Origin of the sequence: Propionibacterium cyclohexanicum (assembly GCF_900111365.1) — a bacterium.
In the GTDB taxonomy this organism is placed as follows: Bacteria; Actinomycetota; Actinomycetes; order Propionibacteriales; family Propionibacteriaceae; genus Propionibacterium; species Propionibacterium cyclohexanicum.
Genome location: NZ_FOGZ01000002.1, coordinates 57672 through 115342, shown reverse-complemented (window position 1 = coordinate 115342; position 57671 = coordinate 57672). Strand labels below are relative to the sequence as shown.

Annotated in this window: 46 protein-coding genes and 2 pseudogenes (2 of these 48 cut by a window edge); 41 read left to right on the top strand and 7 right to left on the bottom strand. The window is 68.4% G+C overall.

All coding sequences use genetic code 11. The features are described 5' to 3' along the window. On the top strand, nucleotides 1-2112 hold the 3' portion of the coding sequence (locus BMX93_RS01725; protein ID WP_091967047.1) for a RelA/SpoT family protein. It extends 243 nt beyond the left edge of the window; only the last 2112 of its 2355 coding nucleotides appear in the window; the start codon falls outside the window, past its left edge; its stop codon occupies nucleotides 2110-2112. Nucleotides 2113-2277: 165 nt separating this feature from the next. Here the strand turns inward: BMX93_RS01725 and BMX93_RS01720 are convergent, their stop codons facing one another. Then, on the bottom strand, nucleotides 2278-3522 hold the full coding sequence (locus BMX93_RS01720) for a DUF349 domain-containing protein (protein WP_091967045.1): 1245 nt from the start codon (nucleotides 3520-3522) through the stop codon (nucleotides 2278-2280). Nucleotides 3523-3552: 30 nt separating this feature from the next. Here BMX93_RS01720 and BMX93_RS01715 point away from each other — a divergent pair, with 30 nt between their 5' ends. Further along, entirely contained in the window at nucleotides 3553-4239 is a 687-nt protein-coding gene (locus tag BMX93_RS01715; protein ID WP_091967043.1) for an MBL fold metallo-hydrolase, read from the top strand. Further along, the gene (gene hisS / locus BMX93_RS01710) at nucleotides 4239-5570 is read left to right on the top strand and encodes a histidine--tRNA ligase (protein ID WP_091967041.1); all 1332 of its coding nucleotides are present in this window, start codon (nucleotides 4239-4241) and stop codon (nucleotides 5568-5570) included. The genes BMX93_RS01715 and hisS overlap by 1 nt, the downstream gene beginning before the upstream one ends. A gap of 79 nt (nucleotides 5571-5649) precedes the next feature. Here hisS and BMX93_RS01705 read toward each other — a convergent pair whose 3' ends face one another. After that, on the bottom strand, nucleotides 5650-6453 hold the full coding sequence (locus BMX93_RS01705) for a VOC family protein (protein ID WP_091967039.1): 804 nt from the start codon (nucleotides 6451-6453) through the stop codon (nucleotides 5650-5652). Between the two features lie 341 nt (nucleotides 6454-6794). On the opposite strand from BMX93_RS01705, the gene BMX93_RS01700 reads away from it, so the two are divergent. The 6 genes from BMX93_RS01700 (at nucleotide 6795) to BMX93_RS01675 (ending at nucleotide 13685) form a co-directional block, all read left to right on the top strand. Further along, the gene (locus BMX93_RS01700; protein WP_091967037.1) at nucleotides 6795-7862 is read left to right on the top strand and encodes a hypothetical protein; all 1068 of its coding nucleotides are present in this window, start codon (nucleotides 6795-6797) and stop codon (nucleotides 7860-7862) included. A 130-nt stretch (nucleotides 7863-7992) separates the two neighbouring features. Next, nucleotides 7993-9807: an aspartate--tRNA ligase gene (gene aspS / locus BMX93_RS01695; protein WP_091967034.1), complete on the top strand. Its 1815-nt coding sequence runs from the start codon at nucleotides 7993-7995 to the stop codon at nucleotides 9805-9807. A gap of 163 nt (nucleotides 9808-9970) precedes the next feature. Beyond that, nucleotides 9971-10321, top strand: a complete 351-nt coding sequence (locus BMX93_RS01690; RefSeq protein ID WP_091967032.1) for a metallopeptidase family protein — start codon at nucleotides 9971-9973, stop codon at nucleotides 10319-10321. 47 nt (nucleotides 10322-10368) lie between these two features. After that, nucleotides 10369-11172 (top strand): tyrosine-protein phosphatase, encoded by an 804-nt coding sequence (locus tag BMX93_RS01685; RefSeq protein WP_091967030.1) that lies wholly within the window; start codon nucleotides 10369-10371, stop codon nucleotides 11170-11172. Between the two features lie 44 nt (nucleotides 11173-11216). Further along, nucleotides 11217-12599 carry a replication-associated recombination protein A gene (locus tag BMX93_RS01680; protein WP_425438725.1) on the top strand — a complete coding sequence of 461 codons (1383 nt, stop codon included), beginning with the start codon at nucleotides 11217-11219 and terminating at the stop codon, nucleotides 12597-12599. Nucleotides 12600-12710: 111 nt separating this feature from the next. Beyond that, nucleotides 12711-13685 carry a lactate/malate family dehydrogenase gene (locus BMX93_RS01675; RefSeq protein ID WP_091967028.1) on the top strand — a complete coding sequence of 325 codons (975 nt, stop codon included), beginning with the start codon at nucleotides 12711-12713 and terminating at the stop codon, nucleotides 13683-13685. A 44-nt stretch (nucleotides 13686-13729) separates the two neighbouring features. Here the strand turns inward: BMX93_RS01675 and BMX93_RS01670 are convergent, their stop codons facing one another. Further along, nucleotides 13730-14827 (bottom strand): YihY/virulence factor BrkB family protein, encoded by a 1098-nt coding sequence (locus tag BMX93_RS01670; protein ID WP_091967026.1) that lies wholly within the window; start codon nucleotides 14825-14827, stop codon nucleotides 13730-13732. A 139-nt stretch (nucleotides 14828-14966) separates the two neighbouring features. Between BMX93_RS01670 and alaS the strand changes: the two genes are divergently transcribed. From alaS to BMX93_RS01565, 22 genes and pseudogenes are all read left to right on the top strand, one after another. Next, on the top strand, nucleotides 14967-17651 hold the full coding sequence (gene alaS, locus BMX93_RS01665) for an alanine--tRNA ligase (RefSeq protein WP_091967024.1): 2685 nt from the start codon (nucleotides 14967-14969) through the stop codon (nucleotides 17649-17651). Between the two features lie 22 nt (nucleotides 17652-17673). Then, complete coding sequence (gene ruvX / locus BMX93_RS01660) at nucleotides 17674-18126, top strand: Holliday junction resolvase RuvX (protein ID WP_218139186.1); 453 nt, start codon at nucleotides 17674-17676, stop codon at nucleotides 18124-18126. Between the two features lie 3 nt (nucleotides 18127-18129). After that, nucleotides 18130-19422, top strand: a complete 1293-nt coding sequence (gene mltG / locus BMX93_RS01655; protein ID WP_245725674.1) for an endolytic transglycosylase MltG — start codon at nucleotides 18130-18132, stop codon at nucleotides 19420-19422. Between the two features lie 47 nt (nucleotides 19423-19469). Further along, nucleotides 19470-20681 (top strand): chorismate synthase, encoded by a 1212-nt coding sequence (aroC, locus tag BMX93_RS01650; protein ID WP_091967253.1) that lies wholly within the window; start codon nucleotides 19470-19472, stop codon nucleotides 20679-20681. Next, a pseudogene (locus BMX93_RS13205) lies at nucleotides 20600-21199 on the top strand (shikimate kinase); the annotation flags it as partial. The gene aroC and the pseudogene BMX93_RS13205, both read left to right, overlap by 82 nt. 90 nt (nucleotides 21200-21289) lie before the next feature. Then, entirely contained in the window at nucleotides 21290-22384 is a 1095-nt protein-coding gene (gene aroB / locus BMX93_RS01645; RefSeq protein ID WP_245725676.1) for a 3-dehydroquinate synthase, read from the top strand. 41 nt (nucleotides 22385-22425) lie between these two features. After that, nucleotides 22426-23100, top strand: coding sequence for an FMN-binding negative transcriptional regulator (locus BMX93_RS01640; protein WP_091967018.1), 675 nt, complete (start codon nucleotides 22426-22428; stop codon nucleotides 23098-23100). Nucleotides 23101-23218: 118 nt separating this feature from the next. Continuing rightward, entirely contained in the window at nucleotides 23219-23782 is a 564-nt protein-coding gene (gene efp, locus BMX93_RS01635) for an elongation factor P (RefSeq protein WP_091967242.1), read from the top strand. After that, complete coding sequence (gene nusB / locus BMX93_RS01630) at nucleotides 23782-24282, top strand: transcription antitermination factor NusB (RefSeq protein WP_091967016.1); 501 nt, start codon at nucleotides 23782-23784, stop codon at nucleotides 24280-24282. The genes efp and nusB overlap by 1 nt, the downstream gene beginning before the upstream one ends. 70 nt (nucleotides 24283-24352) lie before the next feature. Further along, entirely contained in the window at nucleotides 24353-25516 is a 1164-nt protein-coding gene (gene carA / locus BMX93_RS01625; RefSeq protein ID WP_091967014.1) for a glutamine-hydrolyzing carbamoyl-phosphate synthase small subunit, read from the top strand. Beyond that, nucleotides 25516-28860: a carbamoyl-phosphate synthase large subunit gene (carB, locus tag BMX93_RS01620; RefSeq protein ID WP_091967012.1), complete on the top strand. Its 3345-nt coding sequence runs from the start codon at nucleotides 25516-25518 to the stop codon at nucleotides 28858-28860. Before carA ends, carB begins: the two co-directional genes overlap by 1 nt. Then, nucleotides 28857-29993 (top strand): quinone-dependent dihydroorotate dehydrogenase, encoded by a 1137-nt coding sequence (locus tag BMX93_RS01615; protein WP_245725673.1) that lies wholly within the window; start codon nucleotides 28857-28859, stop codon nucleotides 29991-29993. Before carB ends, BMX93_RS01615 begins: the two co-directional genes overlap by 4 nt. Further along, nucleotides 29990-30844 (top strand): orotidine-5'-phosphate decarboxylase, encoded by an 855-nt coding sequence (pyrF, locus tag BMX93_RS01610; protein WP_091967008.1) that lies wholly within the window; start codon nucleotides 29990-29992, stop codon nucleotides 30842-30844. The genes BMX93_RS01615 and pyrF overlap by 4 nt, the downstream gene beginning before the upstream one ends. Before the next feature lie 156 nt (nucleotides 30845-31000). Then, nucleotides 31001-31312, top strand: coding sequence for an integration host factor, actinobacterial type (gene mihF / locus BMX93_RS01605; protein ID WP_091967006.1), 312 nt, complete (start codon nucleotides 31001-31003; stop codon nucleotides 31310-31312). Nucleotides 31313-31315: 3 nt separating this feature from the next. Continuing rightward, entirely contained in the window at nucleotides 31316-31936 is a 621-nt protein-coding gene (gene gmk / locus BMX93_RS01600; protein WP_091967004.1) for a guanylate kinase, read from the top strand. A gap of 201 nt (nucleotides 31937-32137) precedes the next feature. Further along, nucleotides 32138-32479: a DNA-directed RNA polymerase subunit omega gene (gene rpoZ / locus BMX93_RS01595; protein WP_091967002.1), complete on the top strand. Its 342-nt coding sequence runs from the start codon at nucleotides 32138-32140 to the stop codon at nucleotides 32477-32479. A gap of 58 nt (nucleotides 32480-32537) precedes the next feature. Next, on the top strand, nucleotides 32538-33728 hold the full coding sequence (gene metK, locus BMX93_RS01590) for a methionine adenosyltransferase (protein WP_091967001.1): 1191 nt from the start codon (nucleotides 32538-32540) through the stop codon (nucleotides 33726-33728). Between the two features lie 138 nt (nucleotides 33729-33866). After that, nucleotides 33867-35939 (top strand): primosomal protein N', encoded by a 2073-nt coding sequence (locus BMX93_RS01585; RefSeq protein WP_177170014.1) that lies wholly within the window; start codon nucleotides 33867-33869, stop codon nucleotides 35937-35939. Between the two features lie 145 nt (nucleotides 35940-36084). Next, the gene (gene fmt / locus BMX93_RS01580; RefSeq protein WP_091966999.1) at nucleotides 36085-37029 is read left to right on the top strand and encodes a methionyl-tRNA formyltransferase; all 945 of its coding nucleotides are present in this window, start codon (nucleotides 36085-36087) and stop codon (nucleotides 37027-37029) included. Further along, nucleotides 37026-38411: an RsmB/NOP family class I SAM-dependent RNA methyltransferase gene (locus BMX93_RS01575; RefSeq protein WP_245725671.1), complete on the top strand. Its 1386-nt coding sequence runs from the start codon at nucleotides 37026-37028 to the stop codon at nucleotides 38409-38411. Before fmt ends, BMX93_RS01575 begins: the two co-directional genes overlap by 4 nt. A 113-nt stretch (nucleotides 38412-38524) precedes the next feature. Beyond that, nucleotides 38525-39202, top strand: coding sequence for a ribulose-phosphate 3-epimerase (gene rpe / locus BMX93_RS01570; RefSeq protein WP_091967238.1), 678 nt, complete (start codon nucleotides 38525-38527; stop codon nucleotides 39200-39202). A 15-nt stretch (nucleotides 39203-39217) separates the two neighbouring features. Next, nucleotides 39218-40549: a C1 family peptidase gene (locus BMX93_RS01565; protein WP_091966995.1), complete on the top strand. Its 1332-nt coding sequence runs from the start codon at nucleotides 39218-39220 to the stop codon at nucleotides 40547-40549. Nucleotides 40550-40732: 183 nt separating this feature from the next. On the opposite strand, the gene BMX93_RS01560 is transcribed toward BMX93_RS01565, so the two are convergent. Then, nucleotides 40733-41563: a PAC2 family protein gene (locus tag BMX93_RS01560; protein WP_091966993.1), complete on the bottom strand. Its 831-nt coding sequence runs from the start codon at nucleotides 41561-41563 to the stop codon at nucleotides 40733-40735. A 111-nt stretch (nucleotides 41564-41674) separates the two neighbouring features. Here BMX93_RS01560 and metH point away from each other — a divergent pair, with 111 nt between their 5' ends. The 9 genes and pseudogenes from metH to BMX93_RS01515 all read left to right on the top strand — a co-directional run bounded on the left by metH (nucleotide 41675) and on the right by BMX93_RS01515 (nucleotide 54726). After that, complete coding sequence (gene metH / locus BMX93_RS01555) at nucleotides 41675-45166, top strand: methionine synthase (RefSeq protein ID WP_091966991.1); 3492 nt, start codon at nucleotides 41675-41677, stop codon at nucleotides 45164-45166. Between the two features lie 133 nt (nucleotides 45167-45299). Then, nucleotides 45300-46253: pseudogene (locus tag BMX93_RS01550) on the top strand (tRNA (adenine-N1)-methyltransferase); the annotation flags it as partial. Between the two features lie 14 nt (nucleotides 46254-46267). Continuing rightward, nucleotides 46268-47068: a proteasome subunit beta gene (gene prcB, locus BMX93_RS01545; RefSeq protein WP_245725670.1), complete on the top strand. Its 801-nt coding sequence runs from the start codon at nucleotides 46268-46270 to the stop codon at nucleotides 47066-47068. After that, on the top strand, nucleotides 47065-47757 hold the full coding sequence (prcA, locus tag BMX93_RS01540) for a proteasome subunit alpha (RefSeq protein ID WP_091966987.1): 693 nt from the start codon (nucleotides 47065-47067) through the stop codon (nucleotides 47755-47757). Before prcB ends, prcA begins: the two co-directional genes overlap by 4 nt. 1 nt (nucleotide 47758) lies before the next feature. Beyond that, nucleotides 47759-48880 (top strand): prephenate dehydrogenase, encoded by a 1122-nt coding sequence (locus BMX93_RS01535; RefSeq protein ID WP_091966985.1) that lies wholly within the window; start codon nucleotides 47759-47761, stop codon nucleotides 48878-48880. Nucleotides 48881-48928: 48 nt separating this feature from the next. Beyond that, nucleotides 48929-49600 carry a (d)CMP kinase gene (cmk, locus tag BMX93_RS01530; RefSeq protein WP_091966983.1) on the top strand — a complete coding sequence of 224 codons (672 nt, stop codon included), beginning with the start codon at nucleotides 48929-48931 and terminating at the stop codon, nucleotides 49598-49600. Between the two features lie 60 nt (nucleotides 49601-49660). After that, nucleotides 49661-51010, top strand: coding sequence for a ribosome biogenesis GTPase Der (gene der, locus BMX93_RS01525; RefSeq protein ID WP_091966981.1), 1350 nt, complete (start codon nucleotides 49661-49663; stop codon nucleotides 51008-51010). Between the two features lie 159 nt (nucleotides 51011-51169). Beyond that, nucleotides 51170-53932 carry a cation-translocating P-type ATPase gene (locus tag BMX93_RS01520; protein ID WP_218139183.1) on the top strand — a complete coding sequence of 921 codons (2763 nt, stop codon included), beginning with the start codon at nucleotides 51170-51172 and terminating at the stop codon, nucleotides 53930-53932. Nucleotides 53933-54096: 164 nt separating this feature from the next. Further along, nucleotides 54097-54726, top strand: a complete 630-nt coding sequence (locus BMX93_RS01515; RefSeq protein WP_091966979.1) for an NAD(P)H-dependent oxidoreductase — start codon at nucleotides 54097-54099, stop codon at nucleotides 54724-54726. Nucleotides 54727-54745: 19 nt separating this feature from the next. On the opposite strand, the gene BMX93_RS01510 is transcribed toward BMX93_RS01515, so the two are convergent. Together BMX93_RS01510 and BMX93_RS01505 are read right to left on the bottom strand one after the other, a co-directional pair. After that, entirely contained in the window at nucleotides 54746-55234 is a 489-nt protein-coding gene (locus BMX93_RS01510) for an SRPBCC domain-containing protein (protein WP_177170013.1), read from the bottom strand. Between the two features lie 130 nt (nucleotides 55235-55364). Continuing rightward, entirely contained in the window at nucleotides 55365-56324 is a 960-nt protein-coding gene (locus tag BMX93_RS01505) for a metallophosphoesterase (RefSeq protein ID WP_177170012.1), read from the bottom strand. 283 nt (nucleotides 56325-56607) lie between these two features. Between BMX93_RS01505 and BMX93_RS01500 the strand changes: the two genes are divergently transcribed. Beyond that, nucleotides 56608-57216, top strand: coding sequence for a TetR/AcrR family transcriptional regulator (locus tag BMX93_RS01500; RefSeq protein ID WP_177170011.1), 609 nt, complete (start codon nucleotides 56608-56610; stop codon nucleotides 57214-57216). 17 nt (nucleotides 57217-57233) lie between these two features. Here the strand turns inward: BMX93_RS01500 and BMX93_RS01495 are convergent, their stop codons facing one another. Then, a protein-coding gene (locus tag BMX93_RS01495; RefSeq protein WP_091966973.1) for an SDR family NAD(P)-dependent oxidoreductase crosses the window boundary here: on the bottom strand, nucleotides 57234-57671 show its 3' portion. The gene runs 321 nt beyond the window's last position; the window shows 438 of its 759 coding nt (coding positions 322-759); the start codon falls outside the window, past its right edge; it ends in the stop codon at nucleotides 57234-57236.

Here is a 57671-nt window from a genome sequence, read left to right as displayed (position 1 = left end):
CGCGCCTATCGCACCGCGGAGCATTACCACCTGGGTCAGGCCCGCAAGAGTGGCGACCCGTACATCACCCATCCGCTGGCCGTCGCCACCATCCTCGCCGAGCTGGGAATGACCGAGCCAACGTTGTGCGCTGCTCTGCTGCACGACACCGTCGAGGACACCAGCTACACGATCGAGCAGCTGCGTGCAGATTTCGGCGAGACCATCGCAGCACTGGTCGACGGGGTCACGAAGCTCGACAAGGTCCAGTACGGCGACTCGGCGAAGGCCGAGACCATTCGCAAGATGGTCATCGCGATGAGCCGCGATATCAGGGTCCTGGTGGTCAAGCTCGCCGACCGGCTGCACAACATGCGCACGCTGGGCTTCCTGCGTCCCGACAAGCAGAACCGAATCGCCCGCGAGACGCTCGAGATCTATGCACCGCTGGCCCATCGGCTGGGCATGAACGCCATCAAATGGGAACTCGAGGACCTGTGCTTCTCGACTCTCCAGCCCAAGGTCTACGACGAGATCGTGCGGCTGGTGGCCCAGGCCGCCCCCAAGCGTGAGCAGCAGCTTCGTGAGGTGATCGACGAGGTGAAGGTCTACCTCAAGGATGCCGGGATCAAGGCCGTCGTCTATGGACGCCCGAAGCACTACTACTCCATCTACCAGAAGATGGTGGTGCGCGGGCGCGATTTCTCCGACATCTACGATCTCGTGGGGCTGCGCATCCTCGTGGACACCACCCGGGACTGCTATGGGGCACTCGGCGTCATCCATACGCACTGGAATCCGCTGCCCGGGCGCTTCAAGGACTACATCGCGATGCCGAAATTCAACATGTACCAGTCCTTGCATACCACGGTGTTGAGCAGCGGGAACCACCCTGTGGAGTTCCAGATCCGAACCCACGAGATGCACCGGCGTGCCGAGTACGGCGTGGCGGCGCACTGGAAGTACAAGGAGGATCCGAACGCCGACGACGGCAAGATCGACCCTGAGGGCACCGATCTCGCCTGGGTGCACCAGCTCAACCAGTGGACCAAGGAGGAGCAGGACCCGGAGGCCTTCCTCGACACGCTGCGCTTCGAGATCCAGACCCGCGAGGTCTACGTCTTCACTCCGAAGGGCGATGTCCAGGCGCTGCCACAGGGCGCCACCCCGGTCGACCTGGCCTACGCCATCCACACCGAGGTGGGGCACCGCTGTATCGGCGCGCGGGTCAACGGCAAGCTCGCGCCGCTGGAGAGCCAGCTCCAGAACGGCGACATCGTGGAGATCCTCACGAGCAAGGCGAAGAACGCCGGGCCGAGCAGAGACTGGCTGAACTTCGTGGTGAGTCCCCGGGCGAAGAGCAAGATCCGCCAGTACTTCACGAGGGAACGCCGAGAGGAGGCCATCGACCAGGGCAAGGATGCGCTGGCCAAGCAGCTGCGCAAGAGCGGTATGCCGCTGCAGCGGCTCCTCACTCTCGAGCACCTCACGGCGGTCGCCGACGAACTGAAGCTGACCAGTGTCGACTCGCTGTATGCCGCAGTGGGCGAGGGCGTCGTGGGTGCGCCGAGCGTGGTACAACGCCTCCTCGCCACCGAGGGCGGCTACGAGGCAGCTGCCGCCGAGAGCTTCGAGGAGGCTTCGGTCCTGCCGAAGCCGGGGCGCGCCAGGCGTCCCAGCTCGGCGAACAGCGGGATCGTGGTGGATGGCGATCCCGATATGTGGGTGAAGCTGGCCAAGTGCTGCACCCCGATGCCCGGCGACGAGATCCTCGGGTTCGTGACGCGCGAGAACGGCGTGTCGGTGCATCGCCGCGACTGCACCAATGCCGCCAATCTGCTCACCCATTCCGAGCGGATCGTGCAGGTGGAGTGGGCTCCTGACAGCTCGGCAGGCTTCCTTGTGAGCATCGCGGTCGAAATGCTGGATCGGCCCGGCGGCCTGGCTGACATCACCCGAGCGCTGGCGGATCAGCATGTCAACATCACCTCCGCCAATGTGGGGGTGACGAAGAACCAGCTCGCGCGCGTCAAGCTGACCTTCGAGTCGAGCGACCCGACTCATCTGCACCATGTGATGTCCACGATCAAGACGGTGGCCGGGGTCTATGACGTCTACCGGGTCAAGCAGTGAGCCTGGCCGGCATCGAGCCAGCAGCTAGCGAACCAGCACGAGACTGTCCAGGCACCGCAACGAGGGGCAGGCGCGCTTTTCCTGCCCCAGTTCGGCCCGCAAGGCCCCCACCGGCACCCTCATGGCCGATGAAGGTCATAAAAAGCACGCCAGCGCCAGACGTGCTCAGGCGCTGAACTCGTCGAGGGCCTTGCGGGCCTGCTCCAGCCAGCCGCGGTAGGTGTCGATCGAGTCCCTCAGCTGGCTGGCCTTGCGGGTGTCTCCGCGTCCCTGTGCCGCTTCGGCCTGGCGGCTGAGCTTGTCGATCTGGGCGCTGAACATCTCGACCGTGTCGGCGGCACGCCGACGCGCCTCAGGATCGGTGCGCTTCCATTCGTTTTCCTCGGCGGTCTTCACGGCCTGCTCGAGATCGCGAACCCGGGCGTCGATGGAACGCAGGGCATCGCGGGGCACGCGCCCGTAGGCGTTGAACTTCTCCAGGAAGGCGCGCAGCTGGCTGCGGGCCTTGGCGACGTCGCCGACCGGCAGGATCGACTTCTCGGCCTCGTCGAGCAGGGCCTCCTTGGCCTGCTGATTGCCGCGGAACTCCTCGTCCTGCTCGGCCAGGGCGGCCTTGCGAGCCTCGAAGAAGGTGTCCTGCAGGGATCGGAAGCGCTCCCACAGCTTCTCGTCGACGTCGCGCGGCGCGGGACCGGCAGCCTTCCAGCGGGTCATGAGATCGCGGAAGTCCCGGGCCGTCTCGCCCCAGTCGGTGGAACCGGCCAGGCCCTCGGCCTCGCGGATGATCTCTTCCTTCACCTTGCGGGCATCGTCGCGCTCCTCGGCCTGCTGGGCGAACTGCACCTTGCGCCGTCGTGTGTAGACGGTGCGCGCCGAGCTGAAGCGATGCCACAGTTCGTCATCGGTGGCCTTGTCGATGCGGGGCAGGGCCTTCCACTGCTCGAGGAGCTCACGGAAGCGGCTGACGCCGCCCCGCCAGTCGGTGCCCTGGGCCAGCTTCTCGGCCTGGGCCACCATGGCCTCCTTGGCCTCGCGGGTGCGCTCGTGTTCCCGCTGACGAGCCTGCCGCCGTTCCTGCAGCTGCCCTTCGACAACCGGAGCCAGGTCCTCCAGGCTGGCGGCCAGCGCCTCGAGATCGCCCACCGCGTTCGCCTCTGCGATGCTCCGCTTGAGGGCGTTGATCTGCTTGCGAGCCTCGTCGGGCGCCACGGATCCAGACTGCACCCGCTGGCGCAGCAGGGAGCTTTCGGTTTCGAGGGCCGTGAACCGACGGGTGAAGAAGGCAAGCGCCTCGTCGGGACTCACATCGGGGACTTGACCGACCCGCCGCTCACCAGCCGAGGTGATGACATACACGGTCCCGTCGGGATCGACGCGGCCGTGGGTGGTCGGACCTGCACTATCGCTCATAACCCCATCTTGCCCGATAGGCTGACGATCATGTTCATCGCCTACTTCGTGGCCGGGCCATGGCAGGCCAACTGTTATGTGGTCTCGAAGGGTGAAGGACAGGAGGCGATCGCCATCGACGTTGGCATGGACGCCGCCCAGAGGGTGGACACGACCCTCGCGGAGCACCATCTGGAGTTGTCGGCGGTGCTGCTGACCCACGGGCACATCGATCATTGCGCTCAGGCGGGGCTGCTCGCCGATGCCCACGGCTGTCCGGTGTGGGTGCACGAGGCCGATCGGGGTCTGCTGAGCGATCCGGGCAAGGGGCTGTCGGCGCCGATGGCGGCCTCGCTCGACCGGCTCATCGGCACGCGCACCCTGTCCGAGCCGGCGCACGTCGAGTGCTACGAGCCCGGCGTCGGCCTGGCAGTGGCCGGCCTCGATATCAGTGTCATCCATGCCCCGGGCCACACCCCCGGTTCGGTGCTGCTGGGTCTGGACTCCCAGCGCGGACGCCTGCTGTTCACCGGCGACGTGCTGTTCGCCGGCAGTATTGGCCGCACCGACCTGCCCGGCGGCGACGACGCGGCGATGCGCGCCAGTCTGCGCGAGAAGATCAGGACCGCGCCGGGGCAGGCGCACGTGCTGCCCGGCCACGGGCCGTCCACTACGGTGAAGCACGAGCTGGAGAACAATCCCTATCTCACCGATTCCTATCTGGAGGTGCAGTACTGATGGCGCGTCCCAAGCCGCTGTCCGGTTTCCCCGAATACCTGCCACGAGGGCGGATGGTGGAGCTCGCGGTCCTCGACACGCTGCGGGAGAGCTTTGAACTGCACGGTTTCGCCAACATCGAAACGCGCTCGGTTGAGCCCCTGGAGCAGCTGTCCCGCAAGGGGGAGATCACCAAAGAGGTCTATGTGGTGCGCAGACTGCATGCCGAGGACAACGACCGGGGCGAGCTGGGACTGCACTTCGATCTCACCGTGCCGCTGGCTCGCTGGGTGCTGGAGCACTCCGGGCATCTGCAGTTCCCTTTCCGCCGCTACCAGATCCAGAAGGTCTGGCGCGGTGAGCGTCCTCAGGAGGGCCGCTACCGCGAGTTCACCCAGGCCGACATCGACATCCTCGGGCAGGGCGAGCTGGCCATCCACCACGACATCGAGGTGCCGCTGGTGATGCTCGAGGCGCTGGAGAAGCTGCACGACCAGATCGGCCTGGCGCCGGTGCTCATGCACGTCAACAATCGCAAGCTATCGGAGGGCTTCTACCGCGGCCTGGGCATCGAGGACACCCTGGCAGTGCTGCAAGTGGTCGACAAGTACGCAAAGATCGGTCCGCAGGCCACCTGCGAACTGCTCGTCGACGAGCTGGAGCTGTCCTCGCAGGTGGCCCAGCGGTGCGTACAGCTGGCCGGCATTCGCACCCTGGACAGCGGATTTGTGCAACAGGTTCGCGAGCTCGGGGTGAGACACCCGCTGCTCGACGAGGGCCTGGAGGAGTTGGTCACCCTCGTCGAGCAGGCACACCACAGGGTACCGGGCCGGCTGTGCGCCGATCTGTCCATCGCACGCGGCCTGGACTACTACACCGGTGCCGTCTACGAGACCGAGCTGGTCGGCCACGAGTCGCTCGGCTCGATCTCCTCGGGCGGACGCTACGACTCGCTGGCCAGCGACGGCAAGAACTCCTATCCCGGAGTGGGCATCTCCCTGGGCGTGACACGGCTGCTCGATCCGCTGCTGGCGCGTCATGAGTTCGTCGTGAGCCGCTCGGTGCCCAGCTGTGTCCTCGTCGCCGTGGACGACGAGGACAGCCGCGGCGTCTCCGATGAGGTGGCGGCCATGCTGCGCTCGCGCGGTGTGCCCTGCGAGGTGGCGCCACGAGCGGACAAGTACGGCAAGCAGATCCGCTATGCCGACCGCCGCGGCATCCCCTTCGTGTGGTTCGGTGGCCTGGTGGGCGAGATCAAGGACATCCGCTCAGGTGAACAGCAGCCCTGCGATGCCCACGAGTGGTCACCCGCCGACGATGACCGCTGGCCGAGGGTGCTGCCCGCCGAATGAGCCGGGCCGGTCCAGGCCACCATCATGCCGGGCCGGGACCGGGGGCGATCGCTGCGCGGGGCGGTCTGCGCGGACAGGGTCAGTGGGCAGGGATCGTGATGATCTGGAAATGGGCGCCCTGCGGGTCGGCGACGGAGGCCACCGGCCCGTACGCAGACTCCTCGGGGCCGCCGCGAACCTGGCCCCCGAGCTGCCTGATGGTCTCGCAGGCGGTCTGACAGTCGTCCACGGCGAAGTAGACGCGCCAGTGCGGCTCGACCGGCGGATCGAACGAAGTCGCATCGTAGAGCCCGCACACCGCGTCCTCTCCGATGCCATTGGTGACATACCGGGGCTCGCCGGGTTTGCTGTCCTCGTGAGGGCGCCAGTCGAAGACCTGCTGGTAGAAGGCCAGGTCCGCGTCGAAATCGGTCGTGAGGCATTCGAACCACACCGGAGTCCGATAGTGCATCGTGAGATCGAAGCCGGTGAAGGGTCCGGGCTGCCATGCCCCGACGACGGCACCGCTCGGCGCGGCCAGGACACCCATCGTGCCGAAGTCCGGCACCGGCATCGGCGCGACCAGTACCGACCCGCCGGCCGAGGGTGTCCCCGCGCTCGTGGCGCCGATATCGCCGGTCCCGAGATAGACCGTCCAGGCAGTGGGGCCGGTTGGCTCGCTCGTCGGACCCTCCGGTCCCATGAGGGTGGACATCGCGCCGGCCAGGGGGCCGCTCGGCCCGGCCACCAGCTGGTAATGGCCGAAGGCCTCACCCTGGTCCTGGAACTGCCAGCCGAACAGCTGGCCATAGAAATCCTCAGCGCCCTGGGGGTCGTGGGTGGAGAGTTCGATCCAGATCGGGGCACCGGTGCGCACCGCTGGTGTGGTTGATGGAGTCGTCATTTCCGCACCTCTCGTGGACATTGCCATGACGGGCCGGCGCTGGGGCGGACCCGGTGTTTCTCCGGTCTGGTGGGTGACCGGTCGCGTCCCCTCGTCGGGACGTCCTTCAAGGCTATCCGGTCGGCGCCCTGAGCACCGGCCCGGCGCGAATCCCGTGGTGAGCGTGGCGGGGGCCCGGCGTGGGGCCGTCCGCACAGGGCAGGGCCGCCGAGCAGTGCCCCGCCATCGCGCCCATGCAATGGTGGCCCAGGCCGACCGCGACCGCCCCGGTCCCGCTATGGTGGCGGCAACACACGCGCGCGGAGTTGGCCCGCATGCGGCGAGAACAACGGAGTTCAGCTATGACAATTGCCATCAAATACGGAGCGCTCGTCGACGAGCCGATCGTCGACGAGTTCGGCGAACTGGCCATTGCCGGGGGAGCAGGGGCTCTGGTGAGCAGGCTGCTCAGGATCTTCCCCGAAGCATGCCTGGTCGGCTTCGAGGACCAGCAGGCCAAGGACTTCCAGATCAAACGGCTGGTGAGCCTGGATGCGGAGAAAGACCTGGTGATCAACCTCGATGTCATGGACAGTGTCGGAGTCTTCCAGGTGCTGCACCGCCACGGTGCCGAGCCGCTCATCATGAACCTGCAATGGCTGCCCCCGCGCCACTATCACCACCGGGTCAACTTCGCCGCGATGGGCATCAGCTATGCGCTGTTCCCGACGCTGTGCTCGGGGGAACGCACGGCCACCGAGGTGGCGGAGGTGGCGCACCGTTGGGCGATCGCCCCACTGGCGAACCAAGCGCGGATCGCCTGGTTCCAGCCCGGGATCCGCGACGATCTGCTCGTGGCACGGGTCGCGACCGATGTCCCGGTCGTGCTGTATCCGAGCATTCATGTGAGCCCCGAGAAGCAACCGAAGACATTCATGTCCATCCTCAGCCGGGTTGCCGCGAAGGTTCCGCTCCAGATGGAGGCGCATCTGGGGCCACGGGATCTCGTGACCCTCCAGGCCATGCGGATGTCCTCGCCGCGTTGGGCGAAGGTAGGGCCGCTGTCGGCCGAACGGGAGAACTACTGGGAATCGCTGGCGCATGTCACGGCCTTCGTCTCCACCTCCCAGGAAGAGGCGTACGGCCTGGAGTATCTCGAGGCGCTGCTCGCCGGCGCCGTCGGGATCTTCCCGAAGCTGGCGTGGGCCACATCGCTGCTGCCGACACGCTATCCCTTTGTCTACCAATCGGAGAGCCAGGCGGCCGAGATGCTCGAACAGGTGCTGCGCGACCCGGATGCGGCTCGTGCTGCGCTGGACGAAGCTGCCGGCGGCTCGCTCAAGGAGTGGATCCTCACCCACCACGCCCGGGCAACTGGCAACGACGCCATCATCCGGCAGGTGGCCACGTGGTTCCCGGGCCTGGCCTGATGCGATATCCGCGTCTGCCCGGGGTGGGTCCACCGTGGGCAGACGCGGATATCGGCCCGTGCTGTCGGTCGTGAAACAATGACCTTCGGCCCCCGCACCGTCCATGTCGGGGCAAGAAGGGAATAGCACTGTGATCCGAACCCACGAAGCTGGCACGCTGCGCGCCTGCGATGAAGGAAAGAAAGTCACACTGGCCGGATGGGTCGCCCACCGCCGAGATCACGGGGGAGTGGCGTTCATCGATCTTCGCGACGCCAGCGGCATCGCCCAGGTCGTGGTGCGCGACGAGGTGCTGGCGTCCTCGGGGGCCCATGATCTGCGCAATGAATACTGCATCGCTGTGACCGGGGTGGTCGAACCTCGCCCCGAGGGCAATGCGAACCCCGAGATGCCGACTGGCGAGATCGAGGTCAACATCTGCGAGCTCACCGTGCTCAACCCCTCGGCCCCCTTGCCCTTCCCGGTCGACGAGCACACCAATGTCGGCGAGGACACCCGCCTGAAGTACCGCTATCTCGACTTGCGCCGGCCCCGGATGCACAATGCGCTCGTGCTGCGCTCGAAGGTGAACGCGGCCGCCCGCAGCGTGCTCGCCTCACACGACTTCGTCGAACTGGAGACACCCACTCTCACCCGCTCCACGCCCGAAGGGGCCCGCGATTTCCTCGTGCCGGCCAGGCTCTCACCCGGCAACTGGTATGCCCTGCCGCAGAGCCCTCAGCTGTTCAAGCAGTTGCTCATGGTGGCCGGCATGGAGCGCTACTACCAGATCGCGCGCTGCTATCGCGATGAGGACTTCCGCGCCGACCGCCAGCCCGAGTTCACCCAGCTCGACGTCGAGATGAGCTTCGTCGACCAGGACGACGTCATGGCGCTGGGCGAGGAGATCATGGCTGCCTGCTGGAAGCTCATCGGCGTCGAGATTCCGCGCCCGGTGCCGCGCATCAGCTGGCACGAGGCGATGGACCGCTACGGCTCGGACAAGCCGGATCTGCGTTTCGACCAGCAGATCCACGACGTGACCGAGTTCTTCTCCGATACTGCCTTCCGAGTCTTCCAGGCCCCCTATGTCGGTGCCGTGGTGATGCCCGGCGGGGCATCCCAGCCGCGCCGGCAGTTCGACGCCTGGCAGGAGTGGGCCAAGCAGCGCGGCGCCCGGGGGCTGGCCTACATCACCGTCGGCGACGATGGGGCCCTGGCCGGTCCGGTGGCGAAGAACATCTCCGAGAAGGAGCGGGCGGGGATTGCCGCGCTGGTGGGAGCCCAGCCCGGCGACGCGATCTTCTTCGCGGCCGGCAAGCGCACCGCGAGCCAGGAGCTGCTGGGCGCCGCCCGCCTGGAGATCGGGCGGCGCTGCCAGCTGTTCGATCCGAAGGACTGGGCATTCTGCTGGGTGGTCGATGCCCCGTTGTTCAAGCCCGCCAGCGAGGCCGTCGCCGAAGGGGATGTCGCAGTCGGCGCCGGTGCCTGGACCGCTGTGCACCACGCATTCACCTCCCCCAAGCCCGAGTGCATGGAGACCTTCGACACCGACCCCGGCTCGGCCCTGGCCTATGCCTACGACTTCGTGTGCAACGGCAACGAGGTGGGTGGCGGCTCGATCCGTATCCACCGCCGCGAGGTGCAGGAGCGGGTCTTCGCCGTCATGGGCCTGTCCCCCGAGGAGGCCCAGGGCAAGTTCGGGTTCCTGCTCGACGCCTTCAAGTTCGGCGCGCCGCCGCACGGTGGCGTTGCCTTCGGCTGGGATCGGCTCGTCATGCTGCTGGGCGGATTCGATTCGATCCGCGACGTCATCGCCTTCCCCAAGACGGGCAACGGCTTCGATCCGCTGACCTCGGCCCCCTCGGCCATTACACCTGCCCAGCGCCGTGACGCCGGAGTGGACTTCAAGCCCGTCGCACGCAAGCCCGGCGAACAGGCAGCCCCAGGCTCGATCCAGCACTGATCCGGTTGCGGGCCGGACGGCTCGTTCGGGCTGCCCGGCGCCGGGCCGCTCGCGCACCCATCCGGCTCCGGGCCGCTCGCGCACCCATCCGGCTCCGGGCCGCTCGCGTGCCCATCGGGCGCCGGGCACCTGATTCGGGGGCTCGGGGTGCTTCGATGGGAGCGTGATCCGGGTCAGCGAGGACGAGTTCTGGGCCGCCTGCGAGGAGGCCCTCGCAGGGCTGCCGGCGCGCGTGCAGGAGGCACTCGACAATGTCGCGATCCTGGCGGCCGACGAGCCCTTGGCCGGCCAGGATCCGGACCTGCTCGGGCACTACGAGGGAATTCCGCTCACCGAACGGGAGGGCTATGGCTTCTGCCCGCCCGACACGATCACCTTGTACCGCGGGCCGCACGAGCGGATCTGCACCTCGCGCGAGCAGGTGCGCGAGCAGGTGCGCGTGACCCTGATTCACGAGATCGGCCACTACTTCGGCATCGGCGAGCAGCGCCTCAACGAGCTGGGCTGGGGATGAACCAGCGCCGCTGGCTTCAGGCCTTGACCGTTCAATAGGCTGGGGCCATGGTTGCAGTGCGGTACACACCCAACTGGATCGATCTCGACGGCGTCTGCAATCTGCGCGACCTCGGAGGGCTGGAAGCCGCCGGCGGTGCACGGATCCGACCGAGGACGCTGCTGCGCAGCGACAATCTGTCAGAACTCTCTCGCGAATCGGCCGCAGTACTCGCCGGCGAATACGCCCTCAGCGATGTCATCGATCTGCGAACCGACATGGAGATCCGCGAAGCAGGTCAGGGACCGCTGGCACGAGACAGCGGGGTGCACTTCCACGCACTATCGCTCTACCCACGCGAGTTCCCCGGTCAGGTCACCCCGCCGTGGCTCCAGGACGAGAACCTGCAGACCGAATCCACCCCGATGCCGCGCGCCCAGGCGCTGGCCATCCACTACTTGCGCTATCTCACCGGGCGGCCCGACAGCGTGATCGGCGCGCTGCGCGTCATCGCCGGCGCCCAGGGTGCAGCCCTGGTCAACTGCGCTGCTGGCAAGGACCGCACCGGCACGGTGACGGCGGTTGCGCTGGGTGCAGTGGGAGTGCGGCGCGAGGAGATCATCGCCGACTACGAGTCGAGCAACGAGCGGGTGGTGCAGATCATCGCGCGGCTGGGAAGCCGGGCGAGCGGTGCCGGCGGTGTGCACGACAACGATGACCTGACGGTCCAGGGCCAGTCCACTCCGGCCGATGCGATGGCCGGGCTGCTCGACTTGGTCGATGAGCGCTACGGCTCGCTGGCCAACTATCTCGATGCGGCCGGGTGGACGCAGGCAGATCAGCGGCATCTCGACGAGAAATTGCTTGCCTGATCCGTCGCCCCGTAACCGTGGGCGTGCGGCGATAGGCTGCCTGGGTGGGTGAGGATCTGTTCGGCAATACCGATGATCAACCCCCGGATCCGGGGATCGGGGGCTCATTGGGTGGTGCCGTGACGCCCGATGCACCCCTGGCCGTGCGGATGCGTCCCCGCACCCTCGACGAGATCGTCGGCCAGAGACATCTGCTGGGGCCGGGCTCGCCGCTGCGCCGGCTCGCCGAAGGGCGCACGGCCATGAGCGTGTTCCTGTGGGGACCGCCCGGGGTCGGCAAGACCACCATCGCCTCGGTGGTCTCCCAGGCCACGAACCGGCGTTTCGTGGAGCTCTCCGCCGTCACCGCCGGAGTCAAGGACGTGCGGCGCGAGCTCGACACTGCACGGCGCGAGCTCGCCCACGGGCGCCCTACCGTGTTGTTCGTCGACGAGGTGCACCGCTTCAGCCGGGCGCAGCAGGATGTCCTGCTGCCCGCCGTCGAGAATCGCCTCGTGACGCTCATCGCCGCCACCACCGAGAACCCCTCGTTCTCTGTCATCTCGCCGCTGCTGTCACGTTCCCTGCTGCTCACCTTGCGCCCGCTCGACGACGAGGACATCGGCCGGCTCATCGACCGGGCGCTCACCGACAGCCGCGGTCTGCACACTCCGCAGGGGGGTGACTACTCGCTCGACGAGCAGGCGCGCGCCGATCTCATCCGGCTGGCGGGTGGCGACGCCCGCCGCGCATTGAGCTATCTCGAGGAGGCCGGCGCGGGAGCCAGCTCCGCGGGAGGCGCGCGCATCGGTGCTGACCAGGTCGCCCGGGCCGTCGACCGTGCCGCGGTGCGCTACGACCGGCAGGGCGATCAGCACTACGACGTGATCAGCGCCTTCATCAAGTCCGTGCGGGGTTCCGATGTGGACGCTGCACTGCACTATCTGGCGAGGATGATCGAGGCCGGCGAGGATGCCCGGTTCATCGCCCGCCGGCTCATTGTGCTGGCGAGCGAGGACATCGGCATGGCGGCTCCCTCGGTGCTGCAGACCGCGGTGGCCGCGGCCCAGGCGGTGCAGCTCATCGGCATGCCGGAGGCGAGGATCAACCTCGCGCAGGCCACCATCGCCGCAGCCACAGCCCCCAAATCCAATGCGGTCATCACGGCAATCGACCGGGCAATCGCCGATGTGCGCGCCGGCAAGGGCACGACGGTGCCCGTCGCGCTGCGCGACGCGCACTATGCAGCTGCCGCTGGCCTGGGCCACGGGGTGGGCTACCGCTATGCGCACGACTGGCCTCACCACGTGGCCCCCCAGCAATACCTGCCGGACGATCTCGCGGAGGTCCGCTACTACGAGCCGAGCGAGAACGGCAACGAGGCCGGTGTGCGCGAACGCCTCGAGCTGATTCGCCAGCTCCTGGCACAAGACGACCAGAGTTCCTGACGCCGGCCTTGCGGCCCCGGGACGGCCCGCTGCACCGCTGGAGGATCTGCGCCATAGTGTGGCCGCAGGGGCCGTGCTGTGGTCCGGCCGCAACGACACGAAGGGTGAACGATGAAGTCCTACAAGCTCGTGGTGACCGGTGCCGGTCACGTGGGTTCCTATGTCCTGGCCAACGCGGTGCGAATGGGCATGTTCTGCGAGATCGCGGTCATTGACACTCTTCCCGGCCGGGCGCACGGCGAGGCCCTCGATCAGCTCCAGGCGACGGGGCTTCCCTCTCTCAGCGCGGTGAACGTGCACGCCGGCACCCCGGACGACTACCGGGACGCCGACATCGTGATCTGCTCGGCCGGTCCGAGCGTCATCCCCGATCCGCACGATCCATCTGCCGAACCCGATCGCACGCTACTCACCGAAGCGAACTCGACGGTGATCCGCCAGGTGATGGGCGACATCGCCGCGCAGACCCACGATGCGGTCGTCATCCTCATCACGAATCCACTCGACACCGTCGTCTATATCGCCGAGAACGAGTTCGGATATCCGGCGGGGCGGGTGCTGGGCACCGGTACGATGCTCGATTCTGCCCGGCTGCGCCAGATCGTGGCCGGCTGGTGCCAGGTCGGGCCCAGCAGCGTCCAGGGCTACATGATGGGCGAGCACGGCCACAGCGCCTTTCCGGTGCTGAGCCGGCTGAGCGTTGCTGGGGTGCGCTGGCCCGAGCTGCCGCGCTACTACCCCTCGTGCCATGCGCTCGACCCGGAACAGGTGCGCCGCCAGGTGGTCAAGTCCGCCTATGACGTGTTCAATGCCAAGGGCTGGACCAACGCGGGTGTCGCCGAATCGGCGGTGCTGCTGGCCCGCAGCGTCCTGCTCGACGAGCGAGTGGTCTTCCCGGTCTGCTCCACGCTGCGTGGCGAATACGGCCACGACGGCGATGTTGCCCTGTCGATGCCCTCGCTCATCGGGCGCGGCGGAGTGGAGGCCCGCCTGCCCGTCGCCCTCGACGAGTGGGAGAACGAGCACCTGGAACAGACCATCGCAGCCATCCAGGCGACGATGGCCGACGCCCACACCGGGCGCTGAACCGGGGCAAGGGCCCCGGACGCCCAGCGGGATCGCCGTGCAGCTCACGAGCGCGCCGGACCCTGCTGGTCCTCGGCCGCTTCGTCCTCCCCGGCGCCGCCGCTGGTCCCCGTGGCGTCCAGGCTCGCCGATTCGTCGTGCTCGGCGTCGATGAGCACCCCCACGAGCAGCGCGATACTGACGATCCAGATGAGCAGCAGGGCGACGATCACGCCAGCGAGGGCGCCATAGGTCTTCTCGTAATTGCCGAAGCCCGAGACATAGATGTTGAAACCGACCACGGCGAGCAGCGCGATGAGGATCGCGGCCAGCGAGCCCCGGCTCACCAACGGCACATGGCGGGCGCTGGTATCGGGCGCGAAGCGGAACAGCGTGGCGACCATGAGCACCAGGAGCGCCGCAATGACCGGCCAGCGCAGCCAGCTCCACAGGCTGCCGAGGCGCGCGGCGCCACTGTCCGAGCCGAGCGTTCCGCCGATCCACGCCACGAGCGGCCCTGCCGTGAACACCACGACAACGAGAATCATGATGAGCACGAGCACCGCGGTCAGCCCGAGCTGCTGGGCCTTGAGCTTCACGAAGCCCCGGCTCTCCTCGGCTCCGTGAAGGCTGTTGGCGGCCCGCCCGAAGGCGCCCACATATCCGCTGGCCGACCACAGGGCCAGGAGGATGCCGATCACCAGGCCGAGTCCCGCACCGCCGGAATTCAGGAAGCCCTGGACGACCTGCGTAATGGTGGCGGCCATCTGCTCGTCCGGCACGGCCTTGGTGACGAACTCGTCGATGACCGGCTCCACCCGCTCGCTCTGCCCGACGAGCTTGAGCACGGAGATGAGGGCGATGAGCATGGGGAATGCCGAGAAGACGGTGTAGTAGGTCAGCGCCGCCGCCTGATCGGTCACCCGGTCCTCGCCGATCCTGGTGACCATCCCCTTGGCTCGCGCGACGAACGAACGATCGTGGGCCGCGACGAATTGCCTGGCGTGCGGGGACGGGTTCTCGTCCTTGGTGACCATGAGTACTCCTGCAGTGGCGACGATGAGGACCTTGCGCTGCGATACCCAGCTGCGTCGGCGGCTAACGGGTGTTGCGCTGCGCTGGTGGCTGACGGGCGTTGCGCTGCGCCCGTGGCTAACTGGCATTGCCAGGCAACGGTAATCCAGGTGATGGGCGGTGGGGGTGACAAGGGCGGCTCAGGTGGGGGTCATCCTGGGGCCGCGCTAGGCTTGGTCACTGGCTTGCGCGCACGGCGCTGCCGCCACCAGCGGGGGAACACCACACATGAAAGCTGCCGAGATCGGCCGACGCTACCAGGAATTCTTCGTCGCCAGGGGGCACACCGCCGTGCCCAGCGCCTCGCTGCTCTACAACGACCCCACGCTGCTGTTCGTCAATGCCGGCATGGTTCCCTTCAAGCCCTATCTGATGGGTGAGCAGCCCTCGCCCTGGAAGCGCGCCACGAGCATCCAGAAGTGTGTGCGCACCCTCGACATCGACGAGGTGGGCAAGACCACCCGGCATGGCACCTTCTTCCAGATGCTCGGCAACTTCAGCTTCGGGGACTACTTCAAGAAGGAGGCCATCACCTGGGCCTGGGAACTGGTCACCTCCCCCCAGGACAAGGGCGGCTTCGGTTTCGATCCCGCCTCGGTATGGGTCACGGTGCTGGGCGAGGGCTTCCACCCGGACTATCCCCACGGCGATGTCGAGGCCCGCCAGGCCTGGCTCGAGGTGGGCGTGCCCGCCGAGCACATTCAGGGCCGCTCCCTCAAGGACAACTACTGGCACATGGGCGTCCCGGGACCCGGCGGTCCCTGCTCGGAGATCTACATCGACCGCGGCCCCCAGTACGGGCCCGAGGGTGGCCCGGTCGCAGACGAGGACCGCTTCTTGGAGATCTGGAATCTCGTCTTCGAGACCGAGGAACTGGCCGCTGTGCGCGCCAAGGAGGACTTCGACATTGCCGGCCCTCTCAAGGCTCGCAATATCGACACCGGAGCCGGCCTGGAGCGGATCGCCTATCTGCTGCAGGGCGTCGACAACATGTACGAAACCGACGAGGTCTTTCCCGTCATCACCCGCGCCTCCGAGATCTCGAAGCGCCCCTATGGCGCCGATCATGCCGATGACGTGCGGCTGCGCGTCGTTGCCGACCACATCCGCAGCTCGCTCATGCTCATGACCGATGGGGTGACGCCGAGCAATGAAGCACGCGGATATGTGCTGCGCCGGCTGCTGCGCCGATCCATCCGCTCCATGCGGCTGCTGGGGGTGCGCGACCGCTGCCTGGTCGACCTGCTCGACGTGAGCCGCGAGTGCATGCACGTCACCTACCCCGAGGTGGACACCCAATGGGAACGCATCGGCGATATCGCGCAGACCGAGGAACGCAGCTTCGCCCGCACGCTCAACTCCGGCACCCAGCTGTTCGACCAGGCGGTGGCGCAGACCCGGGCCCAGGGCAGCACGGTCATCGGAGGCGACAAGGCCTTCCAGCTGCACGACACCTACGGCTTCCCCATCGATCTCACTCTTGAGATGGCCCAGGAGCAGGGTCTGGGCGTCGACGAGTCGACCTTCCGCGAGCTCATGGCGCGCCAGCGCGCCCGTGCCAAGGCCGATGCGAAGGCCAAGAAGGCCGGCGGTCATGCCTCCACCGCCTATCGCGCACTGCGCGCCAAGGGCGAGAGTCCTTTCGTGGGCTACACCGACCTCGACGTGTCCACCCGTGTCCGGGGTCTCGTCGTGGAGGGCCGCGAGGTCGACCATGCACAGCCCGGGCAGCTTGCCGAGATCGTTCTCGAGGAGACGCCGTTCTATGCCGAGATGGGCGGTCAGGACTCCGACGCCGGCGTGATCCGCGCCCCGAGCGGCAACTTCGAGGTGCTCGATGTTCAGCGCCCGGTGCCCGGACTGGTCGTGCACACTGTGCAAGGCACCGGCGAGATCTCGGTCGGGGACCGGGTGGAGGCAATCGTCGACGCGGCGCACCGCCAGGGAGCCTGCCAGGCCCACTCGGCGACCCATGTGCTGCACGCCGCGCTGCGCGAGCTCGTCGGCCCCACCGCAACCCAGGCCGGCTCCTACAACCGACCCGGCTACCTGCGCTTCGACTTCAGCGCGAGCAAAGGACTCAGCCCCGAGCTGCGCACCGAGATCGAGGAGCGCTGCAATGTGGCCGTCCGCGACGATCTCGAGGTGAGCGCCACCCAGATGCCGCTGGCCCAGGCCAAGCAGATGGGCGCGATGGCGATGTTTGGGGAGAAGTACCCCGACATCGTGCGGATGGTCGAGATGGGCGGACGGTGGAGCCGCGAGCTGTGCGCCGGCACCCATGTGCTGCACTCGAGCCAGATCGGCATGGTGACGCTGCTGTCCGAGCAGTCCGTGGGGGCCGGCACCCGACGCATTGAGGCGCTGGTCAGCACCGATGCCTTCGATCACATGGCAGGCGAGCGGGCCTTGGTCAGTCAGCTCACCGGATTGCTCAAGGTGCAGCCCGAGCAGCTCACCGAGAAGGTCAGCTCGCTGGTCTCACAGCTGCGGACGGCCGAGAAGCGCATCGAGGAACTCAAGACTGCCCAGCTGCTCGCACAGGTCGGCGAGATCGCCGGCTCCGCCACCGAGCGCGCCGGCGTGCTGCTGGCGACCCGCCAGCTCCCGGGGGTCGATGCTGCGGCGCTGCGCACCCTGGCCGGTGAGGTGCGCGGGCGCCTCGACCAGGGACCCGCCGTCGTGGCGCTCGTTGGCGGCAGCCCGGCCAAGCCCGCTCTCGTCGTCGCCACCACCGCGGCAGCCCGCGAGAAGGGCTGGCGGGCGGGCGAACTCGTGCGCCAGGGCGCAGCAATCCTGGGAGGACGCGGCGGCGGCAAGGACGACCTGGCCCAGGGGGGTGGCTCCGATGCCTCGCAGGCCGGCGCTGCGCTGGAGGCCATTGGGCTCGAACTCGGGCGTGGTCGTGCCTGAAGCCCCCGGCTGGCGTCCCGGCGTGCGGCTGTGCATCGACTGGGGCAAGGCGCGCATCGGCGTGGCGGCCTGCGACCGCGACGGGCTGCTTGCCTACCCGGTGGAGACGGTGCCGAACAACGCTGCCGCGCTTCATCGACTGGGCGAACTCGCTGCGCAGTACGAGCCACTCGAGATCGTGCTGGGCATGCCCACCGACCTGCGCGGCCGCCAGGGGGTGGCTGCCACGACCATGCTCGATGTCGCCGGACGAATCGGCACAGCGCTGGGACTCAACGTCCGGCTCGTCGACGAGCGCCTGACGACAGCCAGCGCGGCCCGCAGCCTGGCCCTGACCGGCCACGGCAGCCGATCACGCCGGTCGATCATCGATCAGGCCGCTGCTGTCGCGATCCTCGAACAGGCGATCGAGATCGAGAAGCGCACCGGGCGCCCCGCCGGTAACCTGAACTCGGCCGGCCGACAGGGGGTGTGAACCGTGACGCCGAAACGCGCAGCTGAGGAGCCCGACGATCTGCTGGCGCGCCGTGGCTCTGGGCAGCGTGAGAGCGCTGACGAGCTCTCGCGCAGCCCACATTCCTCCGCCGCCGATCCGGCGCCGAGGCAGGGAGCAGGCCACGAGTGGCTCGGAGCGCGCCAAGAGGCTGATGATCCCGATTCGCTGCTGGCATCGGTGCCCTACCGCGAGTCCGGTGCGCGCCGCCCGTGGCTGTGGCTGCGTACCGCGATCGTCGTGCTCGTCAGCCTGGCGGTGCTCGTCGGCGGTGGGCTGTTCGCATATCACAAGGTCAGTGAGGCATGGCGCGCCTATCAGGGCGCGGACTACTCCGGGACCGGAACCACCGAGGTCACTGTCGACATCGACTCCGGCCAGTCCGTCGCCCAGATGGGCGATCTGCTCGTCTCCCGCGATGTCGTGGCGTCTTCGCGCGCTTTCATGCGGGCAGCCAAGGCCGAGCCCCGCACCAACGCCATCCAGCCCGGTACCTACCGGATGAAGGCCCACATGTCCGCCAAGTCGGCTGTCGCGGCGCTCGTCAACCCAGCCAACATCATCTCGCACTCCGTCACCCTGCCCGAGGGGCTGCGCAACAGCGAGGTCTTCGAGCGAGCCAGCGCAGCGACAGGCATTCCGGTGGACCAGTTCCGGGCCGCCGCGGCGAATCCCGCTGCGCTCGGCCTGCCCAGCTGGGCCAAGGGCAACTCCGAGGGGCTGCTGTTTCCCCAGACCTATCCCTATGACGACCGGACCACGGCAACGAGCCTGCTGAGCGCCATGGTCACCCAGTTCAACCAGGTCTCGGCCTCCGAGGGCCTGGAGTCCGGTGCGGCAGCCATCGGGCGCTCGCCGCTCGATGTGCTCATCGTGGCGAGCATCATCGAACGCGAGACCGTCAACCCCGACTATGGCCCCCAGATGGCCGAGGTCTTCTACAACCGGCTCAACAGGGGGATGAAGCTCCAGTCCGACGCGACCGTGCACTATGCCAACAACACCTCGGGCAATGTCACCACCACCGACGCCGAGCGGGCCATCGACTCGCCCTACAACACGTACCGAATCACCGGCCTGCCGCCGGGACCGATCTCCAATCCGGGGCGCCGGGCCATCGACTCCGCCCTCCACCCGGCCACCGGTGATCTGCTCTACTTCGTCACGGTCAATCCCGACACCGGGGAGACGAAGTTCGCGTCCAATGACAGCGATCACGAGAAGAACGTCGCCCAGTTCCAGAGCTGGTGCCGGGCCAATTCCGGGCGCTGCGGCTGAGTGGCCGCGTCGTTCCAGGCCCGGCCGGTGCTGGGATACTGGGGCACATGCTTCGTTACCTCACTGCAGGAGAATCACATGGCCAGGCGCTGGTCGCGACCATGGACGGAATTCCCGCCCATGTCACGGTGTCCAGCGATGACATCCGCGACGCGCTGGCGCGCCGGCGGCTCGGGCTGGGGCGAGGAGCTCGGATGAGCTTCGAGGCCGACGAGGTGACCCTGCTCGGTGGTTTCCGGCACGGTGAGACGCTCGGCTCGCCCATCGCGATCATGATTGCCAACACAGAATGGCCGAAGTGGCAGCAGGTGATGAGTCCCGACGCCGTCGATCCCCAAGATCTTGAGGGGCTGGCTCGCAACGCCAAGCTCACCCGCCCGCGCCCCGGCCACGCCGACCTCGTTGGCATGCAGAAGTACGACTGGGACGAGGCCCGCCCGATCCTGGAACGCTCCAGCGCTCGCGAGACCGCAGCCAGGGTGGCGATCGGCCAGGTGGCCAAGAACTTCCTCGCGCAGGCCTTCGGCATCACCGTGCTCAGCCATGTCGTGGAACTGGGTGGGATCCCCGCGCAACGCGACGAATTGCCCCGGGCCGCCGACCTCGACCTCATCGATGCCGACCCCGTGCGCTGCTTCGACCCCCAGGCGAGCGCGCGGATCCAGGCGGAGATCTCGGATGCCCAACACTTGGGCGACACGCTGGGCGGCGTTGTCGAGGTGCTGGCCTGGGGATGCCCGCCGGGAATCGGCGCGATGCGCGAGGGCGACACGCGCCTGGACGGCCGGCTGGCCGGAGCCCTCATGGGCATTCAGGCGATCAAGGGAGTTGAGATCGGCGACGGCTTCGGCCTGGCCAGGCTGCGGGGCAGCCAGGCCCATGACCAGATCGTGGGCGGACCCGAAGGCATCCGGCGTACCTCGCGGCGCGCCGGCGGCCTCGAGGGCGGCATGACCACCGGCGACGTGCTGCGCGTCAGCGCCGCCATGAAGCCGATCTCCAGCGTGCCGCACCCGCTCCAGACCATCGACGTGGCCACCGGGGAACCTGCCCTGGCGCACCATCAGCGCTCCGATGTCTGTGCCGTGCCTGCCGCCGGCGTGGTTGCCGAGGCGATGGTGGCGCTGGTCCTCGCCGAGGCCTGCCTCGAGAAGTTCGGCGGTGACTCGCTGGCCGAATGCCGGCGCAATCTGCACGGCTACCTCGCCCGGCTGGCCGAGCGCGGGCTGAGCGAGGGCCAGGGAGTCGGCAGCCGGTGAGCGAGAGGACGCAGGCGACCCGCTGCAGCACCGGGCTCGCGGCCGGCGACCAGCTCATCCTGGTCGGCCCGCCGGGGGTCGGTAAATCCTCGGTCGGCCGGCAAGTGGCCAGTTCGCTCGGCCTCGACTTCGTCGACGCCGACAGCTTCATCGAGCAGACCCAGGGCCGCACCGTCGCTGAGATCTTCGCCGACCGCGGCGAGGCAGGTTTCCGGACCATCGAGTTCGACGCAACTCGCGAACTCCTCGGCCGCCGAGGGGTCATTGCGCTGGGTGGCGGGGCGGTCACCAATCCGGCGATCCGCACGCTGCTGGCAGGACGGCTCGTCGTGTGGCTCGACGAGTCGGTCGACGAGGGGGTGGCGCGCATCGGCGCCTCCACACACCGGCCGCTGTTGCGCGGCAACGTGGCCGACAACTTGCGCACCCTCATGTCCGTTCGCGAGCCCTGGTACCGGGCGGTGGCCAGCCATCGGATCGATACGGATGGCCTGCAGACCGGCGAGGTGGCCCGCCTCGTCACAGCGCAACTCACCGCGGCCGGGCAGCTCACTGGACTGCACCCCGGGCAACCGGCCATCCCCATCCCCGCGCACACAGGAGAGCATGTGACCACGGCGCACTTCGCCACCGACCATCCCTACGAGGTCATCATCGAGCGCGGGGCCCTGGCGCGGCTGCCCGAACAGCTCGGCGACGCCGCCCGGGTGGCGATCTTCCACCCCCGGGTGCTCACGAAGACGGCCGCGCGCGCCGCGGACCTGGTGCGGGCTGCCGGCGCGCAGCCCGTGCTCGTGGAGCTGCCCGAGGGCGAGTCCGCGAAGACCCCCGAGGTGCTGGCAGCCTGCTGGGGCACGCTGGCGCGCGCCGGGTTCACCCGAACGGACCTCGTCGTCGGGCTCGGCGGAGGAGCCAGTACCGATCTGGCGGGATTCGTCGCGGCCACCTGGCTGCGGGGAGTGCGCTGGGTGAGCGTGCCCACCACCGTGTTGGCCATGGTGGACGCCGGCATCGGCGGGAAGACCGGCGCCGACCTGCCCGAGGGCAAGAACCTCATCGGGGCGTTCTGGGAGCCGAGCGTCGTCCTGGAGGACCCCGATCTGCTCGTTGGGCTGCCCATGGCCGAGGTGCGCAGCGGACTGGCCGAGGTGATCAAGCACGGCTTCATTCGCGACTCCGCCACCCTCGACCTCATCGAGGAGAATCCCGCCGACGCCGCCGATACCGGTGGCACCCGCCTCCACGAGCTCATCGCCCGCTCGGTGCAGGTGAAAGCCGCCGTCGTCTCCGCCGATCTGCGCGAGTCCACCTCGGTCGGCGACAGGGTCGGGCGCGAGCAGCTCAACTATGGGCACACGCTCGGTCACGCGATCGAGGCATCCGAGCACTTCACCAGGCGCCACGGCGAGTGCGTCGCCCTGGGCATGGTGTTCGCTGCCGAACTGTCCGAGCGCCTGCTCGGCCTGGACCCCGCGGTCGTTGGGCGTCACCGGAGGCTCCTGGCGGCTGTCGGACTCGCGACGAGCTATCACGGCGCCCCCTGGCAGGAGCTGCGTGAGCTCATGGCCCGCGACAAGAAGACCCGCGGCACCACGCTGCGCTTCGTCGGGCTGCGGCGCCCGGGGCAGGTCGCCATGATCGTCGACCCGCCGGAGGATGCCCTGGCCGACGCCTTCGCCGCCCTGCGCGGCACGCACAGCTGAATCCGGTCACCGGTCCGCCACCGGCACGAGAGGAGTCGACAATGTACGTTCCTGAGCACTTCGGATATCCGCCGGAGGAGCTGGATGCGCTTCTCGCACGGGTGCGCATCGCCGATCTGGTCACCGTGGGCCCGCAGGGCCCCGAGGCCACTGTCCTGCCCTTCGTCTTCCGCCCCGACGAGGGCGAACACGGAGTCCTGCGTGCTCACCTCTCGCGAGTCAATGACCAGTGGCGCCATGCGGGCCCAGCTCTGGTCGTGGTGCACGGACCCGACGGCTATGTCGACCCCAGCGATGTGCCGTCTCCCCACGCGGTGCCCACCTGGAACTACATCACCGTCCATGTCCGGGGCCGCCTGGTGGCCCACGACGACCCCCGCTGGGTGCGCCGCGCCATGGTGGAGCTCGTGGCGGCCCAGGCGAGCGACTTCGATTTCGACACCCTGTCACCGCGGATGCTCGACGGGCTGGTGCGCTCGGCCGTGGGCGTCGAGGTGATCGTCGAATCAATCGTGGGCAAGGCGAAGATGAGCCAGAACCGCTCCAGCACGGACATCGCCGGCATCGCCGACTCCTGGTCACGCCGGGTCGAGGACCCGCAGCAGGTCTTCGCGGGCCGCTGCCCGGCCGAGGGCATCGGATATCTTCGCAACGAGTCCCTCGCCCACGCCATCGCCCGCGAACGTGCCACCGAAGAGATTCGCGAGCGGAAGTGACGCATTGCCGAATCGGCCTGCGCGCCCGGAGCCGCTAAGATGGCTGATCGCGGCGAAACGACCCCGAGGGCAGCTGCCCAGCGTTCCGCCCGAACCCGTCAGTGTGAAAGGCGAACACGTGGCTACGACCAACGACATCAAGAACGGCACGGTGCTCAATCTGGACGGCCAGCTGTGGCAGGTCCTGTGGTTCCAGCACCACAAGCCGGGCAAGGGCAATACCGTCGTTCGCACCAAGATCAAGAATGTGCTCAACGGAAAAGTCGTCGACCGCACCTTCCCCGCCGACACGAAGATCGAGATGGCCCAGGTCGACCGCCGCGACATGCAGTACCTGTACAGCGATCCCAGCGGGCTGGTCGTCATGGACAATGACAACTACGAGCAGTTGACCATCCCGCTCGACGTGATCGGCGATTCGAAGGACTACATGCTCGAAGGCATGACAGTCACGGTCGCCACCAACGAGGGCACGCCGTTGTACGTCGACCTGCCGGCCAGCGTCGAACTCGAGGTCAGCTATACCGAGCCCGGTCTGCAGGGAGACCGCTCCACCGGCGGCACGAAGCCCGCCACGCTCGAGACCGGCAAGCAGGTCCAGGTACCCCTGTTCATCTCCACCGGGGAGAAGGTCAAGATCAGCACCGACGACGGCAGCTACCTCGGACGTGTCCAGGGCTGATGAGCGATCCTGAGGAGAAGGCCATTCCGCTGGCACCCGGGGAGCACCCGCCGGTGCCCGGCGCCATCAAGGTGGCCACCAAGGACTATGCGGGCACCCGCCACTCGGCGCGCACGAAATCCCGCAAGCAGGCCCTCGACATCCTCTTCGAGGCCGATCTGCGCGGCGAACCGATCGACCGTGTCGTCGAACGCCGAAGCCAGGAAGGCGACACCGGGGTACGCGAGTACACCGCCCAGATCATCGCGGGATATCAGTCCCACCAGCCGGCGGTTGACCAGCACATCGCCGAGTGCCTGGCCGGGGACTGGACGCTGGCGCGGATGGCGCGCATCGACCGCAACCTCGCCCGCATCGCCGTATGGGAGCTGGACAATACGACGATCCCAACCCAGGCAGCCATCAGCGAGGCGCTGGAGCTGGCAGAGGAGTTGAGCACCGACGACTCGGTGGCCTTTCTCAACGGACTGCTGTCCAAGGCCGCCGAAGCCCGCGGCTGATAGGCTCTTGCGAGGCTGAGGCCTCGACCTGTACATCTGAGCCTGCCCATGAGGCAGGGTAAGGACGGTCATGAGCGCGAATTCTCACGGTGCGATCCTGGTTCTCGAGGACGGGCGCACATTTCGCGGCCGATCCTTCGGGGCAGTGGGCGAGACCTTCGGCGAGGCAGTGTTCTCCACCGGCATGACCGGATACCAGGAGACCCTCACCGACCCCAGCTACGACGGCCAGGTCGTCATCGCCACCGCCCCCCACATCGGCAACACCGGGTGGAACGACGAGGACGACGAGTCGACCCGCATCTGGGTGGCCGGCTATGTCGTGCGCGATCCGGCTCGCATGCCCAGCAACTGGCGTGCCCGGCGCAGTCTCGACGAGGAACTGGCGGCCCAGGGGGTCGTCGGCATCAGCGGGATCGACACCCGGGCACTCACCCGCCACCTGCGTGAGCGCGGCGCCATGAGAGTGGGGATCAGCTCCCTCGACGACGACCCGGCGGCACTGCTCACCAAGGTGCTGGCCAGCCCGACGATGGCCGGAGCCGATCTGGTCGGCGACGTGACGACCGACCGGCCGCGCACCATCGCCGCTCAGGGGACAACGCGATTCACTGTCGCAGCGATCGATCTGGGCATCAAGTCGATGACTCCCCACCGGATGGCCGAGCGCGGCATGGAGGTTCATGTGCTGCCCGCCAACGCCAGCTGGCAGGATGTGACAGCGCTGGGCGCAGACGGGCTGTTCTTGAGCAACGGGCCCGGGGATCCCTCGACGCTGACCGATTCGGTGACCCTCCTGCAACACGCGCTGCGCGCCGGGCTGCCGGTCTTCGGCATCTGCCTGGGAAACCAGGCCTTCGGCCGGGCGCTGGGATTGCCCACCTACAAGCTCAAGTACGGTCACCGCGGTATCAACCAACCCGTCCTGGAAAGGGCAAGCGGCAAGGTCGACATCACGGCGCACAACCATGGCTTCGCCGTTGACGTGCCCCTTGAGGGACCGACCGACACCGACTTCGGTCAGGTCGAGGTGTCCCACATCTGCCTCAACGACAATGTCGTCGAGGGCCTGGAATTGCGTCGCGAGGGGCAGCTCAAGGGCTTCTCGGTACAGTACCATCCCGAGGCGGCCGCCGGGCCCCACGATGCAAGCCACCTGTTCGACCGCTTTGCCGAGCTGATGGCCCAGCACCGCGACAGCGCTCACGATTCCGCCGAGGGGGAGCAGGCCTGATGCCCAAGCGCACCGACATCTCATCGATTCTCGTCATCGGATCGGGGCCCATCGTCATCGGCCAGGCGGCTGAGTTCGACTACTCGGGAACCCAGGCCTGCCGCGTGCTGCGCGAGGAGGGCTACCGGGTCATCCTGGTCAACTCCAATCCGGCGACCATCATGACCGATCCGCAATTCGCCGACGCCACCTATCTCGAGCCGATCACACCCGAGTTCGTCGAGAAGGTGATTGCCAAGGAGCACCCGGATGCGCTCCTGGCCACCCTGGGCGGCCAGACCGCCCTCAATACGGCCATCTCGCTGTACGAGTCCGGTGTGCTGGAGCGCCATGGTGTTGAGCTCATCGGCGCCGACGTCGCCGCGATCCAGCGCGGCGAGAACCGCGAGCAGTTCAAGCAGATCGTCGAGCAGCTGGGCAGCTTCCCCGGCGGACGCCCCGAGGTGGCACGTTCGCGGATCTGTCACAGCGTCGAAGAGATCGTCTCCGCCGCCGATGAGCTCGGCTATCCCTTGGTACTGCGCCCCAGCTACACGATGGGCGGCGTCGGCTCGGGTATCGCACGCGACCGCGAGGAGCTCGTGCAGATGGCCCGCATCGGCTTGGACGCCAGCCCCGCCACCGAGGTGCTCGCCGAGGAGTCGATCCTGGGCTGGAAGGAGTACGAGCTGGAGGTGATGCGCGACTGCGCGGACAACGTGGTGATCGTCTGCTCCATCGAGAATCTCGACCCGATGGGCGTGCACACCGGCGATTCCATCACCGTCGCACCGGCCATGACACTCACCGACCGCGAGTACCAGTGGATGCGCGATGTGGGCATCGCCATCATCCGGGCGGTCGGAGTCGACACCGGCGGGTGCAATATCCAGTTCGCCATCAACCCGGCCAATGGCCGGATGATCGTCATCGAGATGAACCCGCGCGTCTCGCGGTCCTCGGCGCTGGCATCCAAGGCGACCGGTTTCCCGATCGCCAAGATCGCTGCGAAGGTCGCGGTGGGCTACACCCTCGACGAGATCCCCAATGACATCACGGCGCAGACCCCGGCCAGCTTCGAGCCGACACTGGACTATGTGGTGGTGAAGGTGCCGCGCTTCGCGTTCGAGAAGTTCCCCTATGCCGACGCCACCCTCACCACCCACATGAAGTCGGTGGGCGAGGCCATGGCCATCGGCCGCAACTTCACCGAGGCGCTCGGCAAGGCGCTGCGCTCGACCGAACAGGGCGGTGGCTTCTGGACCTCTCCCGAGCTCGACGAGCTCGGCCTCGACGAACTGCTCGCCGGCGTGGCGCGTCCCCACGACGGGCGGATCCTCGAGGTGGGTGCCGCCCTGCAGCGCGGCGTGAGCGTCGAGCGCCTGCACGAGCTGACGGGCATCGATCCATGGTTCCTCGACCAGCTCGCGCTCATCCAGGAGGTGGGCGAAGAGCTTCGCCGGGCGCCCGAGCTGACCGCTGAGCTGCTGCACACCGCGAAACGCCATGGCCTGTCCGATACCCAGATCGGGGTGTTGCGCGCCATGCCCGCCGACCAGGTGCGCGCGCTTCGCTGGCAGCTGGGGGTGCGCCCGGTCTACAAGACCGTCGACACCTGCGCCGCGGAATTCGCGGCACGCACGCCCTATCACTACTCCAGCTACGACGAACAGACCGAGGTGGAACCGCGCACCAAGCCCGCCGTGCTCATCTTGGGCTCGGGACCCAACCGGATCGGCCAGGGCATCGAGTTCGACTACTCCTGTGTCCACGCGGCCCAGGTGCTCTCGGCGAACGGCTACACCTCGGTCATGATCAACTGCAACCCCGAGACCGTCTCCACCGACTACGACACCTCCGACCGGCTGTACTTCGAGCCCCTCACCCTTGAGGACGTCCTCGAGGTCTACCACGCCGAGTGCGAGGCGGGGCCGGTGGTCGGCGCCATCGTGCAGCTGGGAGGCCAGACTCCGCTCAAGCTGTCCCAGCAACTCAAGGATGCCGGTGTACCGATCGTTGGCACCAGCCCGGAGGCCATCTTCCTGGCCGAGGACCGCGAGGCCTTCGAACGGGTCCTCGACGAAGCCGGGCTGCCCGCGCCCAGATACGGCATGGCGACCAGCTTCGCCGATGCCAGTGCGGTGGCCGCCGGGATCGGCTACCCGGTGCTGGTACGGCCCAGCTATGTGCTGGGAGGGCGAGGCATGGAGATCGTCTACGACGAGGAATCGCTGCGCGCCTACATCGAGAACTCGACGCTCATCGGCCCGGGCTCGCCGGTGCTGGTCGATCGTTTCCTCGACGACGCCATCGAGATCGACGTGGACGCCCTGTTCGACGGCGAGGAGCTGTACCTGGGCGGCATCATGGAGCACATCGAGGAGGCCGGCATCCACTCCGGCGACTCGGCCTGCTCGCTGCCGCCGGCCACCCTCGGCGACGAGGTGATCGACCGGATCCGCACGAGCACCCGGGCCATCGCGGCCGGCGTGGGGGTGCGCGGTCTCATCAACATCCAGTACGCGCTGGCCTCCGACACCCTCTACGTCCTGGAGGCCAACCCGCGCGCCAGCCGCACCGTACCCTTTGTCTCGAAGGCCACCGACACCCAGCTCGCCAAGGCCGCGGCGCTCATCATGCTCGGTTCCACCATCCCCGCGCTGCGCAACTGCGGAGTGCTGCGCCAGGTGGGCGACGGCGCGGCGCGCTGGGGAGGCATGCCCATCGCGGTGAAGGAAGCCGTCATGCCCTTCAACCGCTTCCTCACGAGCCAGGGACGCAGTGTCGACACCCTGCTCGGCCCCGAGATGCGCTCCACCGGGGAGGTGATGGGCATCGACAACTCCTTCGGGGTGGCCTTCGCGAAGGCGCAGGCCGCGGTCTACGGAGCCCTGCCCACCACCGGCACGGTCTTCGTCTCGGCAGCCAACCGCGACAAGCGGCATATCATCCTGCCGCTGCGGGAGCTGGCCGACATGGGTTTCCGCATCCTTGCCACGGCGGGGACGGCCAGCATGCTCGCGATGCACGACATGGAGGTCTCGACAGTCCGCAAGTTCAGCGAGGGACGGGGGCCAGGCGGTGAACCCACCGTCGTCGACCTCATTGAGGCGGAGAAGATCGACCTCATCTTCAACACGCCGACCGGCGAGACACGCGGCGGGCGCCCGCGCGGCGACGGATACGAAATCCGCACCGCTGCGATCCTGCACGGGGTGCCGTCGATCACCACCGTCCAGGGGCTGGAATCGGCGGTGCAGGGCATCCAGGCGCTGCGCCGCGGGCAGATCAGCGTGAAATCCCTGCAGGACTGGGGCCATGACATGGCCGAGCACCTGCACGCAGTGAACAACGGCGCCGAATGAGCGGCGGAACAGGGGGAATGGTGCTCGACTCCAGTCTCGACGAGGTCTGGGTACGCGCCCTGCGCGCCGGTTACCTTGGGTGCGTACGTCCGCTGCTGTTCACCATGCACGGCGGCGATCCCGAGAAGATTCACGGTCAGCTCATCAGTACTCTTGGCCATCTTCCCGAGAGCCTCATGGGCGTCGTGCGCTGGGCGCTGGACCGCGACAAGGATCCGGTCGAGCTGGCGGGGATCCACTTCCCCGGCCGGGTCGGCGTGGCAGCCGGCCTCGACAAGGACGGGGTGGCCGCGGCGGCATGGGCGCCACTGGGCTTCGGCTTCGCCGAGCTGGGCACTGTCACAGCCCACGCCCAGCCGGGCAATCCGCGTCCCCGACTGTTCCGGCTGATCCGCAGCCGGGCGATCATCAACCGGATGGGCTTCAACAACAATGGCGCCGAATCCCTGGCGGCCAAGCTTGCCGGCGCCCAGGTGGCGCGCGGGAACAATGCGCTGGGTTGTCCTGTGGGGGTTTCGATCGGCAAGACCAAGCGGATCCCGCTCGAGCAGGCCGTGCCGGACTATCTGTTCAGCCTCGAGACCCTGGCACCCTATGCCGACTATCTGGCGATCAACGTGTCGAGCCCCAACACCCCCGGCCTGCGCAGCCTGCAGGGCCGTCGCCAGCTCGAGGAGCTGACCGGCGCGCTGGTGAGCCGTGCCCGCGAGCTCGATCCTCACCATCCCCTGCCGATCTTCGTCAAACTCGCACCGGACCTGCCGATCGGTGAACTCGACGAGCTCCTGGGGGTGTGCGAGGACGCCGGTGTCTCAGGTCTGGTGGCCACCAACACCACCCTGGAACGCGGTGGCCTCGCCCCGGAGGACCAGCACCTGGCGGTCCAGGCGGGTGGGCTGTCCGGAGCGCCGCTCACCGCGCTCGCCCTGCAGCGGGTGCGCTGGATCGCCGGGCACACGAAGCTGCCGATCATGGGGGTTGGCGGCATCATGAGCCCCAATGACGCCCAGGCGATGTTCGATGCCGGGGCTCGACTGGTCCAGCTGTACACCGGTTTCATCTTCGAGGGGCCGGCGCTCGTGGCGGGCATCAACTCGCTGTGCCGCCCCGACCGGCTTCGGGTGACGCAATGACGGCCCGGGGCCAGGGCCCGACGGGCGGAGCGGAGAAACCCGCCGCCCAGGCTTTCGCCGCCCGGCTTGCCGGCCTGTGCGCCCGGCGCGGCAGGTTGTGCGTGGGCATCGACCCCCACGAGAAACTGGTGCGCAGCTGGGGTTTCGACTACGACGCAGAAGGCGTCGAGCGGTTCAGCCGCACCGCAGTCGCCGCGCTGGCGCAGACGGTGGCGGTCTTCAAACCGCAGAGCGCCTTCTTCGAGATCTTCGGGTCCAAGGGCCTGGCTGCGCTGGGCCGGGTGCTGGGTGACATCCGGCAGGCCGGGGCACTGTCGATCCTCGATGTCAAACGCGGTGACATCGGCTCCACCATGAGCGCCTACGCCCAGGCCTATCTGGCACCGGGCGCCGAGCTCGAAGCCGATTCGATCACGCTGAGCCCCTATCTTGGCTTCGAATCCCTGCGTCCCGCGCTCGACCTGGCGCATGCGGGCGGCCGGGGTGTGTTCGTTTTGTGCCACACGAGCAATCCAGAAGGCCGCGGTGTTCAGTTCGCCCGCCACGAGGGCCGCAGCGTCGCCCAGGGCGTCGTCGACGCCGCCGTCGACGAGCAGCGGGTCCATCCACTGGGCGACGTCGGCCTGGTGATCGGCGCCACCCACGAGGACTCCGGCGTCGATCTGAGCGGTTTTCGCGGATGGGTGCTGGCACCCGGCATCGGCGCCCAGGGGGGCACCATCGGGGCGCTCGGCACCATCTTCGGTGAGGCGGTGGAAAGGGTGCTGCCCAGTGCCTCGCGAGGCGTGCTGTCCGCGGGTCCCGAGCCTGCGGCGTTACGCGCCGCGGCTGCCTGCCTGGTGCTGCGCTGACCCGGACCCGGACCGGCCTGTCAGGCACCGCTGTCGGTGGCGGGGCACGAATCCGGCCCGGGTCTGACGCGGCCCCTGAACTGGGGGAGCTGTGCGTTGTACCGTAGACGGAGGGCCGGACAAATGGCGTCCGCCTGACACGAATGGAGTACGACAGTGGCCATCCCGACGTTGTCACCAGAACAGCTCCGGTCCGCTCGTGACGCTGCCACGCAGGCTCGCAGGGCGCGTGCCGAGTTCAAGGAGAAGGTCCGCAGTGGGAAGCTCAGCCTCGGCGAGGCACTCGATATTGCCGGCAATGATGAGATTCTCGCCCATGTGAAGGTCGTCGATCTGCTGAAGGCCCTTCCCCGCGTGGGAGAGAAGAGAGCAGCCGATATCATGGAGCGCCTTGACATTGCCCCCAATCGGCGGGTGCGCGGACTCGGCCGCCACCAGGTCGCGGGCCTGAAGACGGAGTTCCACTGATCCATGAGTGAGACCGTGGCGGTTCCCTCTCGAAAGACTGGTGCTGTGACACATGAGGGGCACGACACGGTGAGCGGTGGCCGGGTCTATGTGATCTCCGGACCCACCGCCGTCGGGAAGGGGACGGTGGTCTCCAGGCTGCAGAAGCTGTACCCACAGATCTTCGTCTCGGTGTCCGCAACGACGCGGCCTCCGCGTCCCGGCGAGGTGGATGGGGTCTCCTACCATTTCCTCGATGATCGGAGTTTCGATCAGCTGCTGGCCAGCGGTGGACTGCTGGAGTGGGCCACGGTCCACGGCGCCGCGCGCTACGGCACGCCCCGTGAACCTGTCGAGCGGGCCGTGGCACAGGGCCGCCGGGTGGTCCTCGAGATCGACTTGCAGGGCGCCCGTCAGGTGCGCGAGAGCTACCCGAAGGCGGTCCAGATCTTCTTGGCCCCCCCGAGCTGGGACGAACTGATCCGCCGGCTGCGCGGGCGCGGTACGGAAACACCCGCCCAGCAGGCCAGGCGGCTGCGCACCGCTCGCGAGGAGCTGGCGGCCGAGTCGGAGTTCGATCATGTGGTCGTCAACGACGAGGTCCAGAAGACCATCGATGAGCTGGTAGGCTTGATGGGACTGTGAGCCTGCGGCATAATGTCGTGGCTCGCTGGCCTGCATTGCCGGTCCGTGTGCCACCGTTGTGAGGCGCACGACCATCCGGTGTTGGCTGCGCCGACGTCATCTGCGCGAGGACGCCGGCGAGGCCATGCCATCGAGGCAGCGCCGATCAGACATGTTCAACCAAGATCCCCGCACCAGCGGGTGACAGGACGAGGCATCCACGTGACAACCGTTCCTTCCGAAGGCATCATCAATCCTCCTGTCGACGACCTGCTCCAGCACGTCGACTCCAAGTACCGGCTGGTGCTGTTCGCTGCCAAGCGTGCCCGTCAGATCAACGCCTACTACTCCCAGCTCGGCGAGGGGCTGCTGGAGAATGTCGGCCCGCTGGTCGAGACGAGCGTCCAGGAGAAGCCGCTGTCCATCGCTCTTCGGGAGATCCAGGCCGGGATGCTCGAGTACACCGAGATCGATCCGCAGGCCGAGGCCCAGGCACGCGCCGAGGCCGCGAAGGACCCCGAATTCGATCTGAATGACCCCTTCGGCGGTATCGACCCCGCCTGAGCCGGGATCTCCCGGCCGCTTGTCAGCCCCGACTCTTGGTCGGGCAGAAAGTCAGACAATGAGCAGACTCTTCACGTCCGAATCCGTCACCGAGGGTCACCCCGACAAGGTGGCGGACGCGATCGCCGATTCGATCCTCGACGAAATGCTGCGCCAGGACCCGCACTCGCACACCGCCATCGAGGTGCTAGTGAGCAATGGCGTGGCGGTCGTGGCAGGGGAGGCGACCACCGAGTCCTATGTGGCCATTGCCGATGTCGCCCGCTCGCGGATGCTCGAAATCGGCTACGACTCGTTCGACAAGGGCCTGGACGGCTCCACCTGCGGCGTCATGGTCGCGCTCAACAATCAGTCACCCGATATCGCCCAGGGCGTCGAGCACTCCTGGGAGGAGCGCAATGCACTGGCCACCGACGATGCGGACCGTCAGGGGGCCGGCGACCAGGGGCTGATGTTCGGCTATGCCTGCACCGAGACCCCCGAGCTCATGCCGCTTCCCATTCACCTGGCGCACCGCTTGTCGCTGCAGCTGGCGCAGGTGCGCCGAGACGGCACGCTTGCGCTGCTCGCCCCCGACGGGAAGACCCAGGCCACCATCGAGTACGAGGGCGCGAAGCCGGTCCGGGTGCGCAATGTCGTCATCTCGACCCAGCATGCGCCCGATGTCGATCTCGATGCCGTGCTGACCCCGGCGGTTCGCCGCGAGGTGATCGATCCGGTGCTGGCCAGTTACGAGATCGACGCGCGCGAGCCCTCGGTGCTGGTCAATCCGTCCGGGAAGTTCGTCATCGGCGGTCCGCAGGGAGATGCCGGCGTCACGGGCCGCAAGATCATCGTCGACACCTACGGTGGCACGGCCCGTCACGGGGGCGGCGCGTTCAGCGGCAAGGATCCGAGCAAGGTCGACCGTTCGGCCAGCTATGCGGCCCGCTGGATCGCGAAGAACGTCGTGGCCGCCGGGCTTGCGTCACGCTGCGAGGTGCAGGTGAGCTATGCGATCGGGCGGGCCCGGCCGACCAGCCTGTATGTCGACAGTTTCGGCACCGGGGCCGTGCCCGACGAACAGCTGGTGGCGGCAGTACAGAGTGTCTTCGATCTGCGCCCGAAGTCCATCATCGAATCCCTCGACCTGCTGCGCCCCATCTACAGCCTGTTCACCAACTACGGGCACTTCGGACGGGAACTGCCCGAGGCCACCTGGGAGCGTACCGATCGCGCGGACGCGCTGGCGAGGGCCGTGCGGGGCTGAACCCGTGATGACGTACCGCTGCGCGGTTTCGCAGCGGTCGATGGCCCCCGGTCGTGGCGCGGCGGCCCGGCCGGGCATCGGCGGGTTGCAGCTGGCGCAGCGGAGGAATTGTCGGTGAGCGTCCCTAGGATTCCTGCTATGGGGGACACGGCGGAACCGAAGGCCGATCCGGCGGCACGCACCACCGGCGTGCGCACCGCGGAGAATGCTCTCGGCTCTGCCGCGCCCGATGTCCTGCCCCGCATCGCCCGGGTCGCCCTCGACGTCTATCTGCCCCATCTCGACCGCTTCTTCGACTATTCGATCCCCCCGGCAATGGCTGCCGAGATCGCAGTGGGGGTGCGTGTCCGGGCCCGGTTTGCCGGCCGGATGGCGGCTGGTTTCGTGGTCGACCTGCCCGCCACCAGCGAGGTGGAGAAGCTCGCGCCGCTGAGCAAGATGATCTCGGCCGAGCCGGTCCTGCTGCCCGAGCAGGTGCAGCTGCTTCGCGCCGTCGCCGATCACTGGGCCGGCACCTTCGCCGACGTCCTGCGGCTTGCCGTGCCACCTCGCCACGCCGCCACGGAAGCCGCCGAGCAGACGCCCTGGCCGCTGCCGCTGACCCCGCCGACGCCGGGGGACGGGCTGCGCGACGATCCGGGCGGGCAGACCTTCCTCGACAGGATCGCGCAGGGCGAGCCCGTCCGGGCGCATTGGAACGTGCCGCCTCGCTGGAAGACCGATCAGGCCGGGGCAGACGACTGGACGAGAGGCGTCGTCCAGGCCACCCTGGCGGTACTGCGGGCCGGCCGTGGCGTGCTCGTCGTGGTTCCCGATGTCGTGCAGGTCCGGAGGGTGCGCGATGTGCTGGCGCAGTTCGTGGGTCAGGGCGCCATCGCCGAATTGCACACCGAGCTGGGTCCTGCGGCGCGCTACCGCAACTATCTGGCCGTCGCGCGCCGCCAGGCTCGGGTACTGGTGGGGACCAGGGGCGCGGTCTTCGCGCCGATACATGCACTCGGGCTCATCTGTCTGTGGGACGACGGTGACGACCTGCTGGCAGAGCCTCGCGCACCCTATTGCCACGCTCGCGATGTGGCCGCCATCCGCGCAGTGCAGGCCTCCTGCGCACTTCTCATGAGCTCCTATGGGCGCACCGCCGAGGTGCAGAGCTGGATCGAGCGTGGCTGGATGGCCCCGATCGGATCGCCTCCGGCGCACACTCGGCGCCGCTGTGCGCCGGTACGGGTCGCCGCCGACTCCGACGAGGCGTTGCGCCGCGACCCGCTCGCCAGGGCCACACGCCTGCCCAGCATCGTATTCGACACCATCCGGGCCGGGCTGGCCGCCGGACCGGTGCTCGTCCAGGTGCCGCGCGCCGGGTATCTGGCGGCGCTGAGCTGCCAGCGGTGCCGAACGGCCGCGCGCTGCCCCTCCTGCCAGGGTCCGCTCAAGGCCGATCGTCTCGCAGAGGGGCACCGCCACGTGTCGTGCACCTGGTGCGGGCGCACGCTGGGCGAGTGGTCATGTCCGGTATGCGGTGGCCGGGAGCTTCGGGCCCCTGTCGTCGGCTCGGCGCGTACCGCCGAAGAACTCGGACGGGCATTCCCCGGCACCCGGCTGGTGGACAGCTCCGGTGACCATGTGGTGCGCGAGATGGGCGCTTCACCAGCCCTGGTGGTCAGCACGCCGGGTGGCGAGCCGCGCCCCCAGCAGGGCTACTCGGCTGCCGTGCTGCTCGACGCTGCCATCATGCTCGGACGGGCCGACCTGCGTGCTGCGGAGGAATCCCTACGGCGCTGGCTCGGGGCGGCTGCTCTGGTCCGCCCGGGGGAGGAGGGCGGCACCATCTGCCTGGTTGGCCCCGCCCAGGACCGCGCTGTCCAGGCGTTGGTGAGGCTTGACCCGGCCGGCTTCGCGGCCCTTGAGCTGCAGGACCGCGCCGCGGCGGGCTTCCCGCCAGCCGTGACGATGCTCGTCGCCCAGGGCAGCGCCGACGCCCTCGCCTCGCTGGGGAAAGCAGCGCGCTGGCCGCCGGGAGCCGAGGAACTCGGGCCGGTGCCACTGCCCCCCAACGGGGCCGACAGCGGGGAGCTGCGGCTCATCGTGCGGGCCCCCCGGCAGCTCGGCGCGGCCTTGGCGGCTGCCGGAAAGCATGCGCTGGCAGTGCGCACCGCCCGCAAGGAGCCCGGGGCCCTGCGCCTGCAGATCGATCCCGTCGCGGCATCCTGAGCACCGGAGTTGCCGGGCCGATAGGCTGGTCGGCGCAATGAGGACGGCTCGCGTCTCGCCGGCCGTACCGACTCCGGTGCGAACGTGCCGCGGATCCGCGGCCTTACTGGGAATGGGCCGCGGCTGCGCGGCGTGAGGGGTACAGATGCGCATTGCCTTTGCGGGAACGCCGCGCACTGCCGTGCCGAGCCTGAGGGCGCTGCTCGCCGCAGGACATCGGATCGAGGCCGTGATCACCAGGCCCGATGCACCTGCCGGCCGGGGTAAGAAGGTGGTCGACTCCCCGGTCGCCCAGGAAGCACGTCGGCTTGGCCTGCGCGTCCTCAAACCTGCCCATCCCCGCGATGAGGATTTCGTCGCCCGGCTCGGTGAGATCGCTCCGCAGGCATGCGCGGTGGTCGCCTACGGGGCACTGCTACCCCAAAACGTCCTCGACCTCGTGCCACACGGCTGGATCAACCTGCACTTCTCGCTGCTGCCTCGCTGGCGCGGCGCGGCACCGGTCCAGCGAGCCCTCATGGCGGGCGATGAGTTCAGCGGGGTGACCACCTTCCGGATCGTCAAGCAGCTCGACGCCGGGCCCATCTACCGGCTCAGGCGGGTTGCGGTGGGCCCCGAGGAGACTGCCGGTGAACTGCTCGGGCGGCTGGCCGATCTGGGAGCAGGCACTCTGGTCGACACCTTCACCGACATCGCCGCCGGCCGGGAGCCCACCCCCCAGTCCCCCGACGGCGTGACCCTCGCGCGCAAGGTCGGTGTCGAGGATGCCCACCTTGAGTGGACACGCCCCGCTGACGAACTCATCCGCCTCATCCGGGCCACCAGCCCCTCGCCCGGCGCATGGACCGAGTTCGAGGGGCGGCGATTCAAGGTGCTCGGCGCCCGCCGGGTGGTTCAGGACATGGATGCCGCCGTGCTGGCGGCTGGGGAGCTGGACGTTCACCCCCATGCTGTGCTGGTGGGTGCCGCTGACGCTCCCGTGGAGCTGACGAGTGTGCAAGCCTTCGGCAAGAAGGCCATGACCGCGGCCGAGTGGGCACGTGGTGCCAAACCTGCCCCGGGCGCCCGGCTCGGGGACGGGGCGTCATGAGCAGGCTCGGGGCTCGTCCGGGCGGCCGCCCCGAGGAGCGTGGCAGACGACGGATGGATCGACCACGCCGTACCGCCTTGGAGGCCTTGCGCGAGATCGACCGCAATGGTGCCTACGCCAATCTGGCCGCTCGCCGGGTGATCGAGGACCAGCAGCTCACCGGACGCGACGCTGCGTTCGTCACCGAACTCGTCTTCGGCACATGCCGCATGCTGGGCAGCTATGACGCCATCATCGAGCTCGCTGCGGGCCGTGACCTGGACAGCCTGCAGCCCGATGTGCTCGACATCCTGAGACTGGGGGCCCATCAGCTGCTGGGCACACGGGTACCGGCCCGCGCCGCCGTGGACACGAGCGTGGCGCTCGCGGCGATCGTCGTTGGAGAGCGGGTCTGCGGGCTGGTCAATGCCGTGCTGCGCAAGATTGCCCGCCGCGATCTTGCACAGTGGGCCCAGCGTCTGGCGGGTGGGGACGAGGAGCGTCGCCGCTGCCTGCTCACGGGTCACCCGCAGTGGATCATCGATGCCTTCGCCGAGGTCCTGCCCACCGATGAGATCGATGATCTGCTCGTGGCCGACAATGAGGCGGCCGAACCCACCCTCGTGGTGCGCCCGGGCCTGTGCAGCCGCGATGAGCTGGTCGAACAGGGCGCCGAGGCCACGCGCTGGTCACCCTGGGGCGGTGTGCGTCCCGGCAATCCGGCGCAGCTGCCGGCAGTGCGTTCAGGTCGCGCCGGAGTCCAGGATGAGGGCAGCCAGCTCGTCTGTCTGGCGACCTCCCGCGTGCCCGGTCTGGGCGGCGGACGGTGGCTGGACATGTGCGCCGGCCCCGGCGGTAAGAGCGCGCTGCTGCGCGGGATCGCCCCCGAACACCAGGCCCTCCTTGTGGCGGGGGAGGCCCAGGAACACCGGGCGAAGCTCGTGAGCCTGGCGCTGCGACGCTACCCGCACCAGGGACATCAGGTCGTTGTCGCGGACGGCAGGAGGCTCCCCTTCCCGGATGGCAGTTTTTCGCTCGTCCTGGCCGATGTGCCCTGTTCAGGACTCGGCGCGCTGCGCAGGCGCCCGGAATCGCGGTGGCGGCGCTGGCCCGAGGACGTCGGTGAGCTGGCCGGACTGCAAAGGGAGCTTCTGGCCTCGGCGCTTGCGGCCTGCGAACCGGGTGGCGTGGTGGCCTATGTCACCTGTTCTCCTCATCGTGGGGAGACCCTCGATGTGGTGGGGCAGTTCACCGAAGGTCCGGTCGAGGTGCTCGACGCCCCCGCGCTCTTGCCCGAGGTGCCCGGCTGTGCGGCGCACGCCGACCCTCGTTTCGTGCAGCTGTGGCCGCACCGGCACCGCACCGATGCGATGTTCCTTGCGCTCCTGCGCAAAGCCAACTGAGAGGGCGCTTCTGCGCAAAGCCAACTGAGAGGGCGCTTCTGCGCAAAGCCATCTGAGCGGGTGCTGCCACGCCGACCTGCCCGATGCAGCCCGCCGAGCCCTAGACTGTGCGCGTGCCCGTCGCCATCACCCCTAGTGTGCTCAATGCCGATCTCGCCGATCTTGCTGGCGAGGTGGCCCGGATCCCCAGCGCCGATGCGGTGCACGTCGACGTGATGGACAGCCACTTCGTACCCAATCTCACCCTAGGGCTGCCGGTCATCACCTCGCTGCGCCGACATACGAGCCTTCCCCTCGACATCCACCTCATGATCGAGGACGCCGACCGCTGGGCCCCGGCCTACGCGGAGGCCGGCTGTGAGTCGGTCACCTTCCATGTGGAGGCCACCCGAGCACCCATCCGGCTGGCTCGCGAGCTGCACGCGCTGGGCGCGCGAGCCTCGATGGCGCTGCGTCCGGCCACCCCCATCGAGCCCTATGCCGAGCTCCTCGGCGAACTCGACCAGGTGCTCCTCATGACTGTCGAACCCGGTTTCGGCGGCCAGAGCTTTCTCGATCTGGTGCTGCCCAAGATCGCCCGCACCCGCGAGATCGTGCGCCGCAGCGGCCAGCAGATCGCCATCCAGGTGGACGGCGGCGTGAGCCTGGAGACTATCGAGCGCTGCGCCAGTGCCGGTGCCGATGTCTTCGTTGCGGGCACCGCAGTCTTCGGTGCCTCCGATCCCGATGCCATGGTGAGCGCGCTGCGCGAGCGCGCAGCTGGCTCTGCAGCCCTGCGCGCCGAGGGGTGACTAGCCTTGGGAGACGTGAACGAAACCAGCTCAGCCCTCGACGAGGGCACTCTCGCATCCTTCTCCGAGCGCTTCGCCGCCGATCCTGCGGCGCGCATCGCACAGAACGCCGTCACCACCACGAGCGTCGACACACTCAGCCTGGACCGGGCTGTGGTCACCTCGATCGACCCCTCGGTGTCCAACAAGGTCGACACCTGGAAGGTCGCGAACCAGAAGAAGAGTGGCCGCTGCTGGCTGTTCAGCGGGCTCAACTTCCTGCGCGGCCAGGTGATCGAGGAGCTCAAGCTCAACGAGGACTTCGAGTTCAGCCAGAACTACCTGCACTACTGGGACAAGCTTGAGAAGGCCAATTGGTTCCTCACGGCGATGGCCCAGTTGGCCGATCGCGAGCTGGACGATCGCACTGTCCATCAGCTGTTGGCGGACCCGATCGGCGACGGCGGGCAGTGGGACATGTTCGTCTCGCTGGTGAAGAAGTACGGTGTCGTGCCCAAGTACGCGATGCCCGAGACCGAGTCGAGCTCGAATACCCATGCCATGAACGCTCAGCTCAGCGCCATCCTGCGCCGTGGCGCCCTCCTGCTGCGCGACGCCGCGACCCGCGGTGCGGCGCAGGAGGCGAGGCTCGCGGTGCTCGAGCAGATCCACCGTGTGCTCACCATCCACCTGGGTACGGCGCCCACCAGTTTTGTGTGGCAGTACCGCGACCGCGACAAGAACTTCGTCCGCGAGGGTGAGCTGACCCCCCAACAGTTCGCGGACAAGGTGCTGACGGTCGACGTCGAGGATTATGTCTGCCTCGTCAACGACCCGCGTCCCAGCTCGGGTTATCTGAAGACCTTCACCGTGGACCAGCTCGGCAATGTCGTGGGCGGCCGCCCGATTCGCTATCTCAACGTCGAGATCGCCGATATCAAGAAGATCGTCGCCGAGATCATCTGCGCCGGCCGGCCGGTGTGGTTCGGCTGCGACACCGCTCAGCAGTGCGATCGTCAGCTCGGCATCTGGGACGCCGGCCTGCACGACTACCAGAGCCTCTACGGCATCGAGCTGAACACGACGAAGGCCGAGCGGATGCTCACCGGTGAGTCCCTCATGACCCATGCCATGCTGTTCACCGGAGTCGACCTGCTCGACGGCACTGCGCGGCGCTGGCGGGTGGAGAATTCCTGGGGCGACGACAAGGCCGACAAGGGCTTCTTCACGATGAACGATTCGTGGTTCGACGAGTACGTCTTCGAAGTGGCGGTGCCGCGCAGCGCCCTCAATGCCGAGCAGCTGGCCGCACTGAAGACCGAGCCCACCGTGCTGCCGCTGTGGGATCCGCTCGGCGCGCTCGCCTGAGGCAGATGAGCCGCGCCGTGGACCTCGGTTCTCCGATCCGCTCATCGACCGGTAGGGGACCGCGAGGGTCCACGGCGCGGCTCGTCCGACCCCACCCCCTTGCCATGATTGATGTGGCGAAGCGCCGTCGGCTGAGCGCGCTGCGCTCACAGCTCGGTCATCGTCGTGGCCGCAGGGCGGGTATTACTGCTCGTCGCGGCGGCGCAGATAGCGTTGGAACTCGGCGGCCAGCGAATCGCCGGTGGTGTCCGGCAGACCCTCGGAGTCCTGCTCTTGCTCGAGCCCTTGGATGTACTCGGCGATATCGGGATCGTCCTGGGCCAGTTCATCGACTCCCCGCTGCCAGGCCTTCGTCAGATCGGGCAGCTCACCGGGGTCGAGCACCTCGTCGATGACGTCTTCGACGCGCGTCAGCAGGGCCAGCGTCGCCTTCGGGTTCGGCGGACTGGCCACATAGTGCGGCACCGAGGCCCACAGTGTCACGCATTGCAGGTGTGCCGCGCGGCACGACTCGGCGAGCACCCCGACGATCCCGGTGGGCCCTTCGTAGCTGCTGCGCTCCATGCCCAGCCCGGAGGTCATGTGCTCGTCGGTGCTGGCTGCGCTCACCGGCAGTGGTCGGGTGTGGGGGGTGTCGGTGAGCATCGCGCCGAGCAAGATCACCTGGCTGGGGTCGATCGTGCGGAAGGCCGAGATGAGGGCTGCGCAGTAGCTGCGCCACCGCAGATTCGGCTCGGGGCCGGCCACGAGGACGGCGTCTCGGTGGTTCAGATGACACACCGAGACGCGGGTGGACGGCCAGCGCAGCGTTCGGCCTTCTTCGGTCAGCTCGACGCGGGGACGGGTGGTCTGGAAGTCGTAGTAGTCCTCGCTGTCGAGCTCCCAGACCAGTTCGGTGGGATGGGTCTGCGCAAGGTGGTTGATCACCTCCGTTGCGGCGTCACCGGCGTCATTCCAGCCCTCGAAGGCGGCGATCACCACCGGACGACGCAGACCTGCCAAGCCCTCAACCATGGGGACACCCTAGCGGCGAGTGGCGCCCAGTCCTCGCCGCTCACCCACCAGCAGAACATCGCGGGCCAGAAAACGCGCCGGCCGGTGCCCGGCTGCGCCTAGTCTGGTCGAATGCAGAACTCCCGTCTCCGCACGCGCTTGGGTCACGAGCTGTTGATCGGCGACGGCGCGATGGGCACCATGCTGCAGAACCACAGCCTGGATGTCGAGGACTTCGGGGGGCTCGAGGGCTGCAACGAAATCCTCAACGTCACCCGTCCCGCGATTGTGTCGGCGATCCACCGCGAGTACCTGGCGGCCGGTGCGGATTGGATCGAGACCAATACCTTCGGGGCCAATCACACTGCGCTCGCCGAATACGGCATCGCGGAGCGCCTCGATGAGCTCGCCGAGGCGGGCGCCCGGATTGCCCGCACGGCGGCCGACGAGGCGCCCGGAGAGCGCTTTGTGCTCGGTTCGGTGGGACCCGGCACCAAGCTCGCCACCCTCGGCCAGATCGACTTCACCACCCTGCGCGAGGCCTATCAGCGCCAGATCGCAGCGATGATTCGCGGCGGTATCGACGCTGTCCAGATCGAGACCTGTCAGGACCTCCTGCAGGCCAAGGCCGCCGTCATCGCCGCCAAGCGTGCCCGAACCGCCGCCGGAATCGACCTGCCGATCATCGTCTCGGTGACGGTGGAGACAACCGGCACGATGCTGGTGGGCAGCGAGATCGGCGCGGCCCTCAACGCGCTCGAGCCTCTCGGCATCGACGTCATCGGCCTCAACTGCGCCACTGGGCCTGCCGAGATGGGCGAGCATCTGCGCTATCTGGCCGGTCACGCCGGTGTCGCGCTCATGGCGATGCCCAATGCCGGCCTGCCCGAGATCACCGCTGAGGGAGCCGTTTACCCTCTGGGGCCCGACGAGTTCGCCGCCGATCTGCTCGACTTCGCCCAGCGCTACGGGCTGAGCAGCCTGGCCGGCTGCTGCGGCACCACGCCCGAGCACATCGCGCGGCTGCGCGAGGCGGTGGGGGAGCACCGCCAGGTCCGCCCGCGCGCCCCCGAGCGGGTCCATGCCGTGAGCAGCCTCTACTCCGAGGTGCCGCTGCGCCAGGAGACCAGCTATCTCACGGTGGGGGAGCGCACCAACGCCAATGGCTCGAAGGCCTTTCGTGAGGCGATGCTGGAGGGTCGGCTCGACGACTGCACGGACATCGCTCGTGCCCAGAGCCGCGAGGGTGCCCACCTCATCGATCTGTGCGTGGACTACGTGGGGCGCGATGGCACTGCCGACATGGCGGCGCTCGCCGCGCGCTTCGCCACCGCCGTCACGCTGCCCATCATGCTCGACTCCACCGAGCCCGAGGTGATCCGCGCCGGACTGGAACACCTGCCGGGCCGCTGCATCATCAACTCGGTCAACTTCGAGGACGGCGAGGCCGCGGGCTCGCGATTCGCCCGCGTCATGCCCATCGTCGTCGAGCACGGCGCCGCCGTGGTGGCCCTGACCATCGACGAGCAGGGCCAGGCCCGCACGGCCGAGTGGAAGTTGCGCGTCGCCGAGCGTCTCATCGAGACCCTCACCGGGCAGTGGGGGATGGCCGAGTCCGACATTCTGGTGGACTGCCTCACCTTCCCCATCGCCACCGGCCAGGACGAGACCCGCCGCGATGGCCTGGAGACCCTTGATGCCATTCGCGAGCTGAAACGCCGTCACCCTCTGGTCGGCACGACACTGGGCCTGTCCAACATCTCCTTCGGGCTCAATCCGGCCGCGCGGGTGGTGCTCAACTCGGTCTTCCTCCACGAAGCCGTCGAGGCGGGCCTCGACTCCGCCATCGTGCGGGCCGCCAAGATCATGCCCATCGACCGGATCCCCGCCGAGCAATCCGAGGTGGCTCTCGACCTCGTCCACGACCGGCGACGTCCTGGATACGATCCGCTGGCCCGGCTGCTCGACCTCTTCGAGGGCGTCACGGCCGCCGGGCTGAGGGCCAGCCGGGCCGCCGAGCTGGCTGCCCTGCCACTGGGCGAGCGGCTGCAGCGGCGCATCATCGACGGTGAGACGAAGGGTCTGGAGGCCGACCTCGACGAGGCCCTGGAGAGCCGCGGCGCGCTCGACATCATCAACACCGACCTGCTGACGGGCATGAAGGTGGTCGGGGAGCTGTTCGGATCGGGCCAGATGCAGCTGCCCTTCGTGCTCCAGTCGGCCCAGACCATGAAGCTGGCGGTGAACCATCTCGAACCCCACATGGACGCCAGCGACGAGGCCGGCAAGGGCACGCTCGTGCTGGCCACGGTCAAGGGCGATGTCCACGACATCGGCAAGAACCTCGTCGACATCATCGTGTCCAACAACGGCTACCGGGTGGTCAATCTCGGCATCAAGCAGCCCATCAGCACCATCGCCTCGGCCGCCGAGGAGAACCATGCCGACGCGATCGGCATGAGCGGGCTGCTCGTGAAATCGACGATGGTCATGAAGGACAACCTCGCCGAACTCGACAGGCTCGGACTGGCGAGCAAGTATCCCGTCATCCTTGGGGGAGCGGCCCTCAACCGCGCATTCGTGGAACAGGACCTGCAGGAGCAGTTCAGCGGTCAAGTGCGCTACGCCAGGGACGCATTCGAGGGACTGGCCCTCATGGAGGCCGTGATGGCTCTCAAGCGCGGGGAACCCGGCGCATCCCTGCCTGCACCGCGGACCCGCACAGTACCCAGGCACCCGGCGGGACCAGCGCCCGAACCCGACGACCGGACCCGCTCCGATGTCACCCGGCCCGTGCCCCACGGGGTGCAGGTGCCGAAGCCGCCGTTCTGGGGCACCACCGTCTCCACCGGCATCCCGCTGGGCGAGATCGCCTGCTGGCTCGACGAGCGAGCGCTGTTCGTGGGGCAGTGGGGTCTCAAGGCGACCCGGGGAGGGGAGTCCCCCGAGGAACTTCTCGAGCGGGAGGGCAGGCCCCGGCTGCGCGGTTGGCTGGATCGCATCCGGGCCGAGGGCTGGGCGATTCCCGGCGTCGTCCACGGCTACTTCCCCTGTTTCTCCCGCGGGAACGAGCTGGTGGTGCTCGACCCCCGTCGTCCCGACGATCTCGACGAGAGGGTGGCCGTGCTGCGCTTTCCGCGTCAGCGCGCCGGCCGGCGGCTGTGCATTGCCGACTTCTTCCGCGACCGTGCCGAGGCCGAACAGTGGGGTCCCGACACCCTGGCCCTGCAGCTGGTGACGATGGGCGGACGGTTCAGCGAGGCCACCGGCCGGCTGTTTGCCGCCAATGCCTACCGCGATTACCTCGAATTGCACGGCCTGTCGGTCCAGCTTGCCGAGGCGCTGGCCGAGATGTGGCATGCCCGGGTGCGGACCGAGCTGGGTCTGGCCGGTCAGGACGGCGACCTGGGCGCCATGCTGCGGGACCAGGCCTACCGCGGCAGCCGCTACAGCTTCGGGTACGGCGCCTGTCCCGATCTCGAACAGCGCCAGCAGATCGTCGCGCTGCTGCGTCCCGAACGGATCGGGGTGGAACTGAGCGAGGGCTTCCAGTTGCATCCCGAACAGTCCACCGAGGCCCTGGTCGTTCCCCATCCCGAGGCGAAGTACTTCAACGCCCGATGAGGCACCGGGTCCTCTCGGGTGCCACACTGGTGGATCGTGGCCCAGGCCAGCACCGAGCTGCGGTGCGCGACGCGACCACGGAGGAGAAGGCGTGAACGAGATGGATCCCTCGGCACTGTCCGGCGTGCACATCGGGCCGTTGCAGGAGGGCGAGCGGGTGACGCTGGCCGATATGAAGGGGCATCGTCACTCCCTGGTACTGGAGGCCGGCAAGAGCTTCCACACCACGAAGGGCGCGCTGTCGCACGACGAGATCATCGCAGGGCCCGAGGGTGTCGTCGTACGGACCGTCGGCGGTGCCGAGTTCACCGTCTTCCGCCCGCTGCTCCACGAGTACACGGTGGGCATGCCCCGCGAGGCGGCGGTCATCTATCCCAAGGACGCCGCGCAGATCCTCATGTGGGCCGACATCTTTCCCGGCGCGCGCGTGCTCGAGGCGGGCGTCGGCTCTGGCGCGCTGAGCCTGTACCTGCTGCGCGCCATCGGGCCCACCGGACATCTGCACTCATACGAACGCCGCCCCGAGTTCGCCGAGGTCGCACAGCGCAATGTCGCGGACTTCCTGGGCGCCGAGCATCCGGGCTGGCAGGTGAGCATCGGCGATCTCGTGACGAGCATCTGCGATGAGCCGGTGGATCGCGCGATCCTCGACATGCTGCGTCCCTGGGACTGCATCGACGCAGTGGCAGAGCGCCTGGTCCCCGGAGGAGTGCTGTGCTGCTATGTCACCACCACCACCCAGCTGGGACGAGTCGCCGACCAGCTGCGAGCCCACGGAGGGTTCACCGAGCCGGATCTCAGCGAAACCACCGTGCGCCAATGGCACGCCGAGGGCCTTGCCATCCGCCCCGGCCACGGCACGAGCGCCCACACCGGATTCCTCGTCATGAGCAGGCGGATGGCGCCCGGGGTCATGGCGCCGCTCAAGAAACGCCGGCCCGCTCCCGGCGCCTACGGGGCCGATTACCACGGCCCACTGCCTCGCAGCGTCGCGCCGGAGCATCTGGCGGCGAACCGGGCACGCGACGAGGACGATTCAGAGCAGATCGCTCCGGCGGTCCGCAAGGCCTTGCGCAGGCCTCGATGAGTACTCTCGGACCGATGCACGATCCCCGCCAGCTCGGCTCCTCCTTCATGGAACTGGTCCGCAGTGTCGACCCCCAGCTGTTGCCCGGCGCCGCCACGGTCTCCTCGGCAGCGCTGTCGCCCCAGGCCACCACCATTGTTGCCGTCTGCCATGACGGCGGGGTGGTGATGGCCGGTGACCGACGGGCCACCCGTGGCAACGAGATTGCCCAGCGTGACATCGAGAAGGTCTTCCCCGCCGACGACCACACGCTCGTGGGCATCGCCGGCGCGGCGGGCTTCGCGATGGATCTGGCCCGGCTGTTCGCAGTCGAGCTGTCGCACTACGAGAAGATCGAAGGAGCCCCGCTCAGCTTCGATGGCAAGGCCAACCGGCTGGGCGTGCTGGTGCGTGCCAATCTGAGCCTGGCCATGCAGGGTCTCGTCGTCGTCCCGCTGTTCGCTGGCTGGGACGGGCGGAGCCAGCGCGGACGCATCGTGGAGTACGACGCCACCGGGGGTCACTACGAGGAGAAGGGCTTCGCGGCCATCGGCTCGGGAGCCTCCTTCGCCCGGGGCTCGCTCAAGAAGCTGTTCCGCCTCGACTTCGACGAGAACCGGGCCGCACTGGCCTGCATCCAGGCCCTGTTCGACGCGGCTGACGAGGACTCGGCGACCGGCGGACCGGACATCGCGCGGGGTCTGTATCCGGTGGTGCTGTCCGCCGGACGCCAGGGCGTGCGCCGCTGGAGCGGTGAGCAGGTGGCCGAGCTGAGTTCCCGCCTCATCGAGGCCAGGATGCTTCGTCCCGACGGCCCGGAGGCCCCACTGCCATGAGCGCGCCCTACTATGTCTCGCCCGATCAGCTCATGAAGGACCGGGCGGAGTTCGCCCGGACGGGCATCGCCCGCGGCCGCTCGGTGATCACGGTACGGTGTGCACAGGGCATCGCCTTCGTCGCCGCGAATCCCTCGCGCAGCCTGCACAAGGTCTCCGAGATCTACGACCGGATCGGCTTCGCGGCCGTGGGCCGCTATCACGAGTTCGAGAGCTTGCGGGTGACCGGTATCCGCTATGCCGACCTGCGCGGGTACTCCTACGATCGAGCAGACGTGAACGCCAGGGGACTGGCGAATTCCTATGCCCAGCTGCTGGGGGCCACCTTCAGCTCCGCAGCCGAGAAGCCCTATGAGGTCGACCTGGTGGTCGCCGAGGTTGGCGAGGAGCCGGTGCGCGACACGATCTTCAAGATCAGTTTCGACGGGACGGTGGTCGAGCGCGCCGATTGTGTCGTGATCGGTGGTGATGCCGACGCGCTCAGCGCCACCCTGACTGCCAGGCACGATCCGATGGCCCCGCTGCCCGTTGTGCTCCGGCAGGCGCTCGAGGCGCTCGGTGAACCTGCGGGGGGCACCGGTGGACCGACGGGGGTCGAGGTTGCTCTGCTTGACAGGCGCCGCCGCAACCGCACCTTCACCCGAGTGGACGGGCCTGCGCTTCGCAAACTGCTCGCCGGGGAGCACTGAGATGGCCGGACGCGATCTGTCCCCGATCCGCGCGCCCCAGCCAGCCAGTGAGAGGCAGTACGCCGAGCTGGATCCCGTCGTCGTCATCGGGACAGGCCTGGTGGGCGCCTCCATCGGCTGTGCACTGAGCGCCGCCGGCATCCAGGTGCATCTGCGCGACCGCTACCGCTCCCATGCACTGGTGGCGGCCGGACTGGGCGCCGGAACGGTGAGCTCGGCGCAGAACTCTGCCGTGAAGCTCGTGGTGGTGGCGGTACCGCCCGACGCGGTGCCCGAGGTCGTGGAGCGCGCCCTGGCGCGCTACCGCCACGCCGTGGTCACCGATGTGGCCAGCGTCAAGAAGCCTGTCATGGACGCACTCCGGGAGGCCGGCGTCGATCTGAGCCGCTATGTCGGCTCGCATCCGATGGCCGGCTCGCAGTACAGCGGGCCGCTCACCGCCAGCCCGCATCTGTTCGTCGACCGGCGCTGGGTGATCGCCGACGGCAGTGGCTCGGCTCAGGCAGTGCGGCGGGTCGAGGCACTCGTGGCGCTGTGTGGCGCCAGGCTCATCCACCTCGCGCCGGCCGACCACGACCGGGCCGTCGCGGAGGTCAGCCATGTCCCCCAGATCATGAGCAGCCTCACCGCCGCCAGACTGCGGGAGGTGCCGCCGCCCGATCTGCTGCTCGCGGGCCAGGGGGTGCGCGATGTCACCCGGGTGGCCGGCTCGGATCCCACGCTGTGGGGTCAGATCATCGCCGCGAACCGCACGGAGATCCTCACCCAGCTGCGGGCCATCCGCGCCGACCTCGACCAGCTGCTGGAGGGCCTGGGCACCAACGACCCCCAGGCTGTCACCGGCCTCATTGCCGCTGGCCGGGAGGGAGTGTCGGCGCTGCCGGGCAAGCATGGCCACCCCGGCTCGGCGCTGGACACCGTCGTCGTCGAGATCCCCGATGCTCCCGGCGCGCTGGCCCGATTGTTCGCCGAGATCCAGGCCCAGGGGGTCAACATCGAGGACCTGTCCATCGAGCACGACCTGGCGAAACCGGCCGGATATCTGTCGGTGGCCGTCGAGGCCGGGCATGCCGAGGCTCTCCGGGCGGCCATGACCGCGTCGGGCTGGGAGCTGCGGTCGTGAACCACCGACCATCTGTCATGCTGATGCCGCAAGCCACAGGAGTGAGCCATGTCCGACAGACCTGAACTCGTCATTGCCATCGACGGCCCCAGCGGGGCGGGCAAGTCCAGCACCGCGCGGGGGACCGCCTGCCGCCTGGGCCTGGCCTTCCTCGACACCGGCGCCATGTACCGGGCGGTCAGCTGGGCCTGCCTGGAAGACGGCGTGGACCTGGGCGACGCCGGGGCCCTCATCGACCGAGCCAGCACCGCCGATCTCCAGATCGGGCTGGATCCCCGCCGCCCGGTCGTCTCGCTCGACGGGCACGACATCACCCGCGAGATCCGCACACCGCGGATCGCGGCCCACGTGAGCACCGTGGCCACCATCCCGCAGATTCGCCAGCTGCTCACCGAGCAGATGCGCCAGACCATCGCCGCCGCTCGCCGTATTGTCGTGGAGGGACGCGACATCACCACTGTCGTATGGCCCCAGGCGCAGGTGAAGGTCTTGCTCGTCGCCGATCCCGAGACCCGCATTGCCCGCCGGGAGGCCGAGGTGCGCGGCCAGGCAGCTCATGGCGAGGTGATCGGCTCGATCATCGACCGGGACCGCAAGGATGCCACGGTGAGCCAGTTCGAACGTCCCGCCCCCGGTGTCGAGCTCATCGACTCGACCTATCTCGACCTCGGTCAGGTGATCGACCAGGTGATCGGCCTGGTTCCCGTCGCGCTGCGCTGAGCACCGTCGTCGGCGCACCGTGCCCGGGGCGGTTTCGTCCGATCGGATAGCGTGGGGAGCATGTCTGCTGCCGATGAGCCCAGTGCGTCACCTCGTCCCGTCGTGGCGGTCGTCGGACGGCCCAATGTCGGTAAGTCCACCCTCGTCAACCGCATCCTGGGCCGCCGCGAGGCTGTCGTCCAGGACACCCCGGGCGTTACCCGCGACCGGGTGAGCTATGACGCCGAATGGGCCGGCCGGGAGTTCGTGCTGGTCGACACCGGCGGATGGATCTCCGACGCCACGGGCATGGCGGCCCAGATCGCCGAACAGGCCGAGGCAGCCATCCAGCTCGCGGACGCGGTGCTGTTCGTCGTCGATTCCACAGTGGGAACCACTGACGAGGACGAGGCCGTGGTTCGGGTGCTGCGCCGCTCGCGCAAGCCCGTCGTCCTGGCCGCCAACAAGGTCGACGACCAGCGCTTCGAGGCCGACGCGGCAGCCATGTGGAATCTGGGCCTGGGCGAGCCGCACGTCGTCTCCGCCCTCCACGGGCGCGGCTCGGGCGATCTGCTCGACGCGCTCATGGCCGCGTTGCCCGCCGCCGAGCAGGGCGTGCGTGACGACGAGCAAGGCGGCCCCCATCGGGTGGCCATCGTCGGCAAACCCAATGTGGGCAAGAGCTCATTGCTCAATCGACTGGCCGGCTCCACCCGCTCGGTGGTCAGTGACCTGTCGGGCACCACTGTCGATCCGGTCGACGAGCTCGTCGAGATCGGCGGCGAGGCCTTCCGACTCATCGACACCGCCGGGATCCGGCGCCGGGTCAAGGAGGCCAGCGGATCGGAGTACTACGCCTGGCTGCGCACCCAGGCCGCCATCGAACGCGCCGAGATCTGCGTCGTCGTGCTGGATGCCTCCGAGTCCGTGAGCGACCAGGACCTCAAGATCCTGTCCGGCGTCGAAGAGGCCGGGCGCGGCATGGTGATCGCCTTCAACAAGTGGGATCTCACCGATGAGGAGCGCCAGCGCTATCTCAGGCGGGAGGTGGAGCGGGATCTCCAGGCCTGGACCTGGGCACCCTCGGTGAACATCTCGGCGCTGCGAGGCCGCAATGTCGACAAGCTCGCCAGGGCCATCGACGCCGCCATCGAAGGCTGGTCGACACGCATCTCCACTGGACGGCTCAACGCCTTCCTCGGCAGGATCGTGGCCTCCAATCCCCATCCGGTGCGTGGCGGCAAACAGCCGCGCATCCTGTTCGGCACCCAGGCCCAGAACTGTCCGCCCACCTTCGCTCTGTTCACGAGCGGTCAGCTCGATCCCGGCTATGTGCGGTTCGTGGAGCGGCGACTGCGTGAGGAGTTCGGCTTCGCGGGCTCGCCTGTCCATATCCAGATCAGGGCCCGCACGAAGCACAAGGACCGCTGAGACGCTCGGCTCGTTGGCACCCGCGCAGCTGTTGTCGAGAAGTGGACTGCCCGATCCGAACTCCCACTAGGCTGGCAGCGGCCGTGCGGACACCCTGCCGGGGTGGCACCGCAGACCTCCCGTCGACACCGAAGCGCAACGACCATCGAGGAGAAGCCGATGAGTGTGGGCCGCGACCTCGCGAGGGGCACCGAGGACATCGAGGACACCAAGGGTGACGGCAGGACGCCCTACTGGGCCATGGAGCCGCGCGAGGTGCTCGCCGAGCTGGATTCCGAGGCCAACGGTCTGAGCGGGCCGCAGGCGGCGACTCGCCACGAGAAGGGCGGCCCCAACCGCCTGGAGTCCCGCAAGCCCGAACCCTTCTGGCACAAGCTGGCGCGCCACCTCAATGACGTGCTCATCTTCGTGCTGCTCATCGCGGCCGCCCTCAAGGCAGTCATGGGTGACTGGGTCGATTTTGCGGTCATCATGGCGGTGGCCGTCATCAATACAGCGATCGGCCTCATCCAGGAGGGGCGGGCCGAGAAGGCCCTCGACGCGATACGCGGCATGCTTTCCACCGAGGCGCAGGTGCTGCGCGATGGCCAGTGGTCCAAGGTCGATGCAGAGGAACTGGTCGTCGGCGACGTGGTGCGGCTGCGTCCTGGCGACCGTGTGCCGGCGGACATGCGCATCCTCGATGCCACCGGGCTGCGGGCCGAGGAATCGGCGCTGACCGGCGAATCCGTGCCCGCCACGAAGGACGTGACCGCAGCCGAAACCGATGCCGGCCTGGGCGACCGCTCGTCCATGCTCTTCTCCAGTACGATCGTCGTCGCCGGTGCCGCCACCGGCGTGGTCGTGGCGATCGGCAAGGACACCGAGATCGGCCGGATCCAGGAGATGGTGGCCGAGGTCGAGGCGGTCGAGACGCCCCTGTCGCGCTCGCTGGGCAAGCTGGGAAACGCCATCGTTTGGGGCATCATCGCCGTCTCGGTGATCATGGTCATCATTGGCCGGGCCGTGCACGGCATGGACGCCAACAGCCTGCTCTCGGCCACCATCGGTGTGGCTGTCGCGGCGGTGCCCGAGGGCCTGCCGGCACTCGTGACGATCACGCTGGCGCTCGGTGTCCAGCAGATGGCGCGGCGCAAGGCCATCACGCGCCGCCTGCCCTCGGTCGAGACGCTCGGCTCGGTGACGACCATCTGCTCGGACAAGACCGGGACACTCACCAAGAACGAGATGACGGCCCAATTCGTGCGCACCGCCGGGCGCACCATCACCGTCGAGGGCACCGGCTACGCACCCGAGGGCGAGTTCCGCGAGAACGATGTGAGCGTCGATCCCGGCGAACTACCCGACCTGCAAGCCGTCATCGAGATCTCGGCGCTGGCCAACGATGCCGAGGTGCGCCAGGACGGCGAAGGGCACTGGACCCTCATCGGAGAACCTACCGAGGGCGCCCTTCATGTGCTCTCCCGCAAGGCCGGGTTCGATGGGCAGGGCTGGCGCAGACTGGCCGAGGTTCCCTTCGACTCGGAATACAAGTACATGGCGGTGCTGGTCGCCGAGCCCGGCAGCGAGTCCGGGAGCGTCGATGAGCACCGCATCCTGCTCAAGGGCGCGCCGGACCGGGTGCTGACACGCTGCTCGTCCCAGCTCACCGCAGACGGCCGCGATGAGCCGATCGACGTCGGACTGTGGACCGGCGTGATCGACGAGCTCGGCGCGAAGGGCCTGCGGGTGCTGGCCACCGCCCGCGGCACGGCAGCCCGTGGCGCCGAGCGGCTGGGTCATGACGACCTCGCGCAGGACCTGCAGATGGTGGGCATGATCGGCATCATCGACCCGCCGCGTCCCGAGGCCATCGAGGCCATCGCCACGTGCCGCAGCGCCGGCATCAGGGTGAAGATGATCACCGGCGACCATGCCGGCACCGCCGTGGCGATTGCCCAGGAGATGGGCATCATGGACGATCCAGGAGCCCGGGTGCTCACCGGTGCCGAGCTGGAGAAGATGAGCACCGAGAAGCTGCGGGCTGCGGCCCCGGAGGTGGACGTCTACGCACGCACCAGCCCCGAGCACAAGATCCGGATCGTCAAGGCCTTGCAGCACCACCACGAGGTGGTGGCGATGACCGGCGATGGAGTCAACGATGCCCCGGCGCTGACCCAGGCCGATGTGGGTGTCGCGATGGGCATCAAGGGTACGGAGGCCACCAAGGAGGCAGCCGACGTCGTGCTCGCCGACGACAACTTCGCGACGATCGAGCGCGCTGTGGAGGAGGGCCGCCGGATCTATGCGAACATTCGCAAGTCCGTGCTGTTCCTGCTGCCCACCAATGGCGGCCAGGCCCTGGTCATCCTGGTGGCAGTGATCCTCGGACTGTCGACCCCGCTCAAGCCTGTGCAGGTGCTGTGGATCAACATGATCACCTCGGTCACCCTCTCGCTGGCGCTGTCGGGTGAGCCGATCGAGCCTGGCACGATGAACAAGCCGCCGCGTGACCAGCGGGCGTCCATCCTCGATGGGGTGGCGCTGCGGCGGATCGTCGCCGTCTCGGCCCTCATCGGGGCGGCGGCGCTGTTCGTCTTCTTGTGGCAGAAGGACCACGGTGCCAGCGTCGATCAGGCGCAGACCACTGCCGTGACGACGCTGGCGCTGGCCCAGCTCGGCTATCTGTTCAACTGCCGGTTCCTCGAGCGCTCGAGCTTCTCGACGAAGGTCCTCACCGGCAACCGGGTGCTGTGGTGGTCAGCGGGGGCCCTGGTGGTCCTGCAGGCACTGTTCGTCTATCTGCCCGTTCTCAACACCTGGTTCGGCTCGGCCCCGATGACACTCGCCCAATGGGGCTGGTCCTTCGGGCTGGCCGTTGTCCTCTTCCTGCTCGTCGAGATGGGCAAGGCGATCCGCTTCGCGCGCAGCAAGAACGCCTGACCGAGGGCTGTCCCGCAGGGGGAGCTTAGGGTAACCTAAGTTCTGACGGGTTGCCACGACCCAGAGTTGAGCGCCTCCGGCCCCGCGCCGGGGGCGCTCTTGCTGTGCGGCGTGACGCGAGGCCGCTGCGCGAACAGGCGCAGCCCCCAAGGCGAGGAGTTTTCATGGACGTCCACATCGTCTATGCCCATCCCAGCGTCCATTCGTTCAGCCACGCGCTGCTCGAGGCCTTCGTCGCCGGCCTCGACGCCGCGGGCCACCGGCACACGGTGTCTGACCTGTACGCGATGGGTTTCAACCCGGTGATGTCAGCGGACGAGTACGAGCGCGAATCCGGCGGCGGTAAGGGGATCTCGGTAGCCGATGATGTGCGCGCCGAACAGGCCAAGCTCGACGCCGCGGATGTGTGGTGCTTCATCTACCCGGTCTGGTGGACCGACTGCCCCGCCATCCTCAAGGGCTGGTTCGATCGGGTCTGGACCGCCGGATGGGCCTACCACCCCGGGACACTCGTGAAGGCGCGTTCTGCCCTCGTCATGTGCACCGCCGGGAACACCGAGGCCTGGCTCGACGAGACCGGCCGTGGCCCCGCGATGCGCACGGTGATGCTCGCCGACCGGATCTTCGACCGGGCAGCCGTCTCCAGCTTCCATGTGTTTGGCGGAGCAGTCCGCCGCGACGCCGAGGGCTGGGCCGGTCGGGCCAAGGAGGATCTGGAGCGTGCGCTGCGGCTGGGCCGAGAGCTTCCCGGCGGCGGGAGCGGGCGTCGTGGGTCCGGGCAGGCGATCGCCTGAGCTGCCCTGGCGGCGGGTTTCATTCGATCATCGCGAGATAGGCATCCGCGAGCGTGAGATAGTCCCGTTCGAAGTCGTCCAAGGTGGGCACGGTGGTATCGAGCAGGGTTGCCACCAGCCGGTCCAGATACCACTCCCAGCCGGGGGCTATCGAGGGTAAAGATTCGGGATCGAAGGACTCCTGGCGCAGGGTGATCTGGGTACGGCCGTGGTCGTGGGACAGCCGGACGTTCAGCAGCCATTCCTCGTTGCCGGTGTCGGAGCAGACCGTCAGCACGGTGGGCGGCTGGGCGGTGAGGATACGGTGGCGTACCGGCGGGCTGCCCTGCTCCTGGGACATCTGGACGGTGACGAATCCATCGCGCGGGCTGCCGGTCCAGGATCCGTACCATTTCGCGAGCAGCTTCGGGCGGGTGAGGCAGGCCCAGATCTCACGCTGCGTCGCTGCCACGCTGCGGTGCAGCACCAGAGTGCTCCGGTCATCCTCGAGGCGTCCGCTGGGATCCATGGGTCCGCTCCTACATCGTCGTCGATGGGTATCTGGCGGTGGGGCGAAGCCCGTGGGCCACGCCGTCCCTGCCGTGACTCGGTGCTGGTCCCGCCAGTGGCGATGATATCCGCATCTCAGCGCCCCTGGCTCAGCGGCTGGCTGTGCCACGCGCGGCTCGCCGCTCCTGCTCGGAGGCGTCGATGCGCCCGGCGAGCGCCAAGACGGCATCGGGGTCGAGCAGCGACAGCTGCGGCTCGGGGCTGAGAGTCACGGGGATGACACGGACCCTCGCCGGCAGTGCGCGGCCCGCGGACGGCTGGTCGAGCGCCGAGCTGCCAGGGTCGGTGGTCAACTCGACGAGAGTGGCTCCGCTGGCCGCCGAGGCGAGCTCGTGACCGCGCGGTGCCAGGACCTGATTGTGATTGATGATCCCGGGTGCCACGACGACCGGGATTGCGCCGTCCCGCCCCGGGATCGAGTCGATCAGTGCGTGGTGATAATGGCCCGAGAGGACCAGGCGGACATCGGAGTCGGCGAGCACGTCCGCCAGGCGCTCGGTGTTGATGAGCCCGATGCCCTGGTGGAGCGGTGTGACGGGAGCCACCGGGGGATGGTGGACAACGACAACGCTGCCTGCGCCGCAGTCCACCGACAGGAGATCGCGCAGCCATGCGAGCTGCTCGTCATCGACGAGCCCATGGCTGCGTCCGGGGACGGAGCTGTCCAGGCCGATGATTCGGAAGCCGTGGATCGTCCGGGCGCTGAACACCGGGCGCTCGTCGGCGCCGGCCGCTACCGCTGCCCTGCTGAGTCCGGGGCCCAGCACTGCCCGGAATCCCGGGCGGCTGTCGTGGTTGCCGGGCACCCAGACCAGCGCGGCATCCCCATGGCGCGCCGCGAACTGGGTGATCGTGGTGCGCAGGTGTCCGTAGGAGGCGATCGAGCCGTCGTCCGACAGATCGCCGCTCAGGACGATGAGGTCGAGTTCGCCTAGGGTGTCCAGCGCTTCGAGCGCGCGGCGCCACAGAGCATCGGGGTCAGGAGTGCCCGGCAGGCGCTCACCTCGCAGATGGGTGTCACTGAGCTGGAGGATGTGCAGGCTTTCCATCTTGTCTTCCTTCCGGTGGGGTGAGGTGCCAGTCGAGAGGCTATCGGTCAGCGACGAGGCCTTCTCCCAGAGCCCTCCGAGGGCTTGCTCAGCGCTGCTGGGGGCCGCTTGCACTGGGTTCACCGCGTGGCGCGCGAATCCATCGGGCGGCGAGCGGCTAGTCTGGCTGCCAACCGTGCGCCGGTACGCACCAGCGTGTCGGCGGTGCACGCGGGACCGACGAGAGATGCGCCTGGCCGGATCGGGCAGGGCAATGGACCTGGGCAATACGAGGAGTGAGCGGGTGCCGAAACAGACGCTGTCGCTGCGTGAACGGCAGCAGGAGCAGGGCCGGGCGGACATCATCGGCGCCGCACTGGAGATCATCGCCGAGTCGGGTCCCCAGGCGGTCAGTATCGACCGGCTCGCCGAGATGGCGCACATGGCGCGGGCCACGGTTTACGCGCGGTTCCCCGACGGTCTGGACGCCATCATCTCCGAGACCTACCGGAGCATTGGCCGGGATCTGACGCAGCGCTGCCAGTCGCTCGTCAGCCCGGCCACCCCCTGGCGCGAGGTGCTCATGACCTGGGCGAGGGAGTTCTTCGCAGTCTCCGCACAGCCCCGGGTCGGCACCTTCTACAATCTGGTCGGCCCCCGGCTCGTGGCTGCTTCCGGCGCCACGGGCGGTGGCTCGGAGGCGACCCTCCAGGTCTTCGTGGGCTCTCTCGACAATGCAGTGCGAGCCGGTGAGCTCGACTCATCGGCTCCGGTTCGTGCCATCGCTCGCATGCTCGTCGGTGCGTTGCGTGAATCGGGGATGGCCATTGCTCGCGGCGAACTCGACGGCGAGGAATCCCTCGAGGCGTTCGGCTGGCTCGTCGGGGCGCTCACCGCCACTGCGGGACGCTAGTCCGCGCCAGGCGGTCCTCAGGCGGGGAAGCTCGAGCGGCCCGAGTATCCGAAATCGCTGAGCAGGGACACCCCATTGACCGCGCGGGAGCGCGGTGAGGCGAGCATGAGTACGGTCCAGGTCACTTCGTCGACGGTCTGGACCGGATAGCCCACCTCGTCGAAGGAATCGATCCCGAGATCACGGCGGGCCATCGGAGTGTCTACCACCGAGGGACAGACGGAGTTGACCCGGATCATGTCGCCGAACAGCTCGAGACTGAGGGCCTGGGTGAGCTGGCGGACCGCGCCCTTCGAGGCAATGTAGGGCACCATGCCCGGGGCGGACACGAATCCGGAGTCCGAGCCGATGAGCACCGCGCAGGGCGCCAGCGAGCGGCGGAGGTACGGCAGCGCGGCCTGTACCGTCGCGAAGGTTCCCACCACATTGGTGTCGAGCACCTCGCGGAACTCGCC

Excerpts from the sequence above, each read along its gene's own strand:
- BMX93_RS01715 (WP_091967043.1), top strand. The coding sequence starts at position 3,553 with ATGTTCATCGCCTACTTCGTGGCCGGGCCATGGCAGGCCAACTGTTAT.
- metH (WP_091966991.1), top strand. The coding sequence starts at position 41,675 with ATGCAGAACTCCCGTCTCCGCACGCGCTTGGGTCACGAGCTGTTGATC.
- carA (WP_091967014.1), top strand. The coding sequence starts at position 24,353 with ATGAGCGCGAATTCTCACGGTGCGATCCTGGTTCTCGAGGACGGGCGC.
- hisS (WP_091967041.1), top strand. The coding sequence starts at position 4,239 with ATGGCGCGTCCCAAGCCGCTGTCCGGTTTCCCCGAATACCTGCCACGA.
- prcB (WP_245725670.1), top strand. The coding sequence starts at position 46,268 with ATGCACGATCCCCGCCAGCTCGGCTCCTCCTTCATGGAACTGGTCCGC.
- BMX93_RS01670 (WP_091967026.1), bottom strand. The coding sequence starts at position 14,827 with ATGCCAGTTAGCCACGGGCGCAGCGCAACGCCCGTCAGCCACCAGCGC.
- BMX93_RS01720 (WP_091967045.1), bottom strand. The coding sequence starts at position 3,522 with ATGAGCGATAGTGCAGGTCCGACCACCCACGGCCGCGTCGATCCCGAC.
- nusB (WP_091967016.1), top strand. The coding sequence starts at position 23,782 with ATGAGCGATCCTGAGGAGAAGGCCATTCCGCTGGCACCCGGGGAGCAC.
- BMX93_RS01520 (WP_218139183.1), top strand. The coding sequence starts at position 51,170 with ATGAGTGTGGGCCGCGACCTCGCGAGGGGCACCGAGGACATCGAGGAC.
- BMX93_RS01575 (WP_245725671.1), top strand. The coding sequence starts at position 37,026 with ATGAGCAGGCTCGGGGCTCGTCCGGGCGGCCGCCCCGAGGAGCGTGGC.
- cmk (WP_091966983.1), top strand. The coding sequence starts at position 48,929 with ATGTCCGACAGACCTGAACTCGTCATTGCCATCGACGGCCCCAGCGGG.
- pyrF (WP_091967008.1), top strand. The coding sequence starts at position 29,990 with ATGACGGCCCGGGGCCAGGGCCCGACGGGCGGAGCGGAGAAACCCGCC.
- carB (WP_091967012.1), top strand. The coding sequence starts at position 25,516 with ATGCCCAAGCGCACCGACATCTCATCGATTCTCGTCATCGGATCGGGG.
- alaS (WP_091967024.1), top strand. The coding sequence starts at position 14,967 with ATGAAAGCTGCCGAGATCGGCCGACGCTACCAGGAATTCTTCGTCGCC.
- BMX93_RS01685 (WP_091967030.1), top strand. The coding sequence starts at position 10,369 with ATGGTTGCAGTGCGGTACACACCCAACTGGATCGATCTCGACGGCGTC.
- der (WP_091966981.1), top strand. The coding sequence starts at position 49,661 with ATGTCTGCTGCCGATGAGCCCAGTGCGTCACCTCGTCCCGTCGTGGCG.
- BMX93_RS01675 (WP_091967028.1), top strand. The coding sequence starts at position 12,711 with ATGAAGTCCTACAAGCTCGTGGTGACCGGTGCCGGTCACGTGGGTTCC.
- BMX93_RS01535 (WP_091966985.1), top strand. The coding sequence starts at position 47,759 with ATGGCCGGACGCGATCTGTCCCCGATCCGCGCGCCCCAGCCAGCCAGT.
- BMX93_RS01585 (WP_177170014.1), top strand. The coding sequence starts at position 33,867 with ATGGGGGACACGGCGGAACCGAAGGCCGATCCGGCGGCACGCACCACC.
- aroC (WP_091967253.1), top strand. The coding sequence starts at position 19,470 with ATGCTTCGTTACCTCACTGCAGGAGAATCACATGGCCAGGCGCTGGTC.
- BMX93_RS01560 (WP_091966993.1), bottom strand. The coding sequence starts at position 41,563 with ATGGTTGAGGGCTTGGCAGGTCTGCGTCGTCCGGTGGTGATCGCCGCC.
- BMX93_RS01510 (WP_177170013.1), bottom strand. The coding sequence starts at position 55,234 with ATGGATCCCAGCGGACGCCTCGAGGATGACCGGAGCACTCTGGTGCTG.
- BMX93_RS01515 (WP_091966979.1), top strand. The coding sequence starts at position 54,097 with ATGGACGTCCACATCGTCTATGCCCATCCCAGCGTCCATTCGTTCAGC.
- BMX93_RS01505 (WP_177170012.1), bottom strand. The coding sequence starts at position 56,324 with ATGGAAAGCCTGCACATCCTCCAGCTCAGTGACACCCATCTGCGAGGT.
- BMX93_RS01705 (WP_091967039.1), bottom strand. The coding sequence starts at position 6,453 with ATGACGACTCCATCAACCACACCAGCGGTGCGCACCGGTGCCCCGATC.
- BMX93_RS01615 (WP_245725673.1), top strand. The coding sequence starts at position 28,857 with ATGAGCGGCGGAACAGGGGGAATGGTGCTCGACTCCAGTCTCGACGAG.
- gmk (WP_091967004.1), top strand. The coding sequence starts at position 31,316 with ATGAGTGAGACCGTGGCGGTTCCCTCTCGAAAGACTGGTGCTGTGACA.
- metK (WP_091967001.1), top strand. The coding sequence starts at position 32,538 with ATGAGCAGACTCTTCACGTCCGAATCCGTCACCGAGGGTCACCCCGAC.
- prcA (WP_091966987.1), top strand. The coding sequence starts at position 47,065 with ATGAGCGCGCCCTACTATGTCTCGCCCGATCAGCTCATGAAGGACCGG.
- BMX93_RS01700 (WP_091967037.1), top strand. The coding sequence starts at position 6,795 with ATGACAATTGCCATCAAATACGGAGCGCTCGTCGACGAGCCGATCGTC.
- BMX93_RS01640 (WP_091967018.1), top strand. The coding sequence starts at position 22,426 with ATGTACGTTCCTGAGCACTTCGGATATCCGCCGGAGGAGCTGGATGCG.
- fmt (WP_091966999.1), top strand. The coding sequence starts at position 36,085 with ATGCGCATTGCCTTTGCGGGAACGCCGCGCACTGCCGTGCCGAGCCTG.